Annotated in this window: 45 protein-coding genes (1 of these 45 only partly in view); 15 read left to right on the top strand and 30 right to left on the bottom strand. The window is 72.6% G+C overall.

The annotated features are described in order from the left end of the window. Positions 1-746, bottom strand: a 746-nt coding sequence (locus ACZ4VT_RS19320; RefSeq protein WP_351304076.1) for an adenosylhomocysteinase, incomplete at its 3' end; no start/stop codon positions are given. 348 nt (positions 747-1,094) lie between these two features. Here ACZ4VT_RS19320 and ACZ4VT_RS19315 point away from each other — a divergent pair. Further along, the gene (locus ACZ4VT_RS19315) at positions 1,095-1,283 is read left to right on the top strand and encodes a hypothetical protein (protein WP_467951122.1); all 189 of its coding nucleotides are present in this window, start codon (positions 1,095-1,097) and stop codon (positions 1,281-1,283) included. Positions 1,284-1,467: 184 nt separating this feature from the next. On the opposite strand, the gene ACZ4VT_RS19310 is transcribed toward ACZ4VT_RS19315, so the two are convergent. From ACZ4VT_RS19310 to ACZ4VT_RS19285, 6 genes are all read right to left on the bottom strand, one after another. Next, the gene (locus tag ACZ4VT_RS19310) at positions 1,468-2,391 is read right to left on the bottom strand and encodes a cation diffusion facilitator family transporter (protein ID WP_467951121.1); all 924 of its coding nucleotides are present in this window, start codon (positions 2,389-2,391) and stop codon (positions 1,468-1,470) included. Between the two features lie 72 nt (positions 2,392-2,463). Beyond that, positions 2,464-3,639 carry a mannose-6-phosphate isomerase, class I gene (gene manA, locus ACZ4VT_RS19305; protein WP_467951119.1) on the bottom strand — a complete coding sequence of 392 codons (1,176 nt, stop codon included), beginning with the start codon at positions 3,637-3,639 and terminating at the stop codon, positions 2,464-2,466. Between the two features lie 40 nt (positions 3,640-3,679). Continuing rightward, complete coding sequence (locus ACZ4VT_RS19300; RefSeq protein WP_467951118.1) at positions 3,680-4,813, bottom strand: SIS domain-containing protein; 1,134 nt, start codon at positions 4,811-4,813, stop codon at positions 3,680-3,682. 43 nt (positions 4,814-4,856) lie between these two features. Beyond that, the gene (locus ACZ4VT_RS19295; protein WP_030015246.1) at positions 4,857-5,042 is read right to left on the bottom strand and encodes a Trm112 family protein; all 186 of its coding nucleotides are present in this window, start codon (positions 5,040-5,042) and stop codon (positions 4,857-4,859) included. A gap of 167 nt (positions 5,043-5,209) precedes the next feature. Continuing rightward, entirely contained in the window at positions 5,210-6,580 is a 1,371-nt protein-coding gene (locus ACZ4VT_RS19290; RefSeq protein ID WP_467951117.1) for a phosphomannomutase/phosphoglucomutase, read from the bottom strand. Between the two features lie 77 nt (positions 6,581-6,657). Continuing rightward, the gene (locus ACZ4VT_RS19285; protein WP_319734150.1) at positions 6,658-7,032 is read right to left on the bottom strand and encodes a DUF3499 domain-containing protein; all 375 of its coding nucleotides are present in this window, start codon (positions 7,030-7,032) and stop codon (positions 6,658-6,660) included. A gap of 93 nt (positions 7,033-7,125) precedes the next feature. Between ACZ4VT_RS19285 and ACZ4VT_RS19280 the strand changes: the two genes are divergently transcribed. Continuing rightward, entirely contained in the window at positions 7,126-7,602 is a 477-nt protein-coding gene (locus ACZ4VT_RS19280) for a metallopeptidase family protein (RefSeq protein WP_362860254.1), read from the top strand. 75 nt (positions 7,603-7,677) lie between these two features. On the opposite strand, the gene ACZ4VT_RS19275 is transcribed toward ACZ4VT_RS19280, so the two are convergent. The 3 genes from ACZ4VT_RS19275 to ACZ4VT_RS19265 all read right to left on the bottom strand — a co-directional run bounded on the left by ACZ4VT_RS19275 (position 7,678) and on the right by ACZ4VT_RS19265 (position 13,299). Further along, the gene (locus ACZ4VT_RS19275) at positions 7,678-9,162 is read right to left on the bottom strand and encodes a DUF5719 family protein (RefSeq protein ID WP_467951115.1); all 1,485 of its coding nucleotides are present in this window, start codon (positions 9,160-9,162) and stop codon (positions 7,678-7,680) included. Then, positions 9,159-12,791 (bottom strand): glycosyltransferase family 2 protein, encoded by a 3,633-nt coding sequence (locus tag ACZ4VT_RS19270; protein WP_467951114.1) that lies wholly within the window; start codon positions 12,789-12,791, stop codon positions 9,159-9,161. Before ACZ4VT_RS19270 ends, ACZ4VT_RS19275 begins: the two co-directional genes overlap by 4 nt. Positions 12,792-13,035: 244 nt before the next feature. Continuing rightward, the gene (locus ACZ4VT_RS19265) at positions 13,036-13,299 is read right to left on the bottom strand and encodes a WhiB family transcriptional regulator (RefSeq protein ID WP_003983763.1); all 264 of its coding nucleotides are present in this window, start codon (positions 13,297-13,299) and stop codon (positions 13,036-13,038) included. A 631-nt stretch (positions 13,300-13,930) separates the two neighbouring features. Here ACZ4VT_RS19265 and ACZ4VT_RS19260 point away from each other — a divergent pair. Genes ACZ4VT_RS19260 through ACZ4VT_RS19250 form a run of 3 tightly spaced genes read left to right on the top strand, consistent with a single transcriptional unit; the run spans position 13,931 to position 16,829 of the window. Further along, the gene (locus ACZ4VT_RS19260) at positions 13,931-14,512 is read left to right on the top strand and encodes a cysteine dioxygenase (protein WP_467951113.1); all 582 of its coding nucleotides are present in this window, start codon (positions 13,931-13,933) and stop codon (positions 14,510-14,512) included. 32 nt (positions 14,513-14,544) lie between these two features. Next, complete coding sequence (cofD, locus tag ACZ4VT_RS19255) at positions 14,545-15,504, top strand: 2-phospho-L-lactate transferase (protein ID WP_362812053.1); 960 nt, start codon at positions 14,545-14,547, stop codon at positions 15,502-15,504. Continuing rightward, entirely contained in the window at positions 15,501-16,829 is a 1,329-nt protein-coding gene (locus ACZ4VT_RS19250; protein WP_467951111.1) for a coenzyme F420-0:L-glutamate ligase, read from the top strand. The genes cofD and ACZ4VT_RS19250 overlap by 4 nt, the downstream gene beginning before the upstream one ends. A 33-nt stretch (positions 16,830-16,862) precedes the next feature. Here ACZ4VT_RS19250 and ACZ4VT_RS19245 read toward each other — a convergent pair whose 3' ends face one another. After that, positions 16,863-17,855 carry a DNA-3-methyladenine glycosylase family protein gene (locus ACZ4VT_RS19245; protein WP_467951109.1) on the bottom strand — a complete coding sequence of 331 codons (993 nt, stop codon included), beginning with the start codon at positions 17,853-17,855 and terminating at the stop codon, positions 16,863-16,865. A 280-nt stretch (positions 17,856-18,135) separates the two neighbouring features. Continuing rightward, complete coding sequence (locus ACZ4VT_RS19240; RefSeq protein ID WP_467951106.1) at positions 18,136-19,539, bottom strand: peptidoglycan recognition protein family protein; 1,404 nt, start codon at positions 19,537-19,539, stop codon at positions 18,136-18,138. 140 nt (positions 19,540-19,679) lie between these two features. Here ACZ4VT_RS19240 and ACZ4VT_RS19235 point away from each other — a divergent pair, with 140 nt between their 5' ends. The 4 genes from ACZ4VT_RS19235 to ACZ4VT_RS19220 all read left to right on the top strand — a co-directional run bounded on the left by ACZ4VT_RS19235 (position 19,680) and on the right by ACZ4VT_RS19220 (position 25,798). After that, complete coding sequence (locus ACZ4VT_RS19235) at positions 19,680-20,432, top strand: TIGR03089 family protein (protein ID WP_467951104.1); 753 nt, start codon at positions 19,680-19,682, stop codon at positions 20,430-20,432. 302 nt (positions 20,433-20,734) lie between these two features. After that, complete coding sequence (locus tag ACZ4VT_RS19230; RefSeq protein WP_467951102.1) at positions 20,735-22,066, top strand: LCP family protein; 1,332 nt, start codon at positions 20,735-20,737, stop codon at positions 22,064-22,066. A 222-nt stretch (positions 22,067-22,288) separates the two neighbouring features. After that, positions 22,289-24,031, top strand: a complete 1,743-nt coding sequence (locus ACZ4VT_RS19225; protein WP_467951100.1) for an LCP family protein — start codon at positions 22,289-22,291, stop codon at positions 24,029-24,031. Between the two features lie 60 nt (positions 24,032-24,091). Then, positions 24,092-25,798, top strand: coding sequence for an LCP family protein (locus tag ACZ4VT_RS19220; RefSeq protein WP_467951098.1), 1,707 nt, complete (start codon positions 24,092-24,094; stop codon positions 25,796-25,798). A 100-nt stretch (positions 25,799-25,898) separates the two neighbouring features. Here ACZ4VT_RS19220 and ACZ4VT_RS19215 read toward each other — a convergent pair whose 3' ends face one another. Then, positions 25,899-26,924: a glycosyltransferase family 2 protein gene (locus ACZ4VT_RS19215; RefSeq protein WP_467951096.1), complete on the bottom strand. Its 1,026-nt coding sequence runs from the start codon at positions 26,922-26,924 to the stop codon at positions 25,899-25,901. Between the two features lie 167 nt (positions 26,925-27,091). Between ACZ4VT_RS19215 and ACZ4VT_RS19210 the strand changes: the two genes are divergently transcribed. Next, a complete protein-coding gene (locus ACZ4VT_RS19210) occupies positions 27,092-28,600 on the top strand; it encodes an LCP family protein (protein WP_467951094.1) in 1,509 nt (502 codons plus the stop codon). A gap of 36 nt (positions 28,601-28,636) precedes the next feature. Here ACZ4VT_RS19210 and ACZ4VT_RS19205 read toward each other — a convergent pair whose 3' ends face one another. Beyond that, entirely contained in the window at positions 28,637-29,173 is a 537-nt protein-coding gene (locus ACZ4VT_RS19205; protein WP_361756158.1) for an acyl-CoA thioesterase, read from the bottom strand. Positions 29,174-29,279: 106 nt separating this feature from the next. Here ACZ4VT_RS19205 and ACZ4VT_RS19200 point away from each other — a divergent pair, with 106 nt between their 5' ends. Continuing rightward, a complete protein-coding gene (locus ACZ4VT_RS19200) occupies positions 29,280-30,602 on the top strand; it encodes an LCP family protein (RefSeq protein WP_467951092.1) in 1,323 nt (440 codons plus the stop codon). Positions 30,603-30,632: 30 nt separating this feature from the next. Here ACZ4VT_RS19200 and manB read toward each other — a convergent pair whose 3' ends face one another. Together manB and ACZ4VT_RS19190 are read right to left on the bottom strand one after the other, a co-directional pair. After that, complete coding sequence (manB, locus tag ACZ4VT_RS19195) at positions 30,633-31,715, bottom strand: mannose-1-phosphate guanylyltransferase (protein WP_351595155.1); 1,083 nt, start codon at positions 31,713-31,715, stop codon at positions 30,633-30,635. Positions 31,716-31,823: 108 nt separating this feature from the next. Continuing rightward, the gene (locus ACZ4VT_RS19190) at positions 31,824-32,996 is read right to left on the bottom strand and encodes an acyl-CoA dehydrogenase family protein (protein ID WP_033222753.1); all 1,173 of its coding nucleotides are present in this window, start codon (positions 32,994-32,996) and stop codon (positions 31,824-31,826) included. A 206-nt stretch (positions 32,997-33,202) separates the two neighbouring features. On the opposite strand from ACZ4VT_RS19190, the gene ACZ4VT_RS19185 reads away from it, so the two are divergent. Beyond that, a complete protein-coding gene (locus ACZ4VT_RS19185) occupies positions 33,203-34,546 on the top strand; it encodes a UDP-glucose dehydrogenase family protein (RefSeq protein ID WP_467951089.1) in 1,344 nt (447 codons plus the stop codon). 92 nt (positions 34,547-34,638) lie between these two features. On the opposite strand, the gene ACZ4VT_RS19180 is transcribed toward ACZ4VT_RS19185, so the two are convergent. The 4 genes from ACZ4VT_RS19180 to ACZ4VT_RS19165 form a co-directional block, all read right to left on the bottom strand. Beyond that, positions 34,639-35,709: a membrane dipeptidase gene (locus ACZ4VT_RS19180; RefSeq protein WP_467951087.1), complete on the bottom strand. Its 1,071-nt coding sequence runs from the start codon at positions 35,707-35,709 to the stop codon at positions 34,639-34,641. A 142-nt stretch (positions 35,710-35,851) separates the two neighbouring features. Continuing rightward, on the bottom strand, positions 35,852-37,030 hold the full coding sequence (locus ACZ4VT_RS19175; protein ID WP_467951085.1) for a dipeptidase: 1,179 nt from the start codon (positions 37,028-37,030) through the stop codon (positions 35,852-35,854). After that, positions 37,027-37,563: a 5-(carboxyamino)imidazole ribonucleotide mutase gene (purE, locus tag ACZ4VT_RS19170; protein ID WP_351298959.1), complete on the bottom strand. Its 537-nt coding sequence runs from the start codon at positions 37,561-37,563 to the stop codon at positions 37,027-37,029. The genes ACZ4VT_RS19175 and purE overlap by 4 nt, the downstream gene beginning before the upstream one ends. Beyond that, entirely contained in the window at positions 37,560-38,699 is a 1,140-nt protein-coding gene (locus ACZ4VT_RS19165) for a 5-(carboxyamino)imidazole ribonucleotide synthase (protein WP_467951083.1), read from the bottom strand. The genes purE and ACZ4VT_RS19165 overlap by 4 nt, the downstream gene beginning before the upstream one ends. Before the next feature lie 188 nt (positions 38,700-38,887). Between ACZ4VT_RS19165 and ACZ4VT_RS19160 the strand changes: the two genes are divergently transcribed. Beyond that, entirely contained in the window at positions 38,888-39,412 is a 525-nt protein-coding gene (locus tag ACZ4VT_RS19160) for a GtrA family protein (RefSeq protein ID WP_351298953.1), read from the top strand. Between the two features lie 21 nt (positions 39,413-39,433). Here ACZ4VT_RS19160 and ACZ4VT_RS19155 read toward each other — a convergent pair whose 3' ends face one another. Both ACZ4VT_RS19155 and ACZ4VT_RS19150 read right to left on the bottom strand, forming a co-directional pair. Beyond that, entirely contained in the window at positions 39,434-40,699 is a 1,266-nt protein-coding gene (locus ACZ4VT_RS19155) for an ATP-binding protein (protein ID WP_467951081.1), read from the bottom strand. An 80-nt stretch (positions 40,700-40,779) separates the two neighbouring features. Continuing rightward, positions 40,780-41,457: a response regulator transcription factor gene (locus ACZ4VT_RS19150; RefSeq protein ID WP_030296931.1), complete on the bottom strand. Its 678-nt coding sequence runs from the start codon at positions 41,455-41,457 to the stop codon at positions 40,780-40,782. Between the two features lie 497 nt (positions 41,458-41,954). Between ACZ4VT_RS19150 and ACZ4VT_RS19145 the strand changes: the two genes are divergently transcribed. Next, positions 41,955-43,475: a peptide MFS transporter gene (locus ACZ4VT_RS19145; protein ID WP_467951078.1), complete on the top strand. Its 1,521-nt coding sequence runs from the start codon at positions 41,955-41,957 to the stop codon at positions 43,473-43,475. 78 nt (positions 43,476-43,553) lie between these two features. On the opposite strand, the gene ACZ4VT_RS19140 is transcribed toward ACZ4VT_RS19145, so the two are convergent. The 8 genes from ACZ4VT_RS19140 to hutU all read right to left on the bottom strand — a co-directional run bounded on the left by ACZ4VT_RS19140 (position 43,554) and on the right by hutU (position 53,317). After that, a complete protein-coding gene (locus ACZ4VT_RS19140; protein ID WP_467951075.1) occupies positions 43,554-44,837 on the bottom strand; it encodes a hypothetical protein in 1,284 nt (427 codons plus the stop codon). 14 nt (positions 44,838-44,851) lie between these two features. Further along, positions 44,852-45,985: a hypothetical protein gene (locus tag ACZ4VT_RS19135; protein WP_467951135.1), complete on the bottom strand. Its 1,134-nt coding sequence runs from the start codon at positions 45,983-45,985 to the stop codon at positions 44,852-44,854. 5 nt (positions 45,986-45,990) lie between these two features. Then, positions 45,991-47,043: a COG1470 family protein gene (locus ACZ4VT_RS19130; protein ID WP_467951073.1), complete on the bottom strand. Its 1,053-nt coding sequence runs from the start codon at positions 47,041-47,043 to the stop codon at positions 45,991-45,993. 17 nt (positions 47,044-47,060) lie between these two features. Beyond that, positions 47,061-47,738 carry an LPXTG cell wall anchor domain-containing protein gene (locus ACZ4VT_RS19125; RefSeq protein ID WP_467951071.1) on the bottom strand — a complete coding sequence of 226 codons (678 nt, stop codon included), beginning with the start codon at positions 47,736-47,738 and terminating at the stop codon, positions 47,061-47,063. Positions 47,739-47,851: 113 nt separating this feature from the next. Next, a complete protein-coding gene (gene hutI, locus ACZ4VT_RS19120; RefSeq protein ID WP_467951068.1) occupies positions 47,852-49,030 on the bottom strand; it encodes an imidazolonepropionase in 1,179 nt (392 codons plus the stop codon). Positions 49,031-49,098: 68 nt separating this feature from the next. Further along, the gene (locus tag ACZ4VT_RS19115) at positions 49,099-50,439 is read right to left on the bottom strand and encodes a formimidoylglutamate deiminase (protein WP_467951066.1); all 1,341 of its coding nucleotides are present in this window, start codon (positions 50,437-50,439) and stop codon (positions 49,099-49,101) included. Continuing rightward, on the bottom strand, positions 50,430-51,620 hold the full coding sequence (locus ACZ4VT_RS19110) for an allantoate amidohydrolase (RefSeq protein WP_467951133.1): 1,191 nt from the start codon (positions 51,618-51,620) through the stop codon (positions 50,430-50,432). Before ACZ4VT_RS19110 ends, ACZ4VT_RS19115 begins: the two co-directional genes overlap by 10 nt. A gap of 11 nt (positions 51,621-51,631) precedes the next feature. Then, on the bottom strand, positions 51,632-53,317 hold the full coding sequence (hutU, locus tag ACZ4VT_RS19105) for a urocanate hydratase (protein ID WP_467951064.1): 1,686 nt from the start codon (positions 53,315-53,317) through the stop codon (positions 51,632-51,634). A gap of 104 nt (positions 53,318-53,421) precedes the next feature. Between hutU and ACZ4VT_RS19100 the strand changes: the two genes are divergently transcribed. Beyond that, positions 53,422-53,481, top strand: the start of a protein-coding gene (locus tag ACZ4VT_RS19100) for a type III PLP-dependent enzyme domain-containing protein (protein ID WP_467951062.1). Its footprint extends 1,296 nt past the window's final position; 60 of the gene's 1,356 nt are visible here — the first part of the coding sequence; its start codon is at positions 53,422-53,424; the stop codon falls past the right edge of the window.

Below are 53,481 nucleotides of genomic sequence, written 5' to 3'. Positions count from 1 at the left end.
TTGATGCCGTCGATCAGCGAGTGCCGGCAGCCGTACTTGTTGTCGAACTTCGACTTCGTCACCGCGTCGTTCACGTTGATCGCCGGGAACAGCAGCGTGCCCTCGGACATCATCTCGTACAGACGGTGGACACCCGTGGTGGTCTCCTCCGTCACGCCGCGGATCTCGGACGCGAGCTGGGTCCACTTCTGGGGGGACTCGCCGAGGGTGCGGTTGAGCAGGGTGAGGATGTGGGCGTACTCCTCGGAGTCCGCCGTCGACGGGTCCGGGGCCGCGCCGGCCTTCTCGAACTCGACGCCCTTGTGGACGAGGAGGGTGGCGTCACCACCGTCGTCGAGGATCATGTTCGGGCCGCCGGTGGGGGTGTTCGGCCAGGTCAGCGCCTGCTCCGTGCACCACCAGTACTCCTCCAGCGTCTCGCCCTTCCAGGCGAAGACCGGGATGCCCTGCGGGTTCTCCGGGGTGCCGTTCGGGCCCACCGCGATGGCGGCGGCCGCGTGGTCCTGCGTGGAGAAGATGTTGCAGGAGGCCCAGCGGACGTCGGCGCCGAGGGCGGCCAGCGTCTCGATCAGGACGGCGGTCTGGATCGTCATGTGCAGCGAGCCGGTGATGCGGGCGCCGGCCAGCGGCTGCGCCTCGGCGTACTCGCGGCGGATCGACATCAGGCCCGGCATCTCGTGCTCGGCCAGGGTGATCTCCTTGCGGCCGAAGGCGGCAAGGGACAGGTCTGCGACCTTGAAGTCCATGGGTGCTGCTCCTCATGGTTCGAGAGGTGGGTACGGCTGGTCCGTGCGCCGTCCTGGGGACGGGACACCGAGCACAGTCCGTCGGGGGTCCTCTCTCCCCTCGGCCGGTCGCGAGGACCGCCCGACCCGCCATCAGCAGCGACGCCTGACACTGACGACGAATCTACACCGATCGGTGGAGTGAGCCCCAGTCAGACGAGGAAGAAGGCGTGTGGTGATGTCAGGCCCTCCGGCTGGCACTTTCAGGGCCTTCCGGACTTTTCGATCCGCCGTTTACGCAGGGGGGACGCCGGTCGATCGGGAACCCATGCGCGATCCCGCAGGACCCGTGGCACGAAGGAGAGCTCAGTGACCAGTCCGGCAGACCCGTCCGTGGACGGGAGCGCGGGCAGGCCCGCGGCCGGGCCGGGGCGCCTGAAGCCGCTCGCCGTCACCGCGTGCCCCAGGGGGATCGCGCACGCGTACATGGTCGCGGAGAAGCTCCAGCAGGCCGCCGACCGCCTCGGTGGCCTGCACGTACTGCGCGAGATCCGCTGATCACAGCCCTGCCGTACCGTCCGGGAAGCCGGCGCCGGCGTGGCCCGCCCGGGGTGCCCCCGACCCCGGCGCCTCGGACCGAGGGCCGGCGCCCGCCGGGCCTGATGCGCGAAGGCCCCCGCGGGCCGGGCCGGGTCCGAAAGAGACGGCCTGGTGCTCGCGGGGGCCTTCGTACGTCCGTGGGTTACTTGGCGGCGTCGGGACGGTAGATGTCCGGCTCCAGGTAGATCACGCGGGCGATCGGGACGGCCTCGCGGATGCGGGCCTCGGCGGCGTTGATCGCGTCCGCCACCTGGGTGGCGGTGTCGTGGCCCTCGACGGCGATCTTGGCGGCGACCAGCAGCTCCTCGGGGCCGAGGTGCAGGGTCCGCATGTGGATGACGCGGGTGACGACGTCCCCGTCGACGAGCGCGGTCTTGATCTTCTCGATCTCCTCGATGCCGGCGGCCTCGCCGAGCAGCAGGGACTTGGTCTCCGCGGCCAGGACGATCGCGATCACGATGAGCAGGACGCCGATGCACAGCGTGCCGATGCCGTCCCAGACGCCGTTGCCGGTCAGCAGGGCGAGGCCGACGCCGCCGAGCGCCAGGACCAGGCCGACGAGCGCCCCGAGGTCCTCCAGGAGGACGACGGGCAGCTCCGGGGCCTTGGCCCGCCGGACGAACTGGGTCCAGGTCTGCTTGCCGCGGATCTCGTTCGACTCCTTGATCGCGGTGCGGAAGGAGAAGGACTCGGCGATGATCGCGAAGACGAGCACGCCGACCGGCCAGTACCAGGCCTCGATCGGGTGCGGGTGGTTGATTTTCTCGATGCCCTCGTAGATGGCGAACATGCCACCGACGGTGAAGAGCACGATGGAGACGAGGAAGGCGTAGATGTAGCGCTCGCGCCCGTACCCGAAGGGGTGCTGCGGGGTCGCCTCGCGCTTGGCCTTCTTTCCGCCGAGGAGCAGCAGCCCCTGGTTCCCGGAGTCCGCCAGCGAGTGGACGCTTTCCGCGAGCATCGACGAGGAGCCGCTGAAGAGGAATGCCACGAATTTGGCTACAGCGATGGCGAGGTTGGCGGCGAGTGCCGCCACGATCGCCCTGGTACCGCCCGACGCGCTCATGGATGCAGGATGTCCTTCCTAGCCACTGACTACCGGCCGCACATTGTTGCAGCCGACGGGACGGACTCCGCGTCAGACCACCACGGTGGCACGGAAGACCGTGCCGCTTCCGGACAGTTCGACCTTTTCGCCCGCCGGTACGAAGACCGATTCGCCGGGGGCCAGCGGCAGTTCGCCGGCCGTCACGGAACCGGCGGTCACGGAACCGGCCGTGCAGAGCAGGATCTGCGGGGCGTCCTGCGACAGCACGCGGGAGACGCCACCGGGTGCGAGGAGGAAGCGGGAGAGCCGGAACTCCTCGATGGGGCTCTCGTAGACCTCCTCGCCACCGTCGCCTTCGGGGCGCAGTACGTTCGGGTCGCCCGGCTCGAAGCGTGCGATCCTCAGCAGCTCGGGCACGTCCACGTGTTTGGGGGTGAGTCCGGCGCGCAGCACGTTGTCGGAGTTGGCGAGCAGCTCGACGCCGAGTCCGTCGATGTAGGCGTGCGGGACGCCCGCGCCGAGGAACATGGCCTCGCCGGGCTGGAGTCGGACGTGGTTGAGCAGCATGGCCGCGATGACTCCCGGGTCGCCCGGGAAGTGGTGGGCCAGGGTGGCGTACGGGGCGTACGGTCCGCCCAGGCGCTCGGCGGCGGCCGCGGTCTCGTGGACGGTGTGGGCCATCTCGGCGCGGTCCGCGGTCAGTACGGCGGTGAGCATCTCGCGCAGGGCCGCCTCTTCGGGGTGCGCGTGCAGCAGGTCGACGTACGGCTTGAGGCTGTCCACGTCCAGGCCCGCGAGGAGTCCGGCGGCGTCCAGCGGCGCGCGGAAGCCGCACAGCCCGTCGAACGCGGTGAGCGCGCAGATCATCTCGGGCTTGTGGTTGGGGTCCTTGTAGTTGCGGTGCCCCGCGTCGATCGGGACCCCGCGGCGCTCCTCGTCCTCGAAGCCCGCCTTGGCCTGGGCCTGGTCGGGGTGGACCTGGAGGGAGAGCGGCGCGCCCGCGGCGAGGATCTTGAGGAGAAAGGGCAGCCGGGGGCCGAACTTGGCGACGGTGGCCGCGCCGAGCTCGCCTTCGGGGTCGGCCGCGATGACGTCCGAGAGGGCGACCTGGCCGGCGCCGCGGTCGAGGCGGGAGGGGGCTCCGGGGTGGGCGCCCATCCACAGCTCGGCCTGGGGCTCACCGGTGGGTTCGACGCCGAGGAGCGTGGGGAGGGCCGTGGTGGATCCCCAGGCGTAGGGGCGGATCGTGTTCGTCAGGCGGTCCATCGTCGTCTTCCTGGATAGAGCCGGGGCAGGTGCGCGTACCTCAGCCGTGTCCCCCGGAGGCCAACGCCAGATAGGCGGTGGCGAAATCCGTGACGGCGAGGAGTTCGGCGAGCTGCTCCAGCTCGACGCCCTCCTCCGGTTCGAGCTCGCTGACGGCCGTGTCGTGGCTGAGGGCGAGCTCGCGTGCGGCGGGGGCGGCGGTGAGGCCGCCCGCCGGCCGGTCACGCAGCAGGACGATGCGGGCACGAAGGGCCTGGGGCTCTTCGACCCGGTCACGGAAGAAGTCTTCGGGGTCGGCGCCGGCCGCGAAGGCCCCGGCGAGCAGGATGCCGTGGGCGGGCAGCGCCTCGGGGAGCGCGGCGGCCAGTGCGGGGCGGCCGGCGAGCTCGGCGAGGGTGGCGGCGAAGCGGCGGCCGGCGGGTGCGGCGCCGTTGCCCTCGCTCCAGATGAGCGGAAGGGAGTCGGCCAGCTCGGAGGCGAGGGTCTTGGCCGGGTTGGAGTAGGTGGCGATGGCGGGCCCGCAGCGTTCGGCCGTGCGGTCGAGGCGGTCGGCGACGAGCTGCAGGGTGTCGGGGGCGGCGGTGATCAGGCCGACCTTGTCGAGGAGCAGCAGCAGGGGCGTGAGCAGCGCCCACAGGGCGCCGGGGCCCGCGGCGGCCGATTCGTCGTACTCCTGGTACGGGGCCTTGGCCATCGGTACGAGGAGCCCGTGCGCGCCGTCCACGGCCTCGCTCAGCGGTGAGCGCTCGGGGGCGACGGCGACGACGGTGCAGCCGCGCCGGTACGCCTGCTCGGCGAGGACGGCCAGCCCGGGCTCGGTGCCGTCGGTGGTGGCGAGGAGCAGCAGGTCGACCGGGCCGGCCCAGCCGGGCAGGGCCCAGCGCAGCGCGCCGGCGGCGTGCGCGACGCCGGTGGGGTCGAGCCGGATCACGGGCGCGGAGGCGCCGGCGAGGGCGCCCAGCAGGTCGGCGACGCCGGTGGCGGCGGTGCCGGGTCCGGCGATCAGGACCGCGCGGGGGCGGCCGTCGGGCCGCAGCTCCGCGAGGCCCGCCTCGTTCGCGTGCCGGGCCGCGGTACGGACTCTCGCCCCGGCCTCGGCCGCGCCGCGGAGCAGGCCCCGGCGGTCTACGCGGGCGAGATCGTCCGGTGCGTCGAGGAGCGACTCGTCGAGCATGGCGGCCTCCGGCGGTCTTGACGGATCCAGGGTGGCGGAATGATCAGGCGGGGCGGCGGGCCTCGTCGACCAGGAGCACCGGGATGCCGTCACGAACCGGGTACGCGAGGCCGCAGTCCTGGCCGGTGCAGATCAGCTCGGGGGCCGTCTCGTCGGCCGACTTGTCCTCGAGGGGCGAGTGGCAGGCGGGGCAGGCGAGGATCTGCAGGAGGCCGGCTTCGAGCGGCATGGGGCGGTTCCCTTCGGGCATGCGGATGGTTCCGGGGTGGGGCGAGGTCAGCGTACCGCCGAGTCACCTCCGGTGCGGGCTGGAGTGTGCGCGGTGGCTCCCGCCGGGGTGGTGGGTTGCGGCGCCGTGCCCGGGGACGCTGCCCCCGGGCACGGCGGGGGCTGGACTCAGCCGCGGATGAGGGACAGGACCTCGTCGCGGACCTTCGACAGGGTGGCCGCGTCACGGGCCTCGACGTTCAGGCGCAGGAGGGGTTCGGTGTTGGAGGCGCGGACGTTGAACCACCAGTCCTCACCCGTCGCCGTCAGACCGTCCAGCTCATCCACCGTGACGCCCTCGCGGCCGGCGTAGGTGGCCTTCACCGCCGCCAGACGGGCCGCCTGGTCGTCGACCGTCGAGTTGATCTCGCCCGAGCCCGCATACCGGTCGTACGAGGCCACCAGGGCCGACAACGGACCGTCCTGGCCGCCCAGGGCCGCCAGCACGTGCAGTGCGGCCAGCATCCCCGTGTCGGCGTTCCAGAAATCCTTGAAGTAGTAGTGCGCCGAGTGCTCACCACCGAAGATCGCACCCGTCTTCGCCATCTCCTCCTTGATGAAGGAATGGCCGACGCGCGTACGGACCGGGGTGCCGCCGTTCTCCCGGACCACCTCGGGGACCGACCAGGAGGTGATCAGGTTGTGGATCACCGTGCCCGAACCGCCGTTGCGGGCCAGCTCACGCGCCGCGACCAAGGCGGTGATCGCCGACGGGGACACACCCACACCCCGCTCGTCCACGATGAAGCAGCGGTCCGCGTCACCGTCGAACGCGATACCCAGGTCCGCGCCCTCCGCCAGCACCCGCGCCTGGAGGTCCACGATGTTCTTCGGGTCCAGGGGGTTGGCCTCGTGGTTGGGGAACGTGCCGTCCAGCTCGAAGTACATCGGCACCAGGTCGAGCGGGAGGCCGTCGAAGACGGTCGGGACGGTGTGACCGCCCATGCCGTTGCCCGCGTCCACGACGACCTTCAGGGGACGGATCCCCGTCAGGTCCACCAGACCCCGCAGGTGCGCGGAATACCCCGGCAGGGAGTCCAGCTCCGAGACCGTGCCCGCCACCGTGCCGGCGGCCACCGCCGGAGCGCCCTCGTCCGACCACTTCTCCACCAGCTCACGGATCTGCGACAGACCCGTGTCCTGACCCACCGGAGCCGCACCCGCACGACACAGCTTGATGCCGTTGTACTTCGCCGGATTGTGCGACGCCGTGAACATCGCACCCGGCAGATTCAGCGAACCCGACGCGTAATACAGCTGGTCCGTCGAACACAGACCGATCAGCGTCACATCGACCCCACGCTCCGCCGCACCCCGCGCGAACGCAGTCGACAGACCCGGCGACGACGGCCGCATGTCATGACCGATCACGATCGCCGAAGCACCCGTCACCTCCACGAACGCAGCACCGAACAGCTCCGCCAACGACTCGTCCCACTCGTCCGGCACGACACCACGCACGTCATACGCCTTGACGATGTTCGAAAGATCTGCGGCCACTGCCTGCCCTCCTGAGGTTCTGTGCGGTTCGGCAAACCTACCCTGAACCAGGAGCGCCTACCGAGGCGAGCGGGGCGTCAGGAATCGGGCGATCTCAGGACGCGCAGGTGTCCACGACGGGTCTCGCCGGTGACCGGGCGGCCCTGGCCGGAGCCGCCAGCCTCGGCCGCGCGCCCGGGAGGGCGGGCGGCTTCACGGACCGCGTTGGCGAGGGCTTCGAGGTCGTCGCCACTGGGGCGGGACGGCCCGGAGCCGTCGGACAGGCGGACGACGTCCCAGCCGCGCGGGGCGGTCAGGCGCTCCGAGTGCTCGGCACACAGGTCGTAGCAATGGGGTTCGGCGTAGGTGGCGAGCGGGCCGAGAACTGCGGTCGAATCGGCGTAGACGTACGTCAGTGTCGCGACGGCAGGGCGGCCGCACGCGGTGCGCGAACAGCGACGTACAAGGCTCACGACGTTGGACGGTACCGCACTCTTGACCGGGCCGCGACGACTCCACCGCCGCTCACTCCCCCGTGTCGTGCTCGGGGCTACCCTGCGGGGGTGATGGACACGCCTCTGCCTCCCTGCCCCGGCGAGCCCCCCGCAGGGGCCCCCACCGAGCCGCGTCCGCGCCGGCGGGACCGGCACGGACGCGGGATGCGCGGGCCGGTGGCCCCTCCTCAGGTGCCGCTGTCGGCGAGCCGGGCGGAACTGTTCGGGGACCTCGTACGGGACTCCGTGGAGCGGCTGGAGCGGCGCTGGCCGCAGCTGGGCGAGGTGGAGTTCCTCGTCGGCGACGTGCCGGGTCCGCCGGGTGGTGCGGACGGCGGCTGGAACGACGAGGCGGTGCCGCTGGGTGCGGTGTCGGAGTCGCGTGAGGGCCGGCCGGCCCGGGTGGTGGTCTTCCGGCGGCCGGTGGAGATCCGCACGAAGACGCGGGACGAGAAGGCGATGCTGGTCCACGAGATCGTGGTGGAGCAGGTGGCGGAGCTGCTCGGGCTGTCGCCCGAGACCGTGGATCCGCGGTACGGGCAGGAGTGACGGAGGCGGGGACCCCGGGGGTCCCCGCCTCGTCGACCGTGGAGCCGTCCGGTGGAGCCGTCCGGTGGGGCCGGGTTACCTGGTCAGGACCGAGAGGTCCTGGGCGGCCCGCGGGACGGCGACCGTGGAGTGGTCGTCCGACAGGGTCTGGACGGTGAACATCGCGATGCCGTCGGCCGGGAGGGACAGGGTGCGGGCCGCGTGGACTGGGCCGCCCGAGAGGGTCTCGACGGTGAGCGCGTAGGAGCCCTTGCCACCGGCCGGGGCCAGGGAGAGCGTCTGCGTGGTGCCGGCCTTGACCGTGACCTCCTGAGAGGCCGGCTCGCCGCCGCCGGTGCCCGGCGAGGCCGTCACCTTGACCTTGGCGTCAGCGGCCGGGGCGGTCAGCGACAGCACGGTCGTGTTCTCGTCGGGCCGGTTGTCGGCCACGGTCGCCCGTGTCCCGACCGGTCCGGCGGCCGGGACGAAGCCGAGCTCCTGCTTGGCGCCGCTGCCGCGGACCACCCGTACCGCCGCGACGACCGGGGCGGCCTTCTTGGCGTCGACCGGGCCCAGCAGCAGCGAACCGGGCTCGCCGCGGGTCAGGTCCTTGAGGTCCAGGGCGGCGGTCATACCGGCCTTGACGTGCAGCTGTTCGCTGCCCGCCGGGCTGATCGCGCCGCCGGGCGCCGCCAGGCGCACCTTCAGGTCGGCGTCCTCCTCACCCGGTACGAAGGCCACGAGCCGTACGGAGGCGGCGTCGGCCGGGATGCCCGGGAGCACCAGCGAGCCCGCCGGGTCCGTGGAGGCCGGCAGCCAGTCGGCGCCCACGCCCTCCTCGGCGACCTGCACGGAGGCGCCCACCCGGCCCGCGCGGGTCGTCACGTGGGCGGTGGCGTCGGCGAGCTGGGCGCCCGGGACGAGGGAGGAGAGCAGGACGGTCTTGGTGGACTTGGGGTCGACGCGGATGTTCTCGCTGGTGCCGCCCTCGGGCTTGGCCAGTCCGTCCGGGCCGAAGAGCTTGATGTCGACGATGGCCGCGGCGTCGTCGGGGTTGGTGAGGTGGACGTAGTCCTCGCGGCCCTTGGCCGTGCTGACGGCGGGGAACCAGAAGTCGGTGCCGGGCGCGGTGCAGCCGACGCCGAGCACGCCGCGGGCCCGGCCGACCGAGACCTTGGTGGTCAGCTGGGCCGTCCAGCCGGGGGCGAGGGCCCCGTCGGCGCTGCCGGTGAGGGCGGGCGCGTCGGCGCCGTTGGCGGTGGCCCCGACGGGCTTGCCGGGTTCCTTGGCCTCCAGCACCGGCTTGGCGTCCTTGGTCGCGCCGAGCAGCCGGGCCGAGCCCTTGCCCTCTCCGGCGGGGGCGCCCGGGGTGAAGGAGGTGTAGGTGGTCTCCGCGATGTCCGAGGAGCTGGGCCCCGGGCACACCAGCAGGGACCGCTCCACCGGCATCCGGGCCGCGGCCGCCGGCTTGCCGTCGGCGGTCGTGCCGTCGGCGGCGGGGGCGGTGAGGGCGGCGATGCCGGTGAGGGCGGCCAGCGCCGCGGTCACGGCGGCCAGCGTCAGGGGTGCGCGCTGCTTCACTGCTGGGGGCTCCCGTCAGGACGCGGGTCGTGCGGTGCGTGGGGGTCGTACGGTGCGTGGGGGTCGTACTGCTCGTACGGCTCGTACGGGTACTGCTGCGGGTACGGGGCCTCGTAGGCCTGCTGTCCCGGCTGTCCCTGCTGTCCCGGCTGGCCCTGCTGGTCGTATCCCGGGTACTGCTCGTACGGGATCGGCTGCTGGGGCTGCGGCTCGTAGGTGTAGCCGCCCTGGTCGCCGTAGGGCTGGTAGGCGTACGCCTCCTCGCCGTAGACGGGCTGCGCCGGGATCTGGGCGTACGGGTCGGCGACCGCGGCGGTCTCCACCGGTGCGGGGGCGGGCTCGGCCTCGGCGCGCAGCCGGCGGGCGCGGCGGCCCTCGCCGGCCTCGCCCGGGCCGGGCTGGGACGGGATCGCGGCCTCCTCCTCGGGCAGGTCGTCGTCGAGCTGGGCGCGGCGGCCCGGCAGGGCCATCACCAGCAGGACCAGGGCGAGGATGCCCTGCGCCCAGTACCAGGCGCTCTGCAGGAGGGAGTCCTCGTGGACGAGGTCTAGGCGGCCGCCGGCGGCGGGCAGTTCGAAGCCCTGTGCCCAGCCGTCGAGGGTCTTCGCCTTGAGGGGCTTGCCGTCGAGGGTGGCCTGCCAGCCGGCGTCGGCGCGGTCGGCGATGCGCAGCACGCGGCCGGCCTCGCCCGAGGGGATCTTGCCGTGGGCCTCGACGGGTCCGGCGGCGACCGGGATCGGGGCCTCGCCCTGCTTGCCGGAGACGATGACGGCGCGGGGCAGCCAGGGCTCGACGCCCCACAGTGCGGTGCCGTCCTGCTGGTGGCGCCGGCTCAGGCCCGGGGTGGCGTCGAGGACGCGGCGGATCTCTTCGGGGCCGCCGGGGCGGAACATCACGAAGCGGATGGCGTAGGCGCTGAGCTGGCTGGACTGGTCGGCGCCGGAGCCGGCGACCAGGTTGGAGACGACCTTGTCGAGGCGGGGGTCGCCGCCGGTCCGGGCGGTGATCTCGGCGTCGCCGACGCGGCCGCCGGAGCCGCGGACGAGGCTGTAGGAGACGGTGGCGGGCGGGTCCAGGTCGAGGATCAGGGTGCGGGTCTGGTTGTCGTCGCCGCCGGCGTCGGCGACGAAGGCCGGGACCTGGACCGGGTCGCGGCGCTCCAGCGGCCCGTCGGCGCCGGCGATCATCCAGGTGGCGGCGGCGACCAGCGGGCCCGCGGCGACGGCGAGGGCGATGAGCGCGGCCAGCGGCTGGCGCCAGCCGAAGCTGCGGGCGGCGACCCGCTCCTTGGCACCGTCCGCGCCGAGCGCGGCGGCCGCGAGCAGGGCGAGTCCGTAGACGAGGGTGGCGGGGCCGGCCCACGCGGTCCGGTTGGCGAGGACGGCGAGGAGCAGTGCGGCCAGGGCGGCGGCCCAGGCGGTGCGGACGGCGAACCGGCGGTCGGTGCGCAGCAGGGCGGCCAGCGCGGCGAGGACGATGCCGGCGAGCAGCAGGCCGGCGCCGGTGCCGGGGCCGCCGGGGTTGATGCCGAGCAGGCCGAGGGCGCCCGCGGCGCCGGTTCCGTAGGGCAGTCCGGCCTCTTGGAGGAGGCGGCCGGGGTGCGTGAGCAGGCCGATCGACCAGGGGGCGAGCACGAGCAGCGGGACGGCGAGGGTGGCGAGCAGCCGGGGTCCGTACGCCTTCCAGTGCGCGCGGCGCAGGACGAGTGCGGCGGTTCCGAGGACGGCGGCGAGCGGCCAGACCACGGGGGTGAAGGCGGTGGCCAGGGTCAGCAGGAGCGTGTACGTCCACACCGCGCGCCAGCTGCCCCGCTTGTCGGCGGTCGGCTCGCCGCCGCCGAGGGCGAAGGCGGCGACGGCGGAGCGGGCGATGAGCGGCAGCACGACGGCGAGGACGGCGGTGCCGAGGCGGCCGCCGGCGAGGGCTCCGGTGACGGCGGGGAGGAAGGCGTAGGCGATGGCGGCCCAGGCGCGCAGCAGCCGGGACTCGACGAGCGGCCGGGAGGCGAAGTAGGCGGTGAGGCCGGCGAGCGGGACGGATCCGACGAGCAGCAGGGTCAGTGCGGCCTGGGTGGAGCCGAACAGCAGGGTGGCGAGGGCGCCGAGGACGGCCAGGTAGGGGGGCGCGGAGGCGGTGGAGCCGGTGCCGACGGCCTGCCAGCCGTCGGTGTAGGCGCGCCAGAGGTCGGGGCCGCTGTCGGGGGCGGGCAGCAGGGCGCCGCCCATGAGGGAGCCGCCTCCGACGAGGCCGCGGCAGGCGGCGAGGGAGACGAGCAGGAGGAGCCCGAAGAGGACCGGCGCGGGGTTGCGGGCGATCCGCTTGAGGCGGGCGAAGCGTTCCTCGGCCACGGCGTAGTCGCCGTCCTCGCCGGGGGCGGTCAGGATGCTGCCTCCGCCGTGCCGGCCGGCGGGGGCGACGTCGGTGTCGCGGTCGCCGCCGAAGTAGCCGGCGAGCTGTTCCGCGTTGGCCCGCAGGGAGGCTCCCGGCGGGGGGAAGAGCGGGCGCAGGTCGGCGGCGGGGACGGCGGGGCGGCGGCGGGCCTTGCGGGCGGCGAGGATCCGGCCGGGGCGCAGCAGGGTGGCGAGGAGGCCGGTGATCTCGTCGACGGCCTGGCCGGGGGCCTTGCCGATGAGGTAGGCGAGGGTGCGCAGGACGGTGCCGAGGAGGACGCGCAGCAGGACGTAGGGCAGGGCGCGGCCGGAGCTGTTGGCGAGGATGGTGTAGACGGCGCCGGCCTTGTCGACGCGGTGCGGGCCGGCCGCGGTGCGGCCGGCGCAGTCGACGGTGCGGCGTTCGCGGGCGGAGGCCTCGGCGTGGCGCAGGACGGCGTCGGGGGCGACGAGGACGGTGTGGCCGGCGCTCTGGGCGCGCCAGCACAGGTCGACGTCGTCGCGCATCAGGGGCAGGCGGCGGTCGAAGCCGCCGAGGTCGTCGTAGACGTCGCGGCGTACGAGCATGCCGGCGGTGGAGACGGACAGGACGGGGCGGACCTGGTCGTGCTGGCCCTGGTCCTGTTCGCGGCGGTCGAGTCCGGTCCAGCGGCGGCCGCTGCGGGCGATGGTGACGCCGGCTTCGAGGAGCTGCTTCTTGTCGTACCAGCCGCGCAGTTTGGGGCCGATGACGGCGGCGTCGGGGTTCTCCTCGGCGACGCGGAGCAGCTCGGTGAGGGCGTCGGGTTCGGGGGCGCTGTCGTCGTGCAGGAGCCAGAGCCACTGGACGGGTTCGCCGTGGGGGAGTTCGGGGAGGTCGTAGGTGTCGTCGCGCCAGGTGCGGCTGACCGGATCCCAGCCGCTGGGGCGCTTGAGGTACGGGAGGTCCTCGAGGGTCAGGGTGCCCGCGCTACGGGCGGATTCGTCCACGGCCGTACCGAATCCGGTGCGGCGGGCGAGGTGCAGGACGCGGTCGTCGCCGAGGGCCTCGGTGAGCAGCCGCGCGGATTCGTCGGCGCTGCCGGTGTCGGCGGCGATGTGGTTCTGCGCGGGGCGTTCCTGGCCGAGGAGGCCGGCGAGTGTCCGGGGCAGCCAGCGGGCGCCGTCATGGGCGACGAGGACCGCGGTGACTACGTGCCGGGGGAACTCGGGTGTGGCGGGGGCCTGGTGGGAGGCCGCCGACTGGCTGTGCAGGGACATCGCGCTACTGGCCCTCCGGCCTGGGGGTCCCTCCGGACGGGGCCGGGGGGAGGGTCCGGGGGTGGTGTGCCCTCGGAGGCTGCTGGACAGCGCCCCACCCTAACGGCTGGCAACACAACGGTCCGCCTCCTGCGGGGAAGGTGCAGGAGGCGGACCGTTTGACGTGCTCTGTGTGATGTCTTTCGTGCGTTCGATATGTCGTGCGTTGTGCGGTGGGTGCCGGGTCGGTGGTGCCCCGGCCGTTTCAGACCGCTGCCTTTTTCAGCCGGCGGCGCTCGCGCTCGGACAGACCGCCCCAGATGCCGAATCGCTCGTCGTTGGCGAGGGCGTACTCAAGGCATTCGGAGCGGACTTCGCAGGCGAGGCAGACCTTCTTGGCCTCGCGGGTGGAGCCGCCCTTCTCGGGGAAGAAGGACTCGGGGTCGGTCTGGGCGCACAGAGCGCGCTCCTGCCATCCGAGCTCTTCGTCCGCCTCCTCGACCAGCAGTTCCTGAAACAGCTCGGTCATGTGCGCCCCTCGCTCTGTCTGTGCGTCCCCGTGGTGATGCCGTTACTGATCGCTACGTAACGACACGAGTGAAATTACAAGTGCGTGGCTCCGGAGCAGTCAAGCCGGGATCTGCTATTGGGCCCCTTATTCACTCGGCGGAACCAAGCGTATGCAGAAAGTGTTCATATCGCCAAAAATCGTGACACATGCCTCAGGTGTCGCGAGACTCCCGCCTTCACCCGTTATCCACGTGCCACCTGGGGGGTGGGGTTGCGATCCACTCGGAGAAGCGGCGCAGATCACATTCCGGTCACGAGATGACGGGTTGGGTTTGAGCCCTGGCACAGCGCCACATCCCCTGCCGGAGATTGCACAAACCTTTCTCCGCGCACAGCAACCGGATGAGGTGAAACTTTTGCCCTAAACCGGACATTGGGTTGACAGTCCGACCCCCGAACCGTTCTCCTTGTTCGCATGTCAGCGCCCGCAGCCGCCACCCGGACCCCCATTCGTGGGTTCCTGTGCGCTGCCCAGGTTCGCTGTTGCTGTTGCAGCTGTTGATGCCCCCGGAGCCCCGGCTCCCGTGAGCTCCGGCCCGCCCCCACAGCAACCGCCAGCACGACTGACATCCGTCGAGGTAACCCCCACGATGAACAGCACGCACAGCGCCACCCCCACTGCCGCCGCCCCTGCCGCTCCCGCGCCCGCAGCGCCCACAGCGCCCGTGGCGCCCACCGCGCCCGTCGAGAGCGACCTGCAGATCGCCGGCGACATCCTCGCCGTCCAGCACCTCCTCCAGCCCGCCCGGGAACACCCGGCCACCGTCGCCGAGTTCGTCGGCCTCGCCCGCTCCCTCGCCGAGGACCGCGCCTCCTGGGAGCACCTCGTCCGGTACGACGCCACCACCCGCTGGTACCACCGGCTGCGCACCGGCCCCGGCTACGAGGTCTGGCTGCTCAGCTGGGTCCCCGGCCAGGGCAGCGGCCCGCACGACCACGGCGCCTCCTCCGGCGTCCTGACCGTCCTCGAAGGCGAGCTCACCGAGCACACGTCACGCGGACGGCTCACCCACCGCCCCGGAACCCAGCGCGTCCTCGCCCCCGGCTTCGCGCACGAGGTCGTCAACGACACCCTCGACGGCGCGGTCAGCCTGCACGTGTACTTCCCCGGCCTGACCGAGATGCCGATGCACAGCTGCTCCCCGGCCGAGTCCGAGTCCGTACCCGCCTGACCCTCCCGTCGCTCCGCTGACAGACTGTCCGCATGCGCATCGTTGTTCTGGCCGGCGGTATAGGCGGCGCCCGGTTCCTTCGCGGACTCAAGTCGGCAGTGCCCGACGCGGACATCACGGTCATCGGCAACACCGGTGACGACATCCACCTGTTCGGGCTCAAGGTCTGCCCCGACCTCGACACGGTGATGTACACCCTCGGCGGTGGCATCAACGAGGACCAGGGCTGGGGCCGCACCGACGAGTCCTTCACCGTCAAGGAGGAGCTCGCGGCGTACGGGGTCGGACCCACCTGGTTCGGCCTCGGCGACCGCGACTTCGCCACCCACATCGTCCGTACGCAGATGCTCGGCGCGGGCTACCCGCTGAGCGCCGTCACCGAGGCCCTCTGCGACCGCTGGCAGCCCGGGGTGCGGCTGCTGCCCATGTCCGACGACCGGGTCGAGACCCACGTCGCGATCACCGAGGCCGGGACCGGAGAGCGACGGGTCATCCACTTCCAGGAGTACTGGGTCCGGCTGCGCGCCGCGGTGGACGCGGAGGCCGTCGTACCCGTCGGCGCCGAGCAGGCCAAGCCCGCGCCCGGCGTGCTGGAGGCCATCGCCGCCGCCGACGTGATCCTCTTCCCGCCCTCGAACCCCGTGGTCTCGGTCGGGACGATCCTCTCCGTGCCCGGCATCCGGGAAGCCGTGGCCGCCGCCGGGGCGCCCGTGATCGGCCTCTCCCCCATCGTCGGGGGCGCGCCCGTGCGCGGGATGGCCGACAAGGTGCTGGCCGCGGTCGGCGTCGAGGCCACGGCCGCGGCGGTCGCCCTGCACTACGGCACCGGGCTGCTCGACGGCTGGCTGGTGGACACCACCGACGCGGACGCAGTCGCCGAGGTGGAGGCCGCCGGCATCACCTGCCGCGCGGTGCCGCTGATGATGACCGATCTGGAGGCCACCGCGGAGATGGCCCGGGCGGCGCTGGAACTGGCGGAGGCCTCCCGGTGACGGAGCCGACCAGCGGGGACGCGTCTCGCGAGTACGGTCCCTCGTACGAGGTGCGGGCCGTCGGCGGGATGCCCGAGGTCAGGCCGGGCGACGACCTGGCGAAGCTGATCACGACGGCCGCGCCCGACCTGCGCGACGGAGACGTCCTGCTCGTCACGTCGAAGATCGTCTCCAAGGCCGAGGGCCGGATCGTCGAGGCGGACTCGCGCGAGGCGGCCATAGACGCGGAGACCGTACGGGTCGTCGCGCGCCGGGGCCCCCTGCGCATCGTCGAGAACCGGCAGGGCCTGGTGATGGCCGCCGCCGGAGTGGACGCCTCCAACACCACCCCCGGCACGGTGCTGCTGCTGCCCGAGGACCCCGACGCCTCGGCCGCCGCGATCCGCGCCGGCGTGCGCGACGTCCTGTCCGTGGACGTGGGCGTGGTCGTCACCGACACCTTCGGGCGGCCGTGGCGCACCGGACTCACCGACGTGGCGATCGGCTCGGCCGGCGTGCGCGTCCTGGACGACCTGCGCGGGGGCACGGACACGCACGGCAATCCGCTGAGCGCGACGGTGGTGGCGACCGCGGACGAGCTGGCCGCCGCCGGCGACCTGGTCAAGGGCAAGGCCGCCGGGCTGCCCGTGGCCGTCGTACGCGGCCTGGCCCACGTCCTGGGCGAGGGCTCCTCGGCGCGGGACCTGGTGCGCACCCCCGCCGACGACATGTTCCGGCTGGGCACCTCGGAGGCCGTACGGGAGGCCGTCACGCAGCGCCGTACCGTACGGGCCTTCACGGCGGAGCCGGTGGACCCGGGCGCGGTCCGGCGGGCGGTGGCCGCGGCCGTGACGGCCCCGGCCCCGCACCACACGACGCCGTGGCGGTTCGTGCTGCTGGAGTCCGAGGCCTCGCGGACGGAGCTGCTGGACGCGATGCGGGACGCGTGGATCGCGGACCTGCGGGCGGACGGCAGGTCCGAGGAATCCGTGGCGAAGCGGGTGCGGCGCGGGGACGTGCTGCGGAACGCCCCGTACCTGGTGGTGCCGTGCCTGGTGACGGACGGCGCGCACCACTACGGGCACGCGCGGCGGGACGCGGCGGAGCGGGAGATGTTCGTGGTCGCGATGGGCGCGGGCGTGCAGAACCTGCTGGTCGCGCTGGCCGGGGAGCGGCTGGGGTCGGCGTGGGTGTCCTCGACGATGTTCTGCCGGGACGTGGTGCGGGAGGTCCTGGGGCTGCCGCGGGACTGGGACCCGATGGGGGCGGTGGCGGTGGGCCACCCGGCCTCGGCTCCGGCCGGCCGGCCGGTCCGGACGGCGGAGGACTTCATCGAGGTCCGCTGAGCCTTCGGGTCAGCGGGTCAGCGGGTCAGCGGGTCAGAGCCTGCCGATGTCGCCGCGCGGCATGCGGGGCGTGCGGCGGGGCGGGGTGTGGCCCGCGAGGAGGATGAGGCGGGCGGCGCGGTGGCGCTGCCCGGCGTACGGGGCGAGGAGCTCCAGCATGGCGTCGTCGTCGGTGTCGCGGTCGCCGACGAGGGCGTAGCCGATGATGCCGGGCAGGTGGAGATCGCCGGTGGTCACGGCGTCGGGGTCGCCGTTGCTGCGCTGGAGGGTCTCGGCGGAGGTCCACGGGCCGATGCCGGGAACGGCCTCCAGCCTGCGCACGGCCTCGGCCGGGGCCATGGCGGCGGCCTCCTCCAGGCGGTTCGCCACGCGGGCGGCCCGGACGATGGTGGCGGAGCGCTTGGCGTCGACGCCGGCCTTGTGCCAGTCCCAGGACGGGATCATGGCCCAGGTGCGGGCGTCGGGCACGACGTACAGGTCCTGCGGCCCGGGCGCGGGCTCGCCGTACTGCCTCACGAGGCGGCGCCAGGCGCGGTAGGCCTCGTCGGCGGTGACCTTCTGCTCCAGGACCGTGGGGATCAGGGACTCCAGGACCATGCCGGTACGGGTGAGGCGCAGGCCCGGGCGGCGGCGGTGGCTGGCGTGCACGAGGCGGTGGCGGGGGACGAAGGCGGCGGGGTCGTCGCCGGCGCCGAGGAGCACGGGGAGCTGTTCGAGGAACCAGTCGGCGCCGGGTCCCCAGGCCTCGGCGTGCACCTGCTCGCCGGCACGGGCCACGCGGAGGGTGGCCGGGCCCAGCGGGGTGCGGGCGGTGCGCCAGAGCGAGCCGTCGGGGGTGATGCGGAAGGTGGGGTCGGCGGGGCCGCGTCTGAGGGGGCCGAGGGTGAGGCCGAGGTCGAGGGGACCGTCGGGGGTCCACCGGCGTTCCTTGGCGCCGGCCGTGGCGGTGGCCCCGCGGCTCGGGGGGACGTCGGTGCGGCCGCCGCGGACGGCGGTACGGGTGAGTGGATCGAAGCGGCCGGCCATGCGTCGAGCGTAGCCCTGCCGAGCGCTCCGCCCCGAACCCCGGTCCTCAGACGCCGGACGGGCTGAAGGATCGCCTCAAACGCCGGCGGGGCTGGATTTGGCGGGCTGGATGGCCGCGGAGCGGCAATTTCAGCCCCGCCGGCGTTTGAGGCGCGGGCGCGGAGCGCCGTAGGGGGTCCGGGGCGGAACCCCGGCAGCGGTGGGACCGCCAGGGGCGGAAAGACGGGGGCCGAGGCCCCGGAGCGGAGCCGTCTGTACGGCCACTGCGGGCCGCCGGAGGCTACGGGCGGCCTTGGAGTTTGGCCGAGCTCGTCCGCGTCGTCGGGAGTTTGCCGTACAGCTTCTTGCCCGGGCATTCCGTGGCGAAGCCGTCGCGGTGGCCCGAGATGATGTTCATCGACACGTTCTTGCCCTTGGGGTAGCGGTTGCCGCCGCCCGAGGTCAGGGTCGTCTTTCCGCGCGGGTCGCGGCCGAAGAGGCCGAGCTTCCAGGCCGTGAGGCGGGCGACCGCGTCGACCGCCACGGCCGGAGGTGCAGCGGAGGAGTACGTGCCGAGCACCACGACGCCCATGCTGTTCGTGTTGAAGCCCATGGTGTGGGCGCCGAGCACCGCCTTCGAGACGCCGCCCGCGCGGCCCTCGTAGACCGTGCCGCACTTGTCGACGGCGAAGTTGTAGCCGAGGTCGCGCCAGCCGCTGCTGATCACGTGGTAGCGGTACAGGCTGCGCAGCACCGCCGGGGCGTCCTTGCAGGCGTAGTTGTTGCCGGAGGCGCTGTGGTGGACGAAGGCCGCCTTCACCGAGCTGGTGTAGACGAAGGCCTTCTCGCGCAGGGACTCGTCGGCGCCCCACCCCTTGCGGGTGACGATGCGCGGGCGCGGGCCGATGAACGGGGCGGCCGCCGCGCTCAGTTCGCCGTCGCTCGCGAAGACGGCGTCGGCCGTGGAGTCGGCCTTGTTCAGCTCCGGGATCTCGTCGGCGCCGAGCGCGGCGTGCGGCACGTTCGCCGCGGAGGACTCGGCCATCTCCATCGTCATGCCGGGGGCGGCCACCTCGCCCTTGTCGTCGCCCACCGGGCCGCCGTTCTTGCCGTCGGCGGCCCTGACGGGCACGTCCGCGCCCGGGTCGACGAGTTCGATCCGCATGCCCGAGGGCAGCCGGGATCCCGGGCGGGTGGACGGGGCGCCGGGTTCCGCCTGGACGCGGACCTCGACGCCGTCGGACGCGCCGACCCACAGCGGGGCGGTCGCGCCGCGGACGCGGCCGGACGCGCGTTCCGCCGCACCGGGGTCGGCCGCGTGCTCCCTGTTGTGGATCTCGACGTCCTGCCAGTCGGACCAGGTGGCGGTCCGGGCGGAGCGGGTACGGACCTGGACCCGGCCGTGGAGTTCGGTGCCCGCGTCGTCCCAGACGACGCCGACCAGCGAGAACGTCGTGACCTCGCGGGCGTCCAGGCCCTGCGTCTCGGGCACGCGGGGCGAGACGCTCATGCCGGGGACGCCGGGGGTGCGGTCCGCCGAGGGTCCGAGGGGGACGAGCGGCATTGACTGGGTGGACCCGCCTGGGGTCACGGGAGCGACCGCACCCGTGGATGGAGTGGCCAGGGCCGGAGTAGGGAGCGCGAGGGGCAGGGCCAGTGCGGCGGCCGTCGCGACGCCGATCGAGGAAGCAAGGAATCCACGCATGAAAAGGATGGTGAACACCCGCACGGCCCGGCGCCATCCGAGAACTGACGGTGCGTCCGGTGACGGGCCGTGTACCCCTCCCCCGTACGGTGGAGCCGGCGGCCCCCGTACGGGGGACGGGCCCGCGTACCCTGTGCCGGGTGAACGCCACTGACCGCACCCCTGCCGACCTGCTGCGATCCGCGCTCGCCGCCGATCCGGGCCGCCCGCTCGTCACCTTCTACGACGACTCCACCGGCGAGCGCGTCGAATTGTCCGTCGCGACCTTCGCCAATTGGGTGGCCAAGACCGCCAATCTGCTCCAGGGCGACCTGGGCGCCGAGCCCGGTGACCGGCTCGCGCTGCTGCTCCCGGCGCACTGGCAGAGCGCGGTCTGGCTGCTCGCCTGCGCCTCGGTCGGGGTCGTGGCCGAGATCGGCGGCGATCCGGCCGGTGCGGACCTCGTCGTCAGCGGGCCGGACACGCTGGAGGAGGGTCTCGCGTGCCGCGGCGAGCGGGTGGCGCTCGCGCTGCGGCCGCTGGGCGGGCGGTTCCCGCAGGCGCCGCCGGCCGGGTACGCGGACTACGCGGTGGAGGTGCCGGGCCAGGGTGACCGCTTCGCCCCCTTCGCGCCGGTGAACGCCGATGACGCCGGGCTGGTCGTCGGCGGCGAGGAGCTCTCGTACGCGGCGCTCACCGCCCGCGCCCGCGAGGACGCGGCGAAGCGCGGCCTCGGCGCGGAGGCGCGGGTGCTGACCGGGCTCGGCTACGACACCTGGGACGGGCTCTCGGCCGGCCTCTACGCCCCGCTGGCCGCGGGCGGGTCCGTGGTGCTGTGCCGGAACCTGGACCGGCTGTCGGCGCAGGCGCTGGCCCAGCGGATCGAGAGCGAGCGCGTCACCCACACCGTGTAGCCCGTCCACCGCCGCCGCCCGGGCCCTCCGTGGCCTCTGCCCGGGCCCTCCGTGGCCCCTGCCCGGGCCCTTCGTGGCCCCTGCCCGGGCCCTCCGTGGCCCCTGCCCGGGCCGTCAAGCGTGCGTGCCCGTGCCCGGCACCCACACTGCTCAACCGCGGGAACGGGCGATTTGTCACCCGGACGGCCCTAGACAGGCACCCGCCCCCAGGCTGCTCCGGTGGCCCGGGGGCAGGATCGGCAGTGGCCGCACTCACCCGTACGGCCGGGCCTGAGGTCGTAGCGGCGAGGGGACGGACGCCAGTGACGGGCAGCGCAGGCATACCGGGCGGCACCGGTGCGGACGCGGGAGCCGGACGGCCCCCGCGGAACCGCCGGCGCCGGCTGCTGCGCTGGATCGGCCTCGGGCTGGCCTTCCTGGTCCTGGCCGGGGCGGCCACCGGCTGGTGGCTCTACAACAAGCTCGACGGGAACATCACCGAGGACACCTCCGCGGCGGCCGAGCTGGGCCGCTACGAGCGCGACCGCCCGGCGCACCTGGCCACCGGCTCCCAGAACATCCTGCTGATCGGCTCGGACTCGCGCTCCGGCAAGGACAACGCCCCGTACGGGCAGGACGAGGGAACCCAGCGCTCGGACACCACGATCCTGCTGCACCTGCCGGAGGACCGCAGGAGCGCGACGGCGGTGTCGATACCGCGGGACCTGATGACGGAGATCCCGCCCTGCCTGAAGGCGGACGGGAGCCGTACCGGCGATCGGTTCGCGCAGTTCAACTGGGCGTTCCAGTGGGGCGGGGCCGCCTGCACGATCCGTACCGTGGAGAAGCTCACCGGGATCCGGATCGACCACCACATGGTGATCGACTTCGGCGGGTTCAAGAAGATGGTCGACGCCATCGGCGGGGTCGAGATCTGCCTCAAGGAGCCGGTGGACGACTCCGAGGCCAAGCTGAGGCTGGCCGCCGGGCGGCAGACCCTCCAGGGGGAGCAGGCGCTGGGCTTCGTCCGTGCCCGGTACAGCCTGGGCAACGGCAGTGACACGGAACGGATGGAGCGCCAGCAGCAGTTCCTCGGTTCGCTCGTCAAGAAGGTGAAGAGCAACGGGGTTCTGCTGAATCCGGCGCGGCTGTACCCGCTGCTGGACGCGGCGACCTCCTCGGTGACCACGGACCCCGGGCTGGCCTCGCTGCGCGGTCTGTACGAACTCGTGCGCGGCATACGGGACATACCGACGGATCAGGTGAAGTTCCTGACCGTGCCCCGCCGGCCCTACTCCGCCGACCCGAACCGGGACGAGCTGGCGGAGCCGGACGCGGCGCGGCTGTTCCGGCAGCTGCGGGCGGACCAGCCGGTGACGGTGGCCCCGCCGGAGGCCGTGACCACGCCCACACCCGCGCCCACACCCACGCCCTCGGCCACCCCCGCCCCGACCTCCACCGGTACCTCCACCGGTACCTCCGCCGCCCCCTCGACCACGCCCCCACCTGCCCTTACGCCCGAGCCCACGGACGGCTCCGAACCGGCCACGACGGCCGGGGTGACGCCGGGAACGACCACCGGTGGAACCGTGACACCCCCCGTTCCCGTCCCCACCTTTACCGGTACCACGGCGGAGAACGCCGACTGCCGGTAAAGCAATCCCAAAAGCCGGTGACCGAACCGAGTGGGATGGGTGGTTCACCCCGTTATAAGGGGAGTGGAATTTGTCACCAGCATGGTTTGCGGCCGAACAGGGCGGATAGGGTGAGCGATCCGGTGCCCGGCCGGACCAGAGACCGGGCGCCAGCAGCCGGATCGTTGACCGGGCGCCTGGGGGAGGCGCGTCGCGAGGCACCGACGGAGGATTCGAGCAACCGTGGATGCGCAAAGCCGTGGACGGGCGGACGAGATCGACCCCGCCGACCAGTGGGTGCTCAATCCCCGCACAGGCAACTACGAACTGCAACTGGGCGACTCCGCTGCGCAGGCGCAGCCGCGCCCCAGGGTCGGCGCGCCCCGCAGATCGGCCTCGGCCCCTGCCGCTCCCACCGCCCCCTCCCCCGGCGTACCGAAGCCGCGCCGCGGCGACGGCCCGCCCGGAGGCCGGCGCGGCGGTCGCTCCCGCAAGGGCGGCGGTGGCGGCGGACGCCGTAAGAAGGCGCTGCTGATCACCAGCGGGACGCTGGCGTTCCTGTTGGTCGGCGGCGCCGCGGCGGCGTACCTCTACTACGACCACCTGAACGGCAACCTCAGCGTCACCGACGTCGCGGGAGCGGGCACGGGCGGTTTCAAGAAGGACCAGCCCATCAACATCCTGGTCATCGGCACCGACAAGCGCAGCGGCGCCGGCAACGAGGGCTACGGGGACAAGGACAGCGTCGGCCACGCCGACACCACGATCCTGTTCCACGTCTCCAAGGACCGGACGAACGCGACCGCGCTGTCCATCCCCCGCGACCTGATCACCAATATCCCGGCCTGCCCGACGAAGCAGCCGGACGGTTCGACGAAGACGGTCCCGCCCGCCAAGAACACCCGTTTCAACACCAGCCTGGGCCAGGAGGGCCGCGACGCGGGCTGCACCATGCGCACGGTCAAGGAGCTCACCGGCATCGAGGTCGACCACTTCATGATGGCCGACTTCAACGCCGTCAAGACGCTGAGCACGGCGGTCGGCGGCGTACCGGTGTGCCTGGACAAGGCCGTGAACGACGAAGAGGGCTCCCACCTCAAGCTGGGCCCCGGCGAGCACCGGCTGGAGGGCGAGCAGGCCCTCGCCTTCGTCCGTACCCGGCACGGCTTCGGCAACAACAGCGACCTCGACCGGATCAGGATCCAGCAGCAGTTCCTGGGTTCGATGATGCGTGAGATGAAGTCGAAGGAGACGCTGACCAGCCCCAAGAAGTTCCTGTCCCTCGCGGAGGCGGCCACCAAGTCGCTGGGCGTGGACTCGGGGATCGGGTCCATCTCCAAGCTCACCGACCTGGCAGGGGAGTTGAAGAACATCGACACGAAGAACGTCACCTTCACCACCCTGCCCGTGAAGGACAATCCGGCCGAACCGGAGGGCAAGAAGGCGACCGTCGTCGTCGAGAAGTCCCTGGCCGACCCGCTGCTGCAGATGATCCGGGGGGACGTCTCGCTCACGGAGGTCGAGAAGAAGGAGCAGGCGGCGAAGGAGGCGGCCGACGCGGACGCGAAGGCCAGGCAGGACGCGCTGCTCCAGGGCAACCGGGCGGCCGCGGCGGACGTACGGGTGAGCGTCTACAACGGCGGCGGGCCCTCGGGCGCCGCCTCCACCACACTGAACTGGCTGCAGAACACCAAGGGGATGTCCAAGGCCAGCAACCAGGGCAACGCCCCGGCGAAGGTCGGGGCCACGCAGCTGGAGTACGCGCCCAACCAGGCCGACCAGGCCCGGGCGCTCGCGGACGCCCTGGGGCTGCCGGCCACCGCGCTGAAGATGGGGACGGCGGACGCGGCGGCGAAGGCCCCGATGAAGCTGACACTGGGTCCGGACTTCGAGAAGCCGGGGGCACCGCTCGGGGCGCCGGTCCCGCAGCAGCTTCCCGAGGACGTCCAGCAGGCCCAGGCCGACAAGGCGATCTGCGCCAAGTAGCGGGACGCAGCCGGTCGTACCGGCACACAGACGACCTAGAAGGATCTTGAGGGGGGACGCGTGAGGCACAGCAGCGTGCGGGGGGAGGGGGCGACGGCCGAGGCCACCGGGGACGTATCCGGCGGCGGGGCGGACGCGCCCGGCGTGGTGCCCGCACCGCGGGGCGGCTCCAGGGCCGCCCGGCGTGCGGCCGCCCGCCAGCGCCCCACCAGACGGGGGCGGCGGCGCGTGCTGCGCTGGGTGTCCGCCGTCCTGTCCCTGCTCATACTCGGGACGGCGGCGGCCGGTTATCTGTACTACCGCCACCTGAACGGCAGCATCCAGACGGACGCGCTGAACCTCGGCGAGACCAAACTGGGCGGTTCCAAGCCCAACGCCTTCGGGCAGACCCCGCTGAACATCCTGCTCATCGGCTCCGACGCGCGCAACGACGCGGAGAACCAGGCGCTGGGCGGGGGCACGGACACCTTCGACGGCCTGCCCCTCGCGGACGTGCAGATGCTGCTGCACCTGTCCGCCGACCGCAGCAACATGTCCGTGGTCTCGATGCCGCGCGACACGATGCTGATGATGCCCAAGTGCACCGAGCCGGGCGGCAAGGTGTACCCCGCCAGCAAGGGGCTCGTGCAGACGAACGAGTCCCTCCAGCGCGGCGGACCGGGCTGCACCGTCGCCGCGTGGACCGAGCTGACCAAGATCCCCATCGATCACTTCATGATGATCGACTTCAAGGGTGTGGTGTCCATGGCGGACGCCATCGGCGGCGTCCCGGTCTGCGTCGAGCAGAACGTGCACTCCCGCACCCGTGACGGCAAGGGCTCGGGCCTGAAGCTGCCGAAGGGCGAGAACATCATCCAGGGCGAGGTGGCCCTGCAGTGGCTGCGCACGCGCTACGGCTTCGAGGACGGCACGGACATCGGGCGCACCCACGCCCAGCACCAGTACATGAACTCGATGGCCCGGGAGTTCCGCAAGAACGCCAAGCTCACCAACCCGGTGAAGCTCAACAGCCTGGCGCAGGCGGCGATCCAGGCCATGGTCGTGGACACCGGCCTGAACAAGATCGACAAGCTGTTCGACCTGAGCATGGAGCTCAAGAAGGTTCCGCCGGGGCGGATCACCATGACCACGATGCCCTGGGTCTACAGCACGAAGCCCGGGCTGGACGGACGCGTCGAGCCCATGGCGGGCGAGGCCGAGGACCTGTTCCGGATGGTCCGCGAGGACATCGCGCTCGACGGCAAGGGCTCCGGCACTCCGGAGGGCGGCGCCTCCCCCTCGCCGGGCGTGAGCGGTGCCCCGTCCACCCCGGCCCAGCCGGCCACCGCCCCGACCACCGCCCCCGCCGCCCCGCCGGCGAAGATCGTGGTCAGCGTCCGCAACTCCACCGGCGGCAAGGACGGCGCCCAGGTCAGGGTCAAGAACCGGGCGAACGACGTGGCGGCGCTGCTCGCCGCCAAGGGCTTCACCAAGGCCGGCGCCGACACCCAGACCGGGGCCGAGGACACCACGGTGGTCCGCTACGCCACCGACGGCCAGGCGGCCGACGCGGCGGCCCTGGCCACCGCGCTGGGCCTGCCCGCCGCCTCCGTGGAGAAGTCCGACCAGGTGCCGGGGATCGTCCTGTTCGTCGGCAAGGACTGGCGGACCGGCGACGCGCCGGCCCCGCCGCCGCCCGCCCCGACCGTGGCCCCGACGTCCGCCCACGCGCTCAACGGCGACAACGACAAGGCCTGCATGCCGATCCAGCCGGGCTTCACCTGGTAGCGGGTCCCTCGTACCCCCGGAGCACGCGGAAGGGGCCCGGCTCGGAGGCTGTGTGCACAGCCTCCGAGCCGGGCCCCTCCGTACGTCCCGGACCCGCGGGTCAGACCTGCGAGGAGTCCCGGTGCACCGCCGGGCGGCGGCTCGCGATGAGCTTGTTGGCCAGGGCCCGCGGGCTGGTCAGGAAGCCGAAGCCCCAGCACAGGTGCATGGTCGCGAGGGCGACGGGGATCTGCGCCCGCGCCTTCAGCGACAGCCCCTTGCCGGCCGGTACGGAGCCCACGGCGATCGCCGCGAGGTAGCCGGCCGGGACGGCGAAGCCCAGGGGGGTGACCGCCACGCCCACGACGACGCCCGCGGCGAGCGCGCAGACGAGGGTCGGCGGGGCCAGGTAGCGCAGGTTGATGGAGCCCGAGTGGTAGCGGGCCACCACGTGCCGCCAGCGCCCGTAGTCCTTGTACTGCTTGGCCAGGGCCCTGACCGAGCGCCGGGGGCGGTACTGGACCTTCAGCTCCGGCGAGAACCAGATCAGGCCGCCGGCTTCGCGGATGCGGAAGTTCAGCTCCCAGTCCTGGGCGCGGATGAACTCCTCGTTGTAGCCGCCCTGCTGTTCCAGCGCCTCGCGGCGGAAGACGCCGAGGTAGACGGTCTCCGCCGGTCCGGCCTGGCCGCCGGTGTGGAAGGGCGCGTTGCCGACGCCGATCTTGGAGGTCATCGCGGCGGCGACGGCCTCTTCCCAGGCGTTCTCGCCTTCGGCGTGCATGATCCCGCCGACGTTCTGCGCACCGGTCTCGTCCAGGAGGCGGACGGCGGTGGCGATGTAGTTCGGCGAGAGCATGCCGTGGCCGTCGACGCGTACCACGATCGGGTGACGCGAGGCCTTGATGGCGGCGTTGAGCGCCGCCGGGGTCCGGCCGGTGGGATTCGGGACGGTGTGGACTCGGGGATCCTCGGCGACGAGTTCGGCGGCGATCTCGTCGGTGCGGTCCGTGGACGGCCCGAGTGCGATCACCACCTCCATCTCGCCCGCATACTCCTGTTCCAGGATGTGGCGGACGGAATCGCGGAGATAGTGCTCCTCATTGAGCACCGGCATGATCACCGAGACTGCGGGCTGCTGGGCGGGCATGTGGTCCTTCAAGGTCGGGTATCGGTGTCACGTTACCGCGTACGGGGGAACCGGGTGCGCGCCGAGTGATCGGTAAGGACAAACGCTGATCGTATGGGCCTACTGTTCTGTCGAATCAGCTGAATCCGACCCGTCTCTCGACCGGTCTCCCTGCTGCTCCCGCGGAGGTGTCCACCGTGCCCCAGCCGCACCGTCCCACCCGTCCCGCCGGGCCGTCCCAGCCGCAGCGCGCACGGCGCGGCGGCGGCGCCGGCGGCCCGGCCCGGCGTCGCGGCGAGCGACCCCGGTGGGGGGTGCGGCTCGCGGCCGGACTGTCGGTGGTGGTGCTGGGCTCCGGGGCAGTCGGGCACGCCGTGATGACCGGCCTGGACACCGGGATCGAGCGGGTGGACCCGTTCAAGGACATGAAGAACCGCCCGCAGGCCGGGCACGGCCTGAACTTCCTGCTGGTCGGCACCGACGGCCGGGAGAAGATCACCCCGGAGGAGAAGCGCGAGTACCGCCTCGGCGGCGCGCCCTGCCACTGCACCGACACGATCATGCTGGTGCACCTGTCGGCCGACAAGGAGCGGGCCAGCGTCATCAGCCTGCCCCGCGACAGCTACGCCGAGGTGCCCGCGCACCGGGACCTGGTCACCGGCAAGGCGCACCGGGCCCACTCCCTGAGGCTGAACGCGGCGTACGCGGAGGGCGGCCCCAACCTGACCGTGCGGACCGTCGAGAACATGACCCGGGTGAAGATCGACCACTACCTGGAGGTCGACTTCACCAGCTTCATGAAGACGGTCGACGCGATGGGCGGCGTGGACATCTGCACGGCCAAGACCATGCGCGACCCCAACACCGGCCTCGACCTGCTGCCCGGCACCCACCGGCTCAGCGGCGGCCAGGCCCTGCAGTACGTGCGCTCGCGCCATGTCGACGGGGCCTCCGACCTGGGCCGGATGCAGCGTCAGCAGCGGTTCATCGCCGCCCTGATCAAGCAGGCGACCGGCGGTGGGGTGCTGCTGAACCCGGTCAAGTTCAAGGAGGTCAGCTCCACCCTGCTCGGCTCGGTGCGGGCCGACAAGGACTTCGGCTCGGAGCAGATGCTGGCGCTCGGGCAGGCGATGCGGGACTTCACCCCCTCCTCCTCGGAGTTCGCCTCGGTGCCCATCGGCGACCCCTCGTTCCGCCTCAAGGGCATCGGCTCGACCGTGAAGTGGGACGAGCCGAAGGCGGCCAAGCTGTTCGAGGCCCTGCGGGAGGACCGCCCGCTGGCTCCCGCCCGCCCCGGGAAGAGCGGCGGCAGCCGCCCCGCGGCGGTGCCGGTGGACGTGCCCCCGCAGCAGGTCCGGGTCCAGGTCGAGAACGGGACGCGGATCGACGGGCTCGGCGGGCGGGTCGACACGGCGCTGCGCGCCACCGGCTTCGACACCACCCGGGCCCCGGGCAACGGCGCCAGCCGCGACGTCAAGCGCACCGTGATCACGTACGACCCGCGCTGGGACCGCTCCGCCCGTTCGGTGGCGACCGCCCTGCCGGGCAGCGAGCTGCGGGCGGTGGCGGGCCAGGGCCGGACGGTGCTGGTCATCGCGGGCGCGGACTACCGCAAGGTGGTGCCGGTCCGCGCGGAGGACCCGTACCAGGGCACCTTCGGCGTGGTCACCGGCGACCAGGTGGTCTGCGGAAGCTAGCAGGCAGGGCCGGCCGGTCCGTGCCGGTCCGTGCCGTCAGTCGTCGAAGCCCTGGGCCGCCCGCTCCTCGCGCAGCGCCATGATCGCCTGGCGGCGGGCGAGCCGGTGGGTGCGGCGGATCTGGGCCTCCTGGTAGCGCCGCTCGTCCCGCTCCGTCTCCGGGAGCACCGGCGGGACCTGGCGGGGCTTGCCGTCGGCGTCCACGGCCGCGAAGACGAGGTAGGCGCTGCCGACCTGGGTGGCGGGCGTGGACTCGTTCCACCGCTCCGCGAGGACCCGTACGCCGATCTCCATGGAGGAGCGGCCGGTCCAGTTGCACTGCGCCTTCACGTGGACGAGGTCACCCACGCGCACGGGGGCGAGGAAGGCCATCTCGTCCATGGAGGCGGTGACGGCCGGGCCGCCCGAGTGGCGCCCGGCCACGGCGCCCGCCGCGTCGTCCACCAGCTTCATGATCACGCCGCCGTGCACCGTGCCGAGGAGGTTGGTGTCGTTCGCGGTCATGATGTGGCTGAGGGTCGTACGGGAGGCCGCGGTCGGCTTCCCGGGCAGCTCGCCCGGTATCTGTGTCATACGGACACCTTAGAGCCGTACCAGAGGCATCAGCTCTGCAACAGCCCCGGTACGGATCCCGCCCCGGACTGTCGGACGGCACGCCCGGACAGGCATCCTAGGGCGCATGAATGACTGGCCAGAAGGTCGTGACGACGGCTACGGGCGCGGCAGCGCCGAGCCGCAGCCCGAGGGCGTACAGCGGATGCGGCACGTCCGGCGACAGCCGCAGCAGCAGCCGCGGCCCGCGCAGCCCCCGCGCCCGCAGCGCCCGGCGGGCCCGGCGCCCGCGTACGGCGTGCCTCCGCAGCAGGCCGGCGGCCACGACACGTACGGCGGTTACGACAGCGGTTACAACACCGGCCAGGTCTACGGTTCGCCCTCCGGCGGCGCACCGGGCGGTCCGGCGGGTCCCGGCGGACCCTCGGGACCCGGCCGTCCCGGCAGTCCCGGCGTCGCGCCCGGCCCCGCCCCGGACTGGCGCAAGCGGATCAAGATCGGCTCGATCGTGCTGGTCTCCGCCCTGCTGGTGACCACGGTCTCCACCTACTTCTGGGCCGACTCCAAGGTGCGCCGCGAGGTCGACCTCTCCAAGGTCATCGAGCGCCCCAAGGAGGGCGACTGCACGACGTACCTGATCGTCGGCTCCGACAGCCGCGAGGGCATGTCCGACGAGGAGAAGAAGAAGCTCCACACGGGCTCGGCCGAGGGCAAGCGGACCGACTCGATGATGATCCTGGCGAAGTGCTCCAGCGGGAACACCATGATCTCGCTGCCGCGCGACTCGGACGTGGAGATCCCGTCCTTCGTCGGCTCCCAGTCCGGCAAGAAGTTCCCCGCGCAGGGGCGCCGGGTCAAGCTCAACGCGGCGTACGCGGAGGACGGCCCGGAGCTGCTCGTGCGGACGGTGGAGCACAACACCGGTCTGCGCATCGACCACTACGCGGAGATCGGCTTCGCCGGCTTCGCGAACATCGTGGACGCGCTGGGCGGCGTGGAGCTGGACATCGAGGAGGGCTTCAAGGACGAGAAGTCCGGCGCCGACTTCAAGGCGGGCAAGCAGACCCTGAACGGCGAGCAGTCGCTGGCCTTCGTCCGGACCCGCTACGCCTTCGCCGAGTCGGACCTGCAGCGCACGAAGAACCAGCAGAAGTTCCTGTCGGCGCTGGCGAGCCAGGCGGCGACCCCGTCCACGGTCCTCAACCCGTTCGACCTCTACCCGCTGCTGGGCGCGGGCCTGGACACCCTGATCGTGGACAAGGACATGGGCCTGTACGACATGGGCCGGATGTTCTTCGCGATGAAGGGCGTCAACGGCGGTGACGGCGTGTCGATGAACATGCCGATCTCCGGGCAGCGCGGCGGCAACCTCGTCTGGGACAAGGCGAAGGTGCAGCAGCTGGTGAAGCAGATCCAGAACGACGAGAAGGTCACCGTCCGCGGCAACTGACCGCGGCGGTACCCGCTCCCCGGACTCCGGTCAGGCGTCCGGGGAGAAGCGGATGGCGGCGGCGGGCAGCTGCGCCTCGCACCACACCCGGGCCCCGGACCGCAGTTCGTTGTCGGCCCCCACGACGGCCCCGTCACCGATGACGGCGCCGTCCAGTACGGTCCGCGCGCCCACGGCGGAGCCCGCGCCGATCAGGCTGGCGCTCACCTGGGCGTCCGGGCCGATCACCGCCCCGTCGAGCACGATGGTGCCCTGGACGACCGCGCCGGCCTCGATCCGGGCGCCGGCTCCCACGACGGTGCCCCCCGACAGCTTCGCTCCGGCCGCCACTTCGGCGCCGGGCAGCACCAGCGACTCGCCGCGGCGGCCGGGGACCGCCGGGGAGGGGACCACGCCGCGGACCAGGTCAGCGGAGGCCTGGATGATGGACTCGGGCTTGCCGAGGTCCATCCAGTAGGTGTTCTCGGTGACGCCGTGCAGCTTGGCCCCGGAGGCCAGCAGGCCGGGGAAGGTCTCGCGCTCGACGGAGACCGGGCGGCCGGCCGGGATGGCGTCGATCACGCTGCGGCGGAAGACGTAGCAGCCGGCGTTGATCTGGTCGGTGATGATCTCCTCGGGGGTCTGCGGCTTCTCGGTGAAGGCCAGCACCCGCCCCTCGGAGTCGGTGGGGACCAGGCCGAAGGCGCGCGGGTCCTCGACGCGGACCAGGTGCAGGGAGACGTCGGCGTCGGCCGCCTCGTGCGCCTCGACGAGACCCGCGATGTCCAGGCCGGTGAGGATGTCGCCGTTGAAGACGAGGACGGAGGAGTCCGGACCGCCCGTCAGGCGCCGTCCGGCGTTGCGGATGGCGCCGCCGGTGCCGAGGGGCTCGTCCTCGACGACGTATTCGAGGGTGAGGCCGAAGTCGGATCCGTCGCCGAAGTAGGGCTCGAAGACCTCGGCGAGGTAGCAGGTGGCCATCACGATGTGCGTGACACCGGCGGCGGCGGCCCTGGCTATCTGGTGGGCGAGGAAGGGAACTCCGGCCGTCGGGACCATCGGCTTGGGCGTGTTCACCGTCACCGGACGCAGGCGCGTCCCTTGTCCGCCGACCAGCAGGATCGCTTCCGTCATTGCGTTCTCCCCAACCGATTCCGGCGTACGAAGGTCCAAATTTAGCCCATCCGGGGCGTGCGAAGGCCGGAGACGGATGTGCGCATCCGCCTCCGGCCTGGGAGGACGTTACGGCAGGTTGCGGGCCATGACGATCCGCTGGACCTGGTTCGTGCCTTCATAGATCTGCGTGATCTTGGCGTCGCGCATCATGCGCTCCACCGGGTAGTCACGGGTGTAGCCGTAGCCGCCGAGGAGCTGGACGGCGTCCGTGGTGACCTCCATGGCCACGTCGGAGGCGAAGCACTTGGCCGCGGCGCCGAAGAACGTGAGGTCCTCGTGGGGGCCACCGCCGGACACGCGCTCGGAGCGGGCCGCGGCGGAGTACGTCAGCTGGCGGGCGGCCTCGATCTTCATGGCCATGTCCGCGAGCATGAACTGCACGCCCTGGAAGTCGCCGATCGGCTTGCCGAACTGCTTGCGCTCCTGGACGTAGCCCTTGGCGTAGTCGAGGGCGCCCTGGGCGATGCCGAGCGCCTGGGCCGCGATGGTGATGCGGGTGTGGTCGAGGGTCTTCATCGCGGTGGCGAAGCCGGTGCCCTCGGCGCCGATCATGCGGTCGGCGGGGATCCGGACGTTGTCGAGGTAGACCTCGCGCGTCGGGGAGCCCTTGATGCCGAGCTTCTTCTCCGGGGCGCCGAAGGAGACGCCCTCGTCGGACTTCTCGACGACGAAGGCGCTGATGCCCTTGGAGCGCTTCTCCGGGTCGGTGACGGCCATGACCGTGTAGTACTCGGAGACGCCCGCGTTGGTGATCCAGCGCTTGACGCCGTTGAGCACCCAGAAGTCCCCGTCGCGCACGGCGCGGGTCTTCATGCCGGCCGCGTCGGAGCCCGCGTCGGGCTCGGAGAGCGCGTACGAGAACATCGCGTCGCCCTTGGCGAGCGGGCCCAGGTACTTGGCCTTGAGCTCCTCGGAACCGGAAAGGATCACCGGGAGCGAGCCGAGCTTGTTGACGGCCGGGATGAGGGAGGAGGACGCGCAGACGCGGGCCACCTCCTCGATCACGATCACGGTCGCGAGGGCGTCCGCGCCCGCGCCGCCGTAGGTCTCGGGCACGTGGACGGCGTGCAGGTCGCTGGCGACCAGGGCGTCGAGGGCCTCCTGCGGGAAGCGGGACTCCTCGTCGACCGCGGCGGCGAACGGCAGGATCTTCGCCTCGGCGAGCGAGCGGACCGACTCGCGGAGCATGTCGTGCTCCTCGGCCGGGCGGTACAGGTCGAAGTCGGCAGAACCCGCCAAGATCTCTCACTCCCCAGGGTGATGCGTGATGCTAACTACCGTTAAGTAACCCAAGCTTAGTGTCCCGGTCACGGATGGCGATATGGACGGCCTACGTGAGTTGCGTGACAGCGGTGTCGACAGCCCCGGGTTCCTGGGGAGCGTCCCCGCCGGCTGGCCCGACTATGCTCAGTGGCCGCAAACGGCCCCGCACCTCTGGAGCACCCATGGCCCCCCTCAGGATCACAGTGATCGGCACCGGATACCTCGGCGCGACCCACGCCGCGGCGATGGCGGAGCTGGGGTTCGAGGTGCTGGGGCTGGACGTGGTGCCCGAGAAGATCGAGATGCTGGCGTCGGGCCGGGTGCCGATGTACGAGCCCGGGCTGGAGGAAATGCTGGCCAAGCACGTGGCCGGGCTGCCGGGCTCGACCGGACGGCTGCGCTTCACCACCTCCTTCGAGGAGGTCGGGGAGTTCGGCGACGTCCACTTCGTCTGCGTGAACACTCCGCAGAAGCACGGCGAGTACGCGTGCGACATGTCCTACGTCGACTCCGCGATGGCCTCGCTGGCCCCGCACCTGACGCGGCCGGTCCTGGTGGTCGGCAAGTCCACCGTGCCGGTGGGCTCGGCGCAACGGCTGGCGGCGAAGCTCACCGAGCTGTCCCCGGCGGGCGAGGACGTGGAGCTGGCCTGGAACCCGGAGTTCCTGCGCGAGGGCTTCGCCGTGCAGGACACCCTGCACCCGGACCGGATCGTGATCGGCGTCCAGGGCGAGCGCGGCGAGAAGCTGCTGCGCGAGGTGTACGAGACGCCGATGTCGGAGGGGACCCCGCTGGTCGTCACGGACTTCCCGACCGCCGAGCTGGTCAAGACCGCCGCCAACTCCTTCCTCGCGACGAAGATCTCCTTCATCAACGCGATGGCGGAGGTCTGCGAGGCCGCCGGCGGTGACGTGGTGAAGCTGGCGGAGGCCATCGGCTACGACGAGCGGATCGGCGCGAAGTTCCTGCGGGCCGGGATCGGCTTCGGCGGCGGCTGCCTGCCCAAGGACATCCGCGCCTTCATGGCGCGCGCCGGCGAGCTGGGCGCCGACCAGGCGCTGACGTTCCTGCGCGAGGTCGACTCCATCAACATGCGGCGGCGCGGGCACATGGTCGAGCTGGCGCGGGAGGCCGTGGGCGGGTCGTTCCTCGGCAAGCGGGTCGCGGTGCTCGGCGCCACCTTCAAGCCCGACTCGGACGACGTACGGGACTCGCCCGCGCTGAACGTGGCCGGGCAGATCCACCTCCAGGGCGGGCAGGTCACCGTCTACGACCCCAAGGGCATGGACAACGCCCGGCGCGTCTTCCCGACCCTCGGGTACGCGGACTCCGCGCTGGCGGCGGCCCGGGGGGCGGAGGTCGTCCTCCACCTGACCGAGTGGCGCGAGTTCCGGGACCTCGACCCGGCGGAGCTCGCGGGTGTGGTGACGGACCGGCTCGTGCTGGACGGTCGCAACGCGCTCGATCCCGTGCGGTGGCGTGCCGCCGGCTGGACGTACCGGGCGATGGGCCGCCCGCGGGCCTGACCCCTGCGGGGGTGCTCGCCGGGTCCGCCCGACGCGGTTGCCTCCCGGGTGCGGCTCCGCTGCCGGGGGCGCTGCCCCCAGACCCCCGCGCCTCAAACGCCGGCGGGGCCGACTTTCGAACGGCGAGCCGTGAACTCGGCGTCGCGGACCACGCGGAGGGTGTTGCCCCAGGTCAGGAGAGCCAGGTCGGATTCCGGCCAGCCTCGTTCCAGGAGTTCCGCGATCAGTCGCGGGTAGCCCGAGGGGTCGGTCAGGCCGGCCGGGCGGGAGCCCTGGGGTTCGGTGCCGAAGGCGGCGCCGAGGCCGACGCTCTCCGGGCCGGCGACGGCCCGTACGTGGTCGAGGTGGTCCGCCACCGCGTGCAGGGAGTCCCCGGTGCGGGCCGCGTCGAAGGTGACCATCGCGAGGCCGTTCGCCTCGCCGAGCGCGAGCAGCACCTCGTCGGGCACGTTCCCCGGATGCGGGTTCAGCGCGGCCGCCGCCGTGTTCGAGATGATCGTCGGGGACTTGGACGCGCCCGCGATCTGGCAGGCGACCGCCGGCGGGCAGCCGTTGACGTCCAGGATCATCGCCAGCCGGTTCGCCTCCCGGACCACCTCGTGGCCGAAGGCCGTCAGGTCGTCCTGCGCCCAGGGCGCTCCCGCGGGCGCGAGGATCCGTACGCCCAGCGCGTGGAAGGCGCGCAGCGCGCCCAGCGAGTCGGTCAGCGTGCGGCCGGGGACGGGGCCCAGGAACGAGGCGATGCGGCCGCGGTTGTGGGCGTCCGCCATGTCGTCGGCGCTCAGCGCCAGGCGCAGACTGTCGGGATAACGGCGCATCAGGGCCAGCGCCACGTCGATCTGTTCCAGGGTGTCGGAGACCACCTGGTCACCGGTCATGTCACCGCGGGGCCGGCCCTGCGGTACGAGCAGGGACCAGAACTGGGCCCCCACTCCCCCGGCGCGCAGCCGCGGGATGTCGGTGTCGACGTTGACGTCGGGGGTGTCGATGTCGTGGTACGGGCTCTGGCGCAGGGTCCAGACGAGGGTGTTGCACCCGTCCGCCACGGGATGCACGGACAGCAGCGCGACGGCCCGGTCGAGGGCGCCCGCCGGCACTTCGGGTGCGGGGAGGTCTTCGGCTCCGATGCCCACGGAGTGGGGTTCGTCCTGCAGGTCGGCCATGGCGTTCGCTCCGGTCTCGGCGGCAGCAGGGAGAGCTGGGATGGAGCCACCGTGACATGGGGGACGGCAGGGACGCCCGGCGGATGTGGCGTTCGGGTGAATCCGCAGGTCACACCCGATCACCGCATCCGCCGCGCCGCCGCTAGATCACCGCGTTCGACGGGCCCCGGGACGCCGAGAGGTCCCGCGCCACCGCTTCCGCGTCGCGCAGCACCCGTACCGCGTTGGACCAGGTCAGCTTCGCCAGGTCGGCCCTGGACCAGCCGCGCGCCAGCAGCTCGGCGACCAGGTTCGGGTAGCCGGCCACGTCGTCCAGCCCGGACGGGGTGAAGGCCGTGCCGTCGTAGTCGCCGCCGATCCCGATGTGGTCGACGCCGGCGACCTCGCGCATGTGGTCCAGGTGGTCGGCCACCGTGGCGGCCGTGGCCACCGGACGGGGGCGCTCCGCCTCGAAGGCCCGGTGCAGGGCCATCGCCTCGGGGGTGGTGTCCAGGTGGTGGAAGCCGTGCGCCCGCAGGTTCTCGTCCGCGGCCAGCGTCCACTCGACGGCCGCCGGGAGGATGAACTTCGGGACGAAGGTGGCCATCGCCACCCCGCCGTTGGCCGGCAGCAGCGCCAGCACGTCGTCGGGGATGTTGCGCGGGTGGTCGCAGACCGCCCGCGCCGAGGAGTGCGAGAAGACCACCGGCGCGGCCGAGACCGCGAGCGCGTCCCGCATGGTCGTCGCGGCGACGTGCGAGAGGTCCACCAGCATGCCGACGCGGTTCATCTCGCGGACGACCTCGCGGCCGAAGTCGGTCAGGCCGCCGTGCCGGGGCTCGTCGGTCGCCGAGTCCGCCCAGTCGATCGTGTCGTTGTGCGTGAGCGTCATGTACCGCACGCCCAGCCGGTGCAGGGCGCGCAGCGTGGCGAGCGAGTTGTTGATGGAGTGGCCGCCCTCGGCGCCCATCAGCGAGGCGATCCGGCCGTCGGCGCGGGCCGCCTCCATGTCGTCCGCCGTCAGCGCCCGCATCAGGTCGCCGGGGTAACGGTCGATCAGCTGGGCGACGACGTCGATCTGCTCCAGCGTCGCGCTGACCGCCTCGTCGCCGGCGTAGTCGGAGCGTACGTACACGGACCAGAACTGCGCGCCGACCCCGCCGGCGCGCAGCCGCGGGATGTCGGTGTGCAGGTGGGCCGACTGGTCGCCCGCGATGTCCCGGCGCGCCAAGTCGTAGCGCACCTGCTCGCGCAGCGCCCAGGGCAGGTCGTTGTGGCCGTCCACGACGGGGTGCTCGGCCAGCAGCTCGCGCGCCTCGTCCAGACGCTGCGCCGCGCTCACTTGCCGAACCCGAAGGACTCCGCGTTCGCGACCTTCGTACGCAGCCGCTTGCCCTTCTCGGTGGCCTGGTCGTTGAGCTCCTGCTGGAAGTCGCGCATCCGGGCCAAGAGGTCCTTGTCGTGGGCGGCCAGCATCCGTACGGCCAGCAGGCCCGCGTTGCGCGCGCCGGCGACCGAGACGGTGGCGACGGGCACTCCGGCCGGCATCTGGACGATCGACATCAGCGAGTCCATGCCGTCGAGGTACTTCAGCGGCACCGGCACGCCGATGACGGGCAGCGGGGTGACCGAGGCGAGCATGCCGGGCAGGTGGGCGGCCCCGCCCGCGCCCGCGATGATCGCCTTCAGACCGCGGTCGGCGGCCCGCTCCCCGTACGCGATCATCTCGCGCGGCATCCGGTGGGCGGAGACGACGTCGACCTCGTAGGGGATCTCGAACTCGTCGAGGGCCTGCGCGGCCGCCTCCATGACGGGCCAGTCCGAATCGGATCCCATGACGATGCCGACGACGGGGGCTGCGGCGGAGGTGCTCATTCGGTGACCGTTCCTCTGAGGTAGTCGGCAGCGTGGCGTGCGCGCTCCAGCACAACGTCCAGGTCGTCGCCGTAGGTGTTGACGTGGCCGACCTTGCGGCCGTGTTTCACGTCCTTGCCGTACATGTGGATCTTCAGCTGCGGGTCGTGGGCCATGCAGTGCAGGTATGCCGCGTACATGTCGGGGTAGTCCCCGCCCAGCACGTTCGCCATGACCGTCCAGCGGGCCCGGGGGCGGGGGTCGCCCAGGGGGAGGTCCAGGACCGCGCGGACGTGGTTGGCGAACTGGGAGGTGACGGCGCCGTCCTGGGTCCAGTGGCCGCTGTTGTGCGGGCGCATCGCCAGCTCGTTGACCAGGATCCGGCCGTCGGTGGTCTCGAACAGTTCCACGGCCAGGTGGCCGGTCACGCCGAGTTCCCTGGCGATGCGCAGGGCGAGGGCCTGGGCCTCGCCGGCGAGGGCCTCCGAGAGGTCGGGGGCGGGGGCGATCACCGTGTCGCAGACGCCGTCCACCTGGCGGGACTCGACGACGGGGTAGGCCACCGCCTGGCCGTGCGGGGAGCGGACGATGTTCGCCGCGAGCTCGCGGACGAAATCGACCTTCTCCTCCGCGAGGACCGGCACGCCCGCCTTGAACGGGGCCTCGGCGTCCTCCGGGGTGCGGACGAACCACACGCCCTTGCCGTCGTACCCGCCGCGCACGGTCTTGAGGATGACCGGGAAGCCGCCCACCTCGTCCGCGAAGGCAGCCGCGTCCGCGGGATCGCTCACGATCCGGTGGCGGGGACTCGGGGCGCCGATCTCGTCGAGCTTCGCGCGCATCACCCCCTTGTCGGCGGCGTGCATCAACGCGTCGGGCCCCGGGCGGACGGGGATGCCGTCCGCTTCCAGGGCCCGCAGGTGCTCGATGGGCACGTGCTCGTGGTCGAAGGTGATCACGTCACAGCCGCGCGCGAAGGCGCGCAACGTCTCCAGATCGCGATAGTCGCCGATGACGACGTCGCTCACGACCTGGGCCGCCGAGTCCTGTGGGGTGTCACTGAGGAGCTTGAATCTGATGCCGAGGGGGATGCCCGCCTCGTGGGTCATGCGGGCGAGCTGACCGCCGCCGACCATGCCGACTACCGGGAACGTCACTCCTCCAGGGTATCCGCCGGTATTCCGCCATCCGGACGTGCCCTGGCTCTGACCCGTCGGTGTGCCGTGCGTCGCACGGTGTCCGAAGGCACAGACGGGGCTGTGGGGGGACACTTACGATGGGCGGGTTGACGGAGAACACCGGACGCCCTTCACGGGGCGGTGACCGACAGGGACTGAACCTACTGATGAGCACGCCGGGGAACGGATCTGTTCTCGAACGCGTACGCGGTCTCGTGCGAGAGGTCGCCAAGTTCGGGGCGGTCGGTGGTCTGGGTGTGCTGGTCAACCTGGGTGTCTTCAACCTGATCCGGCACACCACCGACCTGCAGGTGGTGCGCGCGAGCGTGATAGCCACGGTCGTGGCCATCGCCACGAACTACCTCGGCTTCCGCTACTTCGCCTACCGGGACCGCGCCAAGAGCGGCCGTACCCGCGAGCTGGTCCTCTTCGCCGCGTTCAGCGGCATCGGCCTGGTCATCGAGAACGGTGTGCTCTACACCGCCACCTATGGTTTCGGCTGGGACGGCTCGGTGGCCAGCAACGTCTTCAAGTTCATCGGCATCGGCACCGCCACCGTGTTCCGCTTCTGGTCGTACCGGACCTGGGTCTTCAGGGCCCTGCCCGAGGCCGCCGAGCCCGTGCCGGCGCCGCTGCCCAGGCCGGAGCGGCGGCCTGAGCCGGTGCCCGAGCCGGAGCCCGCGAACAACTAGTACGCGGGCCCGGGCGCGGGCCTAGCGCACGGTGGTCGCGGGCTCGGCCCGTTCCGGCGCCGTCCGGCTGAGGAACAGCGCGAACACCGGCGGCTGGGTCTGGAGCAGTTCGAGGCGCCCCCCGTCCGCTTCCGCGAGGTCCCGGGCGACCGCGAGGCCGATCCCGGTGGAGTTGCGGCCGCTGATGGCCCGCTCGAAGATCCGGTTGCCGAGGTCCGGCGGGACCCCCGGCCCCTCGTCCGTGACCTCCAGCACCGCCTGGTTGCCGACCACGCGCGTACGCAGCGCGACCGTGCCGCCACCGTGCATCAGGGCGTTCTCCACCAGCGTGGCCAGCACCTGCGAGACCGCGCCCGGGGTGCCGACGGCGCGTACGCCCTGCTTCCCGGAGCGCACGATGGCGCGCCCCGCGCTGCGGTAGGCCGGCCGCCACTCCTCCACCTGCTGCTTGACGACCTCGTCCAGGTCGAAGGGGACCGCGGAGCCGGTCCGCGGGTCGCGCGAGTTCGTGAGCAGCCGCTGCACCACGTCCGTGAGCCGCTCCACCTGGGTCAGGGCGATCGTCGCCTCCTCCCGCACGGTGTCCAGGTCCTCGGTGACGGTGATCTCCTCCAGCCGCATGGACAGGGCGGTGAGGGGCGTGCGCAGCTGGTGCGAGGCGTCCGCGGCGAGGCGCCGCTCGGCGGTCAGCATCCGGCCGATGCGTTCGGCGCTGGAGTCCAGGACGTCGGCGACGCGGTCCAGCTCGGGGACCCCGTACCGCTTGTGCCGGGGGCGCGGATCGCCCGATCCGAGCCGCTCCGCCGTCTCGGCGAGGTCGGTGAGCGGGGAGGCCAGCCGGTTCGCCTGGCGTACGGCGAGCAGGACGGCGGCCACGACGGCCAGCAGCGCCACCGCGCCCACGACCGCGAGGGTCCGCCCGACCTCCCTGGTCACCGTGGAGCGGGACTCCTCGACGGTCACGACCTCGCCCTGTTCGCCGCGCGCGGTGCCGCGGATGACGCTGTCGGGGATCGGGGCGCCCACCTCGACGGCCCGCTGGCCGGGGACGGTGATGCGGGCGTAGTGGCCGGCGTCCAGCTGCTCGGCGAGGGCGACCGGGTCGATCGGCTTGTGCTCCAGGACGTTCGCCTCGACGATGCCCACCAGCCGCAGCGCCTCGGACTCGATGCGGTCCTGGGCGCTGCTGGTGATGGTCCGGGTCTCCACGATGACGAGGGAGACGCCGAAGACGGCGATCACGACGAGCACCACGGCGAGCGTGGAGTTGATGAGGCGGCGGCGCATGCCTTAGAGCATGCCCTAGCGCCGGTCCGGGGCGGGCCGGAGCGGGTCCGGGGCCGGCCCGAAGCCCGTCGGCCCCCGGCTCAGCTCTTCTCGAAGCGGAAGCCGACGCCGCGGACGGTGGCGATGTAGCGCGGGTTCGCGGCGTCGTCGCCCAGCTTCTTGCGCAGCCAGGAGATGTGCATGTCGAGGGTCTTGGTGGAGGACCACCAGGTGGTGTCCCAGACCTCGCGCATGAGCTGGTCGCGGGTGACGACCCGGCCGGCGTCGCGGACCAGGACGCGCAGGAGGTCGAACTCCTTCGCCGTGAGCTGCAGCTCCTCCTCCCCCATCCAGGCGCGGTGCGATTCGACGTCGATCCGCACGCCGTGGGTGGCGGGGGCCTGCGCGGCCTCGTTGGCACCGCGCCGGAGCAGGGCCCGGACCCGGGCGAGCAGCTCGGCCAGACGGAAGGGCTTGGTCACGTAGTCGTCGGCGCCGGCGTCCAGGCCGACGACCGTGTCGACCTCGTCCGCGCGGGCGGTGAGGACCAGGATGGGGAAGCCGTGGCCCTCGGCCCGCAGCCGGCGGGCGACTTCCAGCCCGTCCATGCCCGGCAGGCCCAGGTCGAGGACGACGAGGTCGACGCCACCCTGCAGTCCCGCGTCCAGGGCGGTGGGGCCGTCCTCCCGGACCTCGACCTCGTACCCCTCCCGGCGCAGGGCGCGGGCCAGGGGCTCCGAGATGGATGCGTCGTCCTCGGCGAGCAGTACACGCGTCATGTGGGTGATGGTAGTCCGCGGCGACCGGATCGAGAGGCCTCCCTGCACACCCCTGTCTATCTGCGCTTATGAACGACTAAGCGCCTTCGAATATGGTCGAACGGTTCCCGGCGCGCCTTGTGATCCATCTCTCAAGTCCTTTCATATGCCGCAGTGTCGTGTCGTATGGTGGCGAGACGCCTGATGCACTACCTCAGGGACCTTTGTGCCGAAAAGCGCGCCAAAGGTCTCTATTTCTGTCCTGACCGGACAGGCCAGTCTTGTGGGACTCACCTGTCCGGGCTTGATGACAGTGAATGACCTGTGGGCCGGGCCCCTCGCGCGAAGGTGCGCGAGCGGGCGTGGATCCCGGTTACGGATGTTCTCTTCGCCCCCAACCCCATGGGGGGCGAGACCCCGGGGCGTGGGGTGGGAGATCCGTCGCCGGTGCCGGCCACCCCCCACCGGGCGCGGATGAGCTCACGAAGCCAAGCGTCCCGAGCAAGCAAGGATCGACCATGGCTTCCAGCCTGACGACGGCTTCTCCGAGCCCCGCTCACGAGAAGACCCTCTTCGGCCACCCGATCGGCCTGGCCACGCTGTTCATGACCGAGATGTGGGAGCGCTTCTCCTACTACGGCATGCGTGCGCTTCTCGTCCTGTACTTGGTCTCCGGCGGTGTCGACGCCGCGACCGGGAGCCAGGGCGGCGGCCTCGGCTTCACTGCGGCGACGGCCACGGCGATCTACTCCGTCTACGTGGCCATGGTCTACCTGATGGCCATGCCCGGTGGCTGGTTCGGTGACCGCGTCTGGGGCGCCCGCAAGACCGTCGCCATCGCCGGCGGCGTGATCATGGCGGGCCACGTGTCGCTCGCGCTGCCCGGCCAGCTGGCGTTCTTCGTCGGTCTGCTGCTGGTAGCGGTCGGCTCCGGTCTGCTGAAGGCCAACATCTCCACGATGGTCGGCCACCTCTACAAGGGCGTGGACGACCCGCGCCGTGACAGCGGCTTCACGATCTTCTACATCGGCATCAACGTGGGTGCCCTCCTCGCTCCCGTCGGCATCGGCATGGTCGGCGAGCTCGTGAACTGGCACCTCGGCTTCGCGCTGGCCGCCGTCGGCATGGGCATCGGCCTCGTGGTCTACCTGCTCGCCGGCCGCACCCTGAGCCCGAAGAGCAGCCTCGTCCCGAACCCGCTGAGCCCCGCCGAGCGCAAGGCCGTGATCGTCAAGGCCCTCGCCGTCCTGGCCGTCATCGCCGTCTTCTACAGCGCCGTCGTCGCCGCGGACATGTACACCATCAAGTGGGCGCTGTACCCGATCACCATCGCCGGTCTGATCATCCCCGTCGCCGTCCTCGTGCGCATCAAGCGGGACAAGGACCTGTCGACCGTCGAGCAGACCCGGATGAGCGCCTACATCTGGTTCTTCGTGGCCGCCGCCGTCTTCTGGATGATCTACGACCAGGGCGGTTCGACGCTCTCGCTGTTCGGTGACAAGAACTCCGAGCGCGCCCTGTTCGGCTGGGAAGTCCCCACCGTCATCTTCCAGTCGCTGAACCCGCTCTTCGTGGTGGCCCTGGCGCCGGTCTTCGCCGCCGCGTGGCTGGCGCTGGCCCGCCGCAACCGCGAGCCCAGCACCATCGTGAAGTTCTCGGTGGCCCTGATCATCGTCGGCGCCTCGTTCTTCGTCTTCGCGCTGCCGCTGAGCCAGACCGCCGGCAACGACACCAAGGTCACCATGTGGTGGCTGGTGCTCATCTTCCTGATGCACACGCTCGCCGAGCTGTGCCTCTCGCCCGTCGGCCTGTCGGTCACGACGAAGATGGCGCCGCAGAAGTACGGCTCCCAGATGATGGGTGTCTGGTTCCTCGCCGTCACCGCCGGTGACTGCGTCACCGGTCTGATGGGTCTGGCCGACGTGCAGCTGAACGGCGTCGGGGTGATCCTCTTCCAGGCGACCGCCGCCGTGCTCGCCGGCCTCGCGATCTTCATGTACCGCAAGAAGGTCAACGCGCTGATGGGTGCCACGGGCTGACGCGTTCGCGCCCCGTACCACCGAACGGCCCGGCCCACCGAAAGGTGTGCCGGGCCGTTCCGCTGTGCGCCGGGCGGGTTACCGGGTGCCGCGCAGGCGGCGCCACGGGGTGAAGGTGAACACCGCGCCGCCGAGCAGGATCACCGTGCCGGCGACCAGGGCCAGGGCCTTGATGCCGCCCTCGTCCTCCGCGCCGGTCTCGGCGAGGCCGCCGCCCGAGGTGCTGCCGGCGGAGGCCGTCGAGGAACCGGAGCCGCCCGGCTGGGCGGTGGTGTCCAGCTCCAGCGAGACGCCGCTGCTCGTGGCCTTGCAGGGGACGTTGATCGGCGTGGAGCCGGGGGCCATCGTGACGTCGATGGTCAGCTGGTCCGGGCTCAGCGTCACCTTGCCGGACTTGCCGGGCTTGTAGGTGCCGGTCATGTCACTGAGGCTGACGGGGGCCTTGTCCGGGATCGGCTCGGCGTTCGCCGGGCCGGAGACCTTGACGGTGCCGCTGTCCGCCCCTGCGAGCTTCACGTCCATCGAGGGCTTGAGGGCTCCCGCGGGCAGTGCCATGGGCGCCGCCATCGCACCCTTGGCCGTCTTGACCGTGAGGTCGTAGCTGCCGCCGTTCTTCTTGGCGTTGATGGTGACCGGGGTCTTGATGCCGCCCGGGACGACCGGCCCGCAGTCGAAGGCCACCTCGACCGCCTTGCCCGGGAAGTCGGTCTGGCCGCCTCCGCCGCCGGTGGTGGAGCCGCCCGAGGTCGTACCACCTGTCGTCGTACCACCGGTCGTCGTACCACCGGTGGTCGTACCGCCTGTGGTCGTGCCGCCCGTCGTCGTACCGCCGCTGGAGCCGGCCGACACGTCGATGGTGGCCCCGACGCCCACGGCGGCGGTCGGCGCGCACTTGGTGACGAACGTGCCGAAGGAGAAGGTGACCGCCACGTCGTACTTGCCGGGGGTCAGCGTGATCTTCCCGGCCTTGGTCAGCTTCAGCTTGCCCTTCATCACGGACATCTGCATGGGCGCCTTCTTCGGGATCGGCGGGTTCTTCTTCTCGCCGACGACCTTCAGTTCACCGCCTCCGCCGCCCACGGTGATCCAGCCGGTGGGCTGGACCGCGTCCTGCGGGATGTCCATCAGGTCCGTGTTGTTCGAGGCCGGCTTCACCGTCTCCCAGGACACGTCGACCTCGTCGCCGACCTTCGCCGAGGCCGGAGCGGTGACCTTGGCGGTGGTCTCCCCCTCCACCGGACTGCCGCCCCCGGCCGGGGGAACGCATTTGACGTTGAACTTGGTCTCCGCGGCCTGGGCGGGAGAAGCCGTGATGGCGATGCCCGCGCCGCCGAGCAGCAGCGCGACCACGGCCGCGCTCACCCTCCGTTGGGTCTTCACAATGGTCCCTTCGTCGTCGAACGGTTCTCAGACGGTGCGGACGTCTGTGGTGCTGTCTCCGGCGCGCTGTCCGGGGTGAACCACGGCAGGACCGCCGTGGTGGTCGAAGGGGGCTCCGCCGGCGGCTCCGAGCGGACCGGTCCGGCCGGGCGCAGGGCCGGAAGCCGGGGCAGCCGGGGCAGCCGGGCCGTCACGGCCGACGCCGCTTCCGCGGGCCCCGCGCCCCGGTGGCGGCCGGCCGGGGACGCGGTGCGCGGCCGGACCTTGTCGACGACGGCCATGCCGACGCGGAACACCGCGGCCGGGATCACCAGCAGGAGCAGGCCCCAGAAGAGCAGCACCCCGTACGGGCGGTCCACGCCCCAGGGCTGGGTGGCCACGACGGTCTCGCCGTACTTGAGGGAGATCGTGTAGTCGCCGTGGGCGCCGGCGGTGAGGGCGACGTCGAGCGCGATCTCCGCCTTGCCGCCCGGCGGGATGGTGCCCTTCCAGCGGGCCTCCTCCCACAGCGGGGCGAACACCCCGTGGGCGGTGCCGAGCTGGAAGACCGGGTCCTTGACGGGGGCCGAGCCGAGATTGCCGACGGTGACCTTGAACTTCCGGCCCGGCGGGGCGCCGAACCAGGTCAGCACGCCGTCCTCGCCCTCCAGCCGGACCCCGGTGAGCATCGCGAGGCGGGCCGTGCCGGATTCGGCGGGCAGTTCGGCCACCGGATGGTCGGTGATCTTCAGGGGGGCCGCGACGGTGGACTGGTCGCCGTTGACGGAGGTGACGTTGACGACGCACGGGCAGGGCTTGGGCGGTGCGACCACGGCCAGCCGGGCGGTGAAGCGCCCGTCGTCGGCGACAGAGACGGCGGCGCCGTCGGCGTTGGCGCAGCTGTTGGTGCCGCCGATCATGTTCTGCCCGCAGACCAGCAGCATCACCAGCGTCTTGGCCCGCCAGCCGGTGCCGGTGACGGTGATCTCGGTGCCCTTGGCGGCCTCCTGGAGGGAGAGGGCGACGGTGGGTTTGCCCTCGTCGGCCGCGGCCGGGGCCGCGGGAAACAGCGCGAGGGCGCACACCGCCAGCCCCGCCAGGAGGGACCGGACCGTGCGGCCGGCCTTGCCGCGGACCTTGCCGCCGACCATGGCGCTCACCTGGACGCTCCCGTCAGTTCGTGTTCCGGTGCAGGGGTCGGGTCGGGCCTCCCGGGCGTCTGGCCGGGCCGCTCACCGCCGGGTGGTTCCCGCCGGATCCGCCGGCTCCGTACGAGGAACAGCGCGGCCGGCGCGACCCCGAGGGCGAGCAGGCCGAGGCCCGTCCAGCCGGCGGCCCGCCACGGCAGGAACCAGGCGGACGCGCTCCCCTCGGCCCGGGCGCCGCCCGGGGCCGTGACGGTGACGGTGACGCGGACCTGGTCGAGCACCGGGGCCCCGGGCCAGGGTTCGGTCAGCTCGACCCGCCGGCCCGGGAGCAGTTCCACCGGCAGGGCCCGGGCGCCGCGGCCCGGGACCTCCCCGAAGCGGCCCTCGGCGCGCAGGGACAGCTCGGGGGCGAGGGTGACGTTGCCCCGGTTGACCAGGGTGTACGCGACGACCGCGGCCGCGCCCCGGCCCCGTACGGCGACGTCCTCGACGGTGAGGGCCGCCAGGGCGGGGCCGCCGACCCGCAGGTGGATCCGTACGCCCACCTCGCGGCCGGCTTCGGTGGCGACCACGGCGGCGGGGTGGTCGCCGGGCGGGGACGAGGGCGGCACGGTGACGGTGAAGGGGACCACCGCGCGGGTGTGGGGCGGGATCCTCACGGTGGTCCCGGCGCCGAAGCTGATCCAGGCGCCGGCGCCGGTGGACCCGGCGGCGGCGGGGCGGACGGCGAAGGCCCCGTCGGCGGTGTTGTAGGCGTCGGCCCCGCGCAGGGTGACGGTGTGCTCCTGGTCGGTGGTGTTGGCCAGGGCGAGGCGGTCCTCCAGCACGGTGCCGGCGGTGCCCGCCATGTAGAAGAACGGACGCGCGGTGGACGGGCGGTCGCCGGTGCCGGGGACGGCCTGGCCGGCGGCGGGCTCGGCGGTCCAGCCCGGGTCGTCGGCGGCCGCGCCGTACGCGGGCGGTGCGGGGGCCGCGTACAGCGCGGCGGCGAGCAGGAGCAGGCCGGCGCACCGGCGGACGCGGGGGACGCGGGGAAGGTGGGGGACGTGGAGCACGGGCATGGCCGGGTGTGCTCCGTTCAGGACCGGGCCCGCTGGCCGCGCCGGGTCAGCCAGAGCACGCCGGCGGCGCCGGAGAGCAGCACGGTGCCGCCGAGGGTGCCGAGGGCGAGGGCGGAGTCGGTGGGCCCGGTCTGCGGGAGGGTCTCCTCGCCCGAGCCGCCGCCGGACTGGGCGGCGGCGCCGCCGGCGGCCGTGACGTCGAGTTCCAGGGACGGGCCGGGGCTGTTGCCGGGAGTGCAGGTGGTCGTGGTGCCCATCGCCTTGATGGTGAGCACGCCGGCGGTGAAGGTGACCTTGCCGCTCTTCTTGGGCGTGTAGGTGCCCGAGAGATCGGTGATCTTGATGGGGGTGTCGGCGGGCACGGCCTCGGGGTTGGGCGGGCCGGAGACCGGTACGGACACCTTCTCGGCGCCGTCGACGAGGATGACGGCGCTGGGGCTCATCGCGCCCTTGCCCAGTTCGATGGGGCTGGACGAGACGCCCTTCTGGAAGGACATCGTCAGCTTGTACGCCTCGCCGTCCTTGACGGCCTTGATCTCGATGGGCGAGATCGCCGACTTGTCCCCGATCGGGGTCTTGCAGTCGTAGGCCACGTCGACGACGGTGGCGTGGGCTGCGGGGGCGGCCAGCAGGACCGCCGATCCGGCCAGCGCGGAGGCCAGCGCGAGCGCGGTGGAGCGTTTGCGGTCGGACACCTTCGTCTTCCCCTCGGGCCACAAATAACTGACGACACATCAGATCGGTGGCTCAAGGTACGCCCGGGGTCTTACGGAGGGAAGACAAAGGACAGCCCCGGATTGACCGTTCGTCAGTGCACCCGGCGACCCCGCTGCCAGACGGCCGAGACGAGCGGCACGCCCGGGCGGTAGGCGAGGTGGACGTGGCTCGGGGCATCCAGCAGGGCCAGGTCGGCGCGGGCTCCGGGGGTCACGGTGCCGATGTCCGCGCGGCGCAGGGCGCGGGCTCCGCCGGCGGTGGCCGACCACAGGGCCTCGTCGGGGGTCATCCGCATGTCGCGGACGGCGAGCGCGATGCAGAACGGCATGGAGCTCGTGTAGGAGGAGCCGGGGTTGCAGTCCGTGGACAGGGCGACGGTGGCGCCCGCGTCGATCAGGCGGCGGGCGTCGGGCCACACCGCGCGGGTGGAGAACTCGGCGCCGGGCAGCAGGGTGGCGACCGTGGTCGCGGCGGCCTGGGCGAGGGCGTCCACGTCGGCGTCGGTCAGGTGGGTGCAGTGGTCGGCGGAGGCGGCCTCCAGCTCCACGGCGAGCTGTACGCCGGGGCCGTAGGACAGCTGGTTGGCGTGCACGCGCGGGATCAGGCCGGCGGCCGCGCCCGCGGTGAGGATCGCGCGGGCCTGGTCGCCGTCGAAGGCGCCCTTCTCGCAGAAGACGTCCACCCAGCGGGCGTACGGGGCGCAGGCCGCCAGCATCTCGCCGGTGACGAGGTCCACGTACGCGGCCGGGTCCTCGGCGTAGTCCGGGGAGACGATGTGCGCGCCGAGGTAGGTGACCTCCTCGGTGTGCGCGGCGGCGATGCGCAGGGCACGGGCCTCGTCGGCGACGGTGAGGCCGTAGCCGGACTTGGTCTCGAAGGTGGTGGTGCCCTGGCGGCGGGCCTCGTCGAGGTGGCGCACCAGGTTGGCCTCCAGCTCGGCGTCGGTGGCGGCGCGGGTGGCGGCGACGGTGGTGCGGATGCCTCCGGCGGAGTAGGCGCGGCCCGACATCCGGGCGTTGAACTCCTGGGTGCGGTCGCCGGCGAAGACGAGGTGCGAGTGGGAGTCGACGAAGCCGGGGATGACGGCCCGACCCCGCGCGTCGAAGGCCTCGTCCGCGGCCGGCGCCTTGGCGGCGGGGCCGGCCCACGCGATCTTGTCGCCGTCGATGACGACCGTCGCGTTTTCGATCAGGCCGAGGGGTGAGCCGTCGCCGACGGACGGGTCGTTGGTGACGAGGCTGCCGATGTTGGTGATGCAGGTGGTGGTCATGGTTCCTCTCGGTTTCCTGGGGCTCCGCCCCAGACCCCGCGCCTCACACGCAGGCGAGGCTGAATCGGTCAGGCGCGCAGGGCCGCGATGGACTCGGACAGGGCCGTCGGGACGTCCTCGACCAGGGTGTGGTGGCCGTCGCGGACCACGTGGCGGCCGGCCACGACCGTGTGGCGGACGTCGGCGGCGGAGGCGGCGAACACCGCCGTCTCGGCGCCGAGCCGCGGCAGGGCACCGGCCGTGCGGATGGAGTCCAGCGCGATCGTGGTGAAGTCCGCGAGCGCGCCCGCCTCCAGGCGGCCCGCGTCGGCCAGGCCCAGCGCCGCATGGCCGTCGGCGGTGGCGGCGGTGAGCAGGGCGTTGGCCGTCCAGTGCCCCCGGGTACGGCTGCGCAGGCGCTCGTTGAGCTCCATCGCGCGGGCCTCCTCCAGCAGGTCGATCACGGCGTGGCTGTCGCTGCCGAGCGAGAGCGGGCTGCCCGCCTGCTGGAGGCGGGTCGCCGGGCCGATGCCGTCGGCGAGGTCGCGTTCGGTGGTGGGGCACATGCACGTGCCGGTGGTGGTGCCGCCGAGCAGGGCGATGTCCGCGTCGGTGAGGTGCGTGTTGTGGACGCCGGTGGTGCGCGGCCCGAGCACCCCGTGGTCGGCGAGGAGCTGGGTCGGGGTGCGGCCGTGGGCGGCCTGGCAGGCGTCGTTCTCGGCGGTCTGCTCCGAGAGGTGGACGTGCAGCGGGGCCTCGCGCTCCGCGGCCCAGCCGGCGACGGTGGCCAGCTGGCCGGCGGGCACGGCGCGCACCGAGTGGATCGCGGCGCCGATCAGGGCGTGCTCGCGGGGCTTCAGGGCGGACGCGCGCTCGGCCCAGGCCCCGGCCGTGCCGTCGGAGAAGCGCTGCTGGTGCGGGTTGGGCGCCTCGCCGAAGCCGGCCGAGAGGTAGGCCGTGTCGAGGAGGGTGATCCGGATGCCGGCCGCGGCGGCGGCCTCGATCAGGGCCTCGCCCATGGCGTTGGGGTCGGCGTAGGGGGCGCCGCCGGGCGCGTGGTGGACGTAGTGGAACTCGCCGACGTTGGTGATGCCGGCCAGCGCCATCTCGGCGTACACGGCGCGGGCGAGCGCGAAGTAGCTGTCGGGGGTGAGGTTCTGGGCGACCTTGTACATGAGGTCGCGCCAGGTCCAGAAGGTGCCGGAGCCGACCTGGACCGTGGAGCGCAGGGCCCGGTGGAAGGCGTGGCTGTGCGCGTTGGCCAGGCCGGGCAGGGTCAGGCCGCGGAGCACCTCCGCCCCGGGGGGCGGGGTCTCGGCCCCGGTGCGCAGGGCGCCGATCCGGCCGTCGGCCGTGACCTCCAGGGCCACGCCCGGCTCGACATGGGTGCCGAGCCAGGCGTGCTCCAGCCAGTACGTCGTCAACGACATGCCAGGCCTTCCAGTACGTCGGCGAGGGCGAGGACGCCCGCCACGCAGTCGTCCTCGGCGGCGAACTCCCGCGGGGAGTGGGAGACGCCGGTGGGGTTGCGTACGAACAGCATCGCGGTCGGGACGGCCGCGGAGAGGATTCCGGCGTCGTGTCCCGCCCCGGTGCCGAGGACGGGGACGGCCCCGCCCAGGATCCGGTTCATCTCGTCGCGCAGGGCGTGCTCGAACTCGACGACCGGGGTGAAGGACTCCCGGACGATGCCGAGGTCGATGCCGTCCTGGTCGGCGCGCTCGCGGGCGGCCTTCTCGATGGCGGTGACGACCGTGTCGAGGGTGGCCTGGTCGGCGGCCCGGGAGTCGAGCCAGCCGCGCACGAGGGAGGGGATGGCGTTGACCCCGTTGGGCTCGACCGAGATCTTCCCGAAGGTGGCCACGGCGCCCGCGAGGGCCGCCTCCGTACGGGCTGCCAGGACGGTCGCCGCGTACGTGAGCATCGGGTCGCGGCGGTCGACCAGCCGGGTGGTGCCGGCGTGGTTGGCCTCGCCGCGGAAGTCGAAGCGCCAGCGGCCGTGCGGCCAGATCGCGGAGGCGATGCCGACGCGGTCCCCGCTCAGGTCCAGGGCCCGGCCCTGTTCCACGTGGAGCTCGACGAAGGCGCCGACGCGGGCGAGCCGTTCGGGGTCGGCCCCGATGGCCTCGGGGTCGTAGCCGGCGGCCTCCATGGCCTGGGGCAGGCCGATGCCGTCGGCGTCGCGGAGCTCGTACGCCTTCTCCTTGGTCAGCTGCCCGGCGGCGAGCCGGGAGCCGACGCAGGCGAGGCCGAAACGGGCCCCTTCCTCGTCACCGAAGTTGGTGATGGCGAGGGGCCTGGAGAACTCCGCGCCCCTCCTGCGGAGTTCGTCGAGGGCCGCGAAGGAGGACACCACCCCGAGGGGGCCGTCGAAGGCTCCGCCGTCGGGGACGGAGTCCAGGTGCGAGCCGGTGACCACGGCGTCCCCGGCGAGGGGGTCGCCGAGCCAGGCCCACTGGTTGCCGTTGCGGTCGGTCTCGTACGTCAGCCCGCGCGCCTCGGCCTGCTCCTGGAACCAGGTCCGGCAGTCGGCGTCGGCCCCGCTCCAGGCGTAACGGCGGTACCCGCCGCTGTCGGCGTGGCGGCCGATGGGCGCGAGCTCGGCCCACATCTCGTGGAAGGTCACGCCTCGTCGCCCTCGCGCATCGGGACCCGCACGCCGCGCTCGTCGGCCACGGACTCGGCGATGTCGTAGCCGGCGTCGACGTGGCGGATGACGCCCATGCCCGGGTCGTTGGTGAGGACGCGGCGGATCTTCTCGCCGGCCAGCGGGGTGCCGTCGGCGACGGTGACCTGGCCCGCGTGGATGGAGCGGCCCATGCCGACGCCGCCGCCGTGGTGGATCGAGACCCAGGAGGCGCCGGAGGCCACGTTGACCATGGCGTTGAGCAGCGGCCAGTCGGCGATCGCGTCGGAGCCGTCGAGCATGGCCTCGGTCTCGCGGTACGGGGAGGCCACCGAACCGCAGTCGAGGTGGTCGCGGCCGATGACCAGCGGGGCGGCGAGGGTGCCGTCGGCGACCATCTCGTTGAAGCGCTCGCCGGCCTTGTCGCGCTCGCCGTAGCCGAGCCAGCAGATGCGCGCGGGCAGGCCCTGGAAGTGGACGCGCTCGCCCGCCATCTTGATCCAGCGGTGCAGGGACTCGTTCTCGGGGAAGAGCTCCAGCATCGCCTTGTCGGTCTTGTGGATGTCCGAGGCCTCGCCCGACAGCGCCGCCCAGCGGAAGGGGCCCTTGCCCTCGCAGAACAGCGGGCGGATGTAGGCGGGGACGAAGCCGGGGAAGGCGAAGGCGCGGTCGTAGCCGGCCAGCTGGGCCTCGCCGCGGATGGAGTTGCCGTAGTCGAAGACCTCGGCGCCGGCGTCCATGAAGCCGACCATGGCCTCGACGTGCTGGGCCATGGACTCGCGGGCGCGGGTGGTGAAGCCGGCCGGGTCCTTGGCGGCGAAGGCGGCCATGTCGTCGAAGTCGACGCCGACGGGGAGGTACGCGAGCGGGTCGTGGGCCGAGGTCTGGTCGGTCACGATGTCGATCGGCGCGCCCTCGGCCAGCATCTGCGGGAGCAGCTCGGCGGCGTTGCCGAGCAGGCCGATGGAGAGCGGCTTGCGGGCGTCGCGGGCCTCGACGGCCAGCTGGAGGGCGTGGCGCAGGTTGTCGGCCTTGACGTCCAGGTAGCGGTGCTCGATGCGGCGGTCGATGGCGCGCGGGTCGACGTCGATGCAGATCGCGACGCCGTCGTTCATCGTCACGGCCAGCGGCTGGGCGCCGCCCATGCCGCCGAGGCCGGCGGTGAGGGTGATGGTGCCGGCGAGGGTTCCGTTGACCCCTCCCTTACCAATTGAATGCAGCTTGGCCGCGACGGCGGCGAAGGTCTCGTAGGTGCCCTGGAGGATGCCCTGCGTGCCGATGTAGATCCACGAGCCGGCCGTCATCTGGCCGTACATGGTCAGGCCCAGGTGCTCCAGGCGGCGGAACTCCTCCCAGTTGGCCCAGTCGCCCACCAGGTTGGAGTTGGCGAGCAGGACGCGCGGCGCCCACTCGTGGGTCTGCATCACGCCGACCGGGCGGCCGGACTGGACGAGCATCGTCTCGTCCTGCTTGAGGGTCTGGAGGGTGCGGACCATGGCGTCGTACGAGCGCCAGTCGCGGGCGGCCTTGCCGGTGCCGCCGTAGACGACGAGCTTGTCCGGGTGCTCGGCGACCTCGGGGTCGAGGTTGTTCTGGAGCATCCGCAGCGCGGCCTCCTGCTGCCATCCCAGGGTGCTGAGCTCGGTGCCTCGCGCGGCACGTACGGGGCGGGGTCCTGACATGGCGGTGCCTCCTCCGATGTTGGTATATCCATTCACATCCTGACGTCCTGAATAGATTCAGTCAACAGCTGCGGTCGGCCCCGTCGAATGATGGGATGGCGGACATGGCTGCACACACGCACGCGGACGAGGACGCCGCCGCGCGTCGGGATCTGGCCGTACGA

This window comes from Streptomyces sp. NPDC029164, from assembly GCF_055563995.1.
The sequence above is the reverse complement of the archived record's forward strand: the minus strand, read 5'-3'. Positions and strand labels throughout refer to the sequence as shown.

What these genes read in the sequence shown, in the direction of transcription:
- ACZ4VT_RS19310 (WP_467951121.1), bottom strand. Translation starts at nt 2,391, where the DNA reads ATGAGCGCGTCGGGCGGTACCAGGGCGATCGTGGCGGCACTCGCCGCC.
- manA (WP_467951119.1), bottom strand. Translation starts at nt 3,639, where the DNA reads ATGGACCGCCTGACGAACACGATCCGCCCCTACGCCTGGGGATCCACC.
- ACZ4VT_RS19300 (WP_467951118.1), bottom strand. Translation starts at nt 4,813, where the DNA reads ATGCTCGACGAGTCGCTCCTCGACGCACCGGACGATCTCGCCCGCGTA.
- ACZ4VT_RS19295 (WP_030015246.1), bottom strand. Translation starts at nt 5,042, where the DNA reads ATGCCGCTCGAAGCCGGCCTCCTGCAGATCCTCGCCTGCCCCGCCTGC.
- ACZ4VT_RS19280 (WP_362860254.1), top strand. Translation starts at nt 7,126, where the DNA reads ATGGACACGCCTCTGCCTCCCTGCCCCGGCGAGCCCCCCGCAGGGGCC.
- ACZ4VT_RS19270 (WP_467951114.1), bottom strand. Translation starts at nt 12,791, where the DNA reads ATGTCCCTGCACAGCCAGTCGGCGGCCTCCCACCAGGCCCCCGCCACA.
- ACZ4VT_RS19265 (WP_003983763.1), bottom strand. Translation starts at nt 13,299, where the DNA reads ATGACCGAGCTGTTTCAGGAACTGCTGGTCGAGGAGGCGGACGAAGAG.
- ACZ4VT_RS19260 (WP_467951113.1), top strand. Translation starts at nt 13,931, where the DNA reads ATGAACAGCACGCACAGCGCCACCCCCACTGCCGCCGCCCCTGCCGCT.
- cofD (WP_362812053.1), top strand. Translation starts at nt 14,545, where the DNA reads ATGCGCATCGTTGTTCTGGCCGGCGGTATAGGCGGCGCCCGGTTCCTT.
- ACZ4VT_RS19245 (WP_467951109.1), bottom strand. Translation starts at nt 17,855, where the DNA reads ATGGCCGGCCGCTTCGATCCACTCACCCGTACCGCCGTCCGCGGCGGC.
- ACZ4VT_RS19240 (WP_467951106.1), bottom strand. Translation starts at nt 19,539, where the DNA reads ATGCGTGGATTCCTTGCTTCCTCGATCGGCGTCGCGACGGCCGCCGCA.
- ACZ4VT_RS19215 (WP_467951096.1), bottom strand. Translation starts at nt 26,924, where the DNA reads ATGCCCGCCCAGCAGCCCGCAGTCTCGGTGATCATGCCGGTGCTCAAT.
- ACZ4VT_RS19205 (WP_361756158.1), bottom strand. Translation starts at nt 29,173, where the DNA reads ATGACACAGATACCGGGCGAGCTGCCCGGGAAGCCGACCGCGGCCTCC.
- ACZ4VT_RS19200 (WP_467951092.1), top strand. Translation starts at nt 29,280, where the DNA reads ATGAATGACTGGCCAGAAGGTCGTGACGACGGCTACGGGCGCGGCAGC.
- manB (WP_351595155.1), bottom strand. Translation starts at nt 31,715, where the DNA reads ATGACGGAAGCGATCCTGCTGGTCGGCGGACAAGGGACGCGCCTGCGT.
- ACZ4VT_RS19185 (WP_467951089.1), top strand. Translation starts at nt 33,203, where the DNA reads ATGGCCCCCCTCAGGATCACAGTGATCGGCACCGGATACCTCGGCGCG.
- ACZ4VT_RS19180 (WP_467951087.1), bottom strand. Translation starts at nt 35,709, where the DNA reads ATGGCCGACCTGCAGGACGAACCCCACTCCGTGGGCATCGGAGCCGAA.
- purE (WP_351298959.1), bottom strand. Translation starts at nt 37,563, where the DNA reads ATGAGCACCTCCGCCGCAGCCCCCGTCGTCGGCATCGTCATGGGATCC.
- ACZ4VT_RS19160 (WP_351298953.1), top strand. Translation starts at nt 38,888, where the DNA reads ATGAGCACGCCGGGGAACGGATCTGTTCTCGAACGCGTACGCGGTCTC.
- ACZ4VT_RS19155 (WP_467951081.1), bottom strand. Translation starts at nt 40,699, where the DNA reads ATGCGCCGCCGCCTCATCAACTCCACGCTCGCCGTGGTGCTCGTCGTG.
- ACZ4VT_RS19150 (WP_030296931.1), bottom strand. Translation starts at nt 41,457, where the DNA reads ATGACGCGTGTACTGCTCGCCGAGGACGACGCATCCATCTCGGAGCCC.
- ACZ4VT_RS19145 (WP_467951078.1), top strand. Translation starts at nt 41,955, where the DNA reads ATGGCTTCCAGCCTGACGACGGCTTCTCCGAGCCCCGCTCACGAGAAG.
- ACZ4VT_RS19135 (WP_467951135.1), bottom strand. Translation starts at nt 45,985, where the DNA reads ATGGTCGGCGGCAAGGTCCGCGGCAAGGCCGGCCGCACGGTCCGGTCC.
- ACZ4VT_RS19130 (WP_467951073.1), bottom strand. Translation starts at nt 47,043, where the DNA reads ATGCCCGTGCTCCACGTCCCCCACCTTCCCCGCGTCCCCCGCGTCCGC.
- hutI (WP_467951068.1), bottom strand. Translation starts at nt 49,030, where the DNA reads ATGACCACCACCTGCATCACCAACATCGGCAGCCTCGTCACCAACGAC.
- ACZ4VT_RS19115 (WP_467951066.1), bottom strand. Translation starts at nt 50,439, where the DNA reads ATGTCGTTGACGACGTACTGGCTGGAGCACGCCTGGCTCGGCACCCAT.
- ACZ4VT_RS19110 (WP_467951133.1), bottom strand. Translation starts at nt 51,620, where the DNA reads ATGTGGGCCGAGCTCGCGCCCATCGGCCGCCACGCCGACAGCGGCGGG.
- hutU (WP_467951064.1), bottom strand. Translation starts at nt 53,317, where the DNA reads ATGTCAGGACCCCGCCCCGTACGTGCCGCGCGAGGCACCGAGCTCAGC.